58 protein-coding genes and 4 pseudogenes are annotated in these 55939 nt (G+C 52.1%); 38 read left to right on the top strand and 24 right to left on the bottom strand.

Annotated elements, in window-relative coordinates:
* Positions 1–300: 300 nt before the first annotated feature.
* The 6 genes from DO97_RS16680 (at position 301) to DO97_RS16660 (ending at position 3624) form a co-directional block, all read left to right on the top strand.
* Positions 301–552 carry a hypothetical protein gene (locus DO97_RS16680; RefSeq protein ID WP_036535561.1) on the top strand — a complete coding sequence of 84 codons (252 nt, stop codon included), beginning with the start codon at positions 301–303 and terminating at the stop codon, positions 550–552.
* Positions 553–585: 33 nt separating this feature from the next.
* On the top strand, positions 586–912 hold the full coding sequence (locus DO97_RS16675; RefSeq protein WP_036535558.1) for a Gfo/Idh/MocA family oxidoreductase: 327 nt from the start codon (positions 586–588) through the stop codon (positions 910–912).
* 13 nt (positions 913–925) lie between these two features.
* Positions 926–1672 (top strand): sulfite exporter TauE/SafE family protein, encoded by a 747-nt coding sequence (locus DO97_RS16670; RefSeq protein WP_036535555.1) that lies wholly within the window; start codon positions 926–928, stop codon positions 1670–1672.
* Between the two features lie 13 nt (positions 1673–1685).
* A complete protein-coding gene (locus DO97_RS24095) occupies positions 1686–1895 on the top strand; it encodes a hypothetical protein (protein WP_072016485.1) in 210 nt (69 codons plus the stop codon).
* 41 nt (positions 1896–1936) lie between these two features.
* Positions 1937–2149 carry a hypothetical protein gene (locus tag DO97_RS16665; RefSeq protein ID WP_036535552.1) on the top strand — a complete coding sequence of 71 codons (213 nt, stop codon included), beginning with the start codon at positions 1937–1939 and terminating at the stop codon, positions 2147–2149.
* Positions 2150–2400: 251 nt separating this feature from the next.
* Positions 2401–3624 (top strand): saccharopine dehydrogenase family protein, encoded by a 1224-nt coding sequence (locus DO97_RS16660; protein WP_036535549.1) that lies wholly within the window; start codon positions 2401–2403, stop codon positions 3622–3624.
* 434 nt (positions 3625–4058) lie between these two features.
* Here DO97_RS16660 and DO97_RS16650 read toward each other — a convergent pair whose 3' ends face one another.
* Positions 4059–4487, bottom strand: coding sequence for a helix-turn-helix domain-containing protein (locus DO97_RS16650; protein ID WP_052128876.1), 429 nt, complete (start codon positions 4485–4487; stop codon positions 4059–4061).
* A gap of 157 nt (positions 4488–4644) precedes the next feature.
* Between DO97_RS16650 and DO97_RS16645 the strand changes: the two genes are divergently transcribed.
* The 4 genes from DO97_RS16645 (at position 4645) to cysH (ending at position 7736) form a co-directional block, all read left to right on the top strand.
* The gene (locus tag DO97_RS16645) at positions 4645–5325 is read left to right on the top strand and encodes an alpha/beta fold hydrolase (RefSeq protein ID WP_239651814.1); all 681 of its coding nucleotides are present in this window, start codon (positions 4645–4647) and stop codon (positions 5323–5325) included.
* A gap of 187 nt (positions 5326–5512) precedes the next feature.
* On the top strand, positions 5513–5998 hold the full coding sequence (locus DO97_RS16640) for a nucleoside deaminase (protein ID WP_036535543.1): 486 nt from the start codon (positions 5513–5515) through the stop codon (positions 5996–5998).
* Positions 5999–6069: 71 nt separating this feature from the next.
* The gene (locus DO97_RS16635; RefSeq protein ID WP_036535540.1) at positions 6070–6717 is read left to right on the top strand and encodes a putative antibiotic biosynthesis monooxygenase; all 648 of its coding nucleotides are present in this window, start codon (positions 6070–6072) and stop codon (positions 6715–6717) included.
* Between the two features lie 248 nt (positions 6718–6965).
* Positions 6966–7736 carry a phosphoadenosine phosphosulfate reductase gene (cysH, locus tag DO97_RS16630; protein ID WP_052128880.1) on the top strand — a complete coding sequence of 257 codons (771 nt, stop codon included), beginning with the start codon at positions 6966–6968 and terminating at the stop codon, positions 7734–7736.
* A 12-nt stretch (positions 7737–7748) separates the two neighbouring features.
* Here the strand turns inward: cysH and glmS are convergent.
* The 6 genes and pseudogenes from glmS to DO97_RS31400 form a co-directional block, all read right to left on the bottom strand.
* Positions 7749–9664, bottom strand: a pseudogene (glmS, locus tag DO97_RS16625) (glutamine--fructose-6-phosphate transaminase (isomerizing)).
* Between the two features lie 204 nt (positions 9665–9868).
* A complete protein-coding gene (locus DO97_RS16620) occupies positions 9869–10942 on the bottom strand; it encodes a DMT family transporter (RefSeq protein WP_052128875.1) in 1074 nt (357 codons plus the stop codon).
* Positions 10943–11424: 482 nt separating this feature from the next.
* Complete coding sequence (locus tag DO97_RS21415) at positions 11425–12654, bottom strand: calcium-binding protein (protein WP_052128874.1); 1230 nt, start codon at positions 12652–12654, stop codon at positions 11425–11427.
* 4 nt (positions 12655–12658) lie between these two features.
* Positions 12659–13015 (bottom strand): calcium-binding protein, encoded by a 357-nt coding sequence (locus tag DO97_RS24090; protein ID WP_052128873.1) that lies wholly within the window; start codon positions 13013–13015, stop codon positions 12659–12661.
* Positions 12987–13826 (bottom strand): annotated as a pseudogene (locus DO97_RS31405) (calcium-binding protein); the annotation flags it as partial. The pseudogene DO97_RS31405 and the gene DO97_RS24090, both read right to left, overlap by 29 nt.
* 267 nt (positions 13827–14093) lie before the next feature.
* Positions 14094–15435, bottom strand: a pseudogene (locus tag DO97_RS31400) (hypothetical protein); the annotation flags it as partial.
* Positions 15436–15734: 299 nt separating this feature from the next.
* On the opposite strand from DO97_RS31400, the gene DO97_RS16600 reads away from it, so the two are divergent.
* Complete coding sequence (locus DO97_RS16600; RefSeq protein WP_036535537.1) at positions 15735–16514, top strand: ABC transporter permease; 780 nt, start codon at positions 15735–15737, stop codon at positions 16512–16514.
* On the opposite strand, the gene DO97_RS27840 is transcribed toward DO97_RS16600, so the two are convergent.
* A complete protein-coding gene (locus DO97_RS27840) occupies positions 16511–16645 on the bottom strand; it encodes a hypothetical protein (RefSeq protein ID WP_275575051.1) in 135 nt (44 codons plus the stop codon). The two genes, DO97_RS16600 and DO97_RS27840, sit on opposite strands and share 4 nt — an antisense overlap.
* A 38-nt stretch (positions 16646–16683) precedes the next feature.
* Complete coding sequence (gene rppA / locus DO97_RS16595; RefSeq protein ID WP_036535534.1) at positions 16684–17370, bottom strand: two-component system response regulator RppA; 687 nt, start codon at positions 17368–17370, stop codon at positions 16684–16686.
* Positions 17371–17491: 121 nt separating this feature from the next.
* Here rppA and DO97_RS16590 point away from each other — a divergent pair, with 121 nt between their 5' ends.
* The 4 genes from DO97_RS16590 (at position 17492) to DO97_RS16580 (ending at position 21565) form a co-directional block, all read left to right on the top strand.
* Positions 17492–19354 (top strand): ABC transporter ATP-binding protein, encoded by a 1863-nt coding sequence (locus tag DO97_RS16590; RefSeq protein WP_036535531.1) that lies wholly within the window; start codon positions 17492–17494, stop codon positions 19352–19354.
* Positions 19355–19807: 453 nt separating this feature from the next.
* Positions 19808–19951: a hypothetical protein gene (locus tag DO97_RS24085; protein ID WP_156120628.1), complete on the top strand. Its 144-nt coding sequence runs from the start codon at positions 19808–19810 to the stop codon at positions 19949–19951.
* Positions 19952–20028: 77 nt separating this feature from the next.
* Positions 20029–20400: a hypothetical protein gene (locus DO97_RS16585; RefSeq protein ID WP_052128870.1), complete on the top strand. Its 372-nt coding sequence runs from the start codon at positions 20029–20031 to the stop codon at positions 20398–20400.
* Positions 20401–20500: 100 nt separating this feature from the next.
* Complete coding sequence (locus DO97_RS16580; RefSeq protein ID WP_036535529.1) at positions 20501–21565, top strand: EAL domain-containing protein; 1065 nt, start codon at positions 20501–20503, stop codon at positions 21563–21565.
* 8 nt (positions 21566–21573) lie between these two features.
* Here the strand turns inward: DO97_RS16580 and DO97_RS16575 are convergent, their stop codons facing one another.
* The 8 genes from DO97_RS16575 to DO97_RS16550 all read right to left on the bottom strand — a co-directional run bounded on the left by DO97_RS16575 (position 21574) and on the right by DO97_RS16550 (position 28710).
* Positions 21574–22473: an alpha/beta fold hydrolase gene (locus tag DO97_RS16575; protein WP_036535526.1), complete on the bottom strand. Its 900-nt coding sequence runs from the start codon at positions 22471–22473 to the stop codon at positions 21574–21576.
* 174 nt (positions 22474–22647) lie between these two features.
* Positions 22648–23271, bottom strand: a complete 624-nt coding sequence (locus DO97_RS26900) for an amino acid permease (protein ID WP_239651812.1) — start codon at positions 23269–23271, stop codon at positions 22648–22650.
* Positions 23228–24007 (bottom strand): APC family permease, encoded by a 780-nt coding sequence (locus DO97_RS26895; RefSeq protein ID WP_239651811.1) that lies wholly within the window; start codon positions 24005–24007, stop codon positions 23228–23230. Before DO97_RS26895 ends, DO97_RS26900 begins: the two co-directional genes overlap by 44 nt.
* A 106-nt stretch (positions 24008–24113) precedes the next feature.
* Positions 24114–24263 (bottom strand): hypothetical protein, encoded by a 150-nt coding sequence (locus DO97_RS24490; protein WP_162183017.1) that lies wholly within the window; start codon positions 24261–24263, stop codon positions 24114–24116.
* A 190-nt stretch (positions 24264–24453) separates the two neighbouring features.
* Positions 24454–25665 carry a lysophospholipid acyltransferase family protein gene (locus DO97_RS16565; RefSeq protein ID WP_036535524.1) on the bottom strand — a complete coding sequence of 404 codons (1212 nt, stop codon included), beginning with the start codon at positions 25663–25665 and terminating at the stop codon, positions 24454–24456.
* A gap of 112 nt (positions 25666–25777) precedes the next feature.
* Positions 25778–26830 (bottom strand): glycosyltransferase family 2 protein, encoded by a 1053-nt coding sequence (locus DO97_RS21400; RefSeq protein ID WP_052128869.1) that lies wholly within the window; start codon positions 26828–26830, stop codon positions 25778–25780.
* A complete protein-coding gene (locus tag DO97_RS21395; RefSeq protein ID WP_052128868.1) occupies positions 26827–27474 on the bottom strand; it encodes a class I SAM-dependent methyltransferase in 648 nt (215 codons plus the stop codon). Before DO97_RS21395 ends, DO97_RS21400 begins: the two co-directional genes overlap by 4 nt.
* Positions 27475–27564: 90 nt before the next feature.
* Entirely contained in the window at positions 27565–28710 is a 1146-nt protein-coding gene (locus tag DO97_RS16550; RefSeq protein ID WP_204368698.1) for a glycosyltransferase family 4 protein, read from the bottom strand.
* Positions 28711–28800: 90 nt separating this feature from the next.
* Here DO97_RS16550 and DO97_RS16545 point away from each other — a divergent pair, with 90 nt between their 5' ends.
* The 4 genes from DO97_RS16545 (at position 28801) to minE (ending at position 31901) form a co-directional block, all read left to right on the top strand.
* Complete coding sequence (locus tag DO97_RS16545) at positions 28801–29769, top strand: GDP-mannose 4,6-dehydratase (protein WP_036535520.1); 969 nt, start codon at positions 28801–28803, stop codon at positions 29767–29769.
* A gap of 170 nt (positions 29770–29939) precedes the next feature.
* Positions 29940–30722 carry a septum site-determining protein MinC gene (minC, locus tag DO97_RS16540; protein ID WP_081980812.1) on the top strand — a complete coding sequence of 261 codons (783 nt, stop codon included), beginning with the start codon at positions 29940–29942 and terminating at the stop codon, positions 30720–30722.
* Between the two features lie 65 nt (positions 30723–30787).
* Positions 30788–31594, top strand: coding sequence for a septum site-determining protein MinD (gene minD / locus DO97_RS16535; protein WP_036535518.1), 807 nt, complete (start codon positions 30788–30790; stop codon positions 31592–31594).
* Positions 31595–31613: 19 nt separating this feature from the next.
* Positions 31614–31901 (top strand): cell division topological specificity factor MinE, encoded by a 288-nt coding sequence (minE, locus tag DO97_RS16530; RefSeq protein ID WP_036535516.1) that lies wholly within the window; start codon positions 31614–31616, stop codon positions 31899–31901.
* Positions 31902–32008: 107 nt separating this feature from the next.
* On the opposite strand, the gene DO97_RS16525 is transcribed toward minE, so the two are convergent.
* From DO97_RS16525 to DO97_RS16515, 3 genes are all read right to left on the bottom strand, one after another.
* Positions 32009–32554 carry a hypothetical protein gene (locus DO97_RS16525; RefSeq protein ID WP_036535514.1) on the bottom strand — a complete coding sequence of 182 codons (546 nt, stop codon included), beginning with the start codon at positions 32552–32554 and terminating at the stop codon, positions 32009–32011.
* Positions 32551–32718 carry a hypothetical protein gene (locus DO97_RS16520; RefSeq protein WP_036535513.1) on the bottom strand — a complete coding sequence of 56 codons (168 nt, stop codon included), beginning with the start codon at positions 32716–32718 and terminating at the stop codon, positions 32551–32553. Before DO97_RS16520 ends, DO97_RS16525 begins: the two co-directional genes overlap by 4 nt.
* A gap of 79 nt (positions 32719–32797) precedes the next feature.
* Complete coding sequence (locus DO97_RS16515; protein WP_036535511.1) at positions 32798–33814, bottom strand: ribose-phosphate pyrophosphokinase; 1017 nt, start codon at positions 33812–33814, stop codon at positions 32798–32800.
* A gap of 543 nt (positions 33815–34357) precedes the next feature.
* On the opposite strand from DO97_RS16515, the gene DO97_RS16510 reads away from it, so the two are divergent.
* Positions 34358–34750 (top strand): hypothetical protein, encoded by a 393-nt coding sequence (locus DO97_RS16510; RefSeq protein WP_052128867.1) that lies wholly within the window; start codon positions 34358–34360, stop codon positions 34748–34750.
* A 9-nt stretch (positions 34751–34759) separates the two neighbouring features.
* On the opposite strand, the gene sufR is transcribed toward DO97_RS16510, so the two are convergent.
* A complete protein-coding gene (gene sufR / locus DO97_RS16505) occupies positions 34760–35434 on the bottom strand; it encodes an iron-sulfur cluster biosynthesis transcriptional regulator SufR (RefSeq protein ID WP_036535508.1) in 675 nt (224 codons plus the stop codon).
* A 158-nt stretch (positions 35435–35592) separates the two neighbouring features.
* Between sufR and DO97_RS16500 the strand changes: the two genes are divergently transcribed.
* The 10 genes and pseudogenes from DO97_RS16500 to DO97_RS16455 all read left to right on the top strand — a co-directional run bounded on the left by DO97_RS16500 (position 35593) and on the right by DO97_RS16455 (position 44263).
* On the top strand, positions 35593–35955 hold the full coding sequence (locus DO97_RS16500) for a ferredoxin thioredoxin reductase catalytic beta subunit (RefSeq protein ID WP_036535507.1): 363 nt from the start codon (positions 35593–35595) through the stop codon (positions 35953–35955).
* Between the two features lie 68 nt (positions 35956–36023).
* The gene (gene sufB / locus DO97_RS16495; protein WP_036535504.1) at positions 36024–37460 is read left to right on the top strand and encodes a Fe-S cluster assembly protein SufB; all 1437 of its coding nucleotides are present in this window, start codon (positions 36024–36026) and stop codon (positions 37458–37460) included.
* Between the two features lie 158 nt (positions 37461–37618).
* Positions 37619–38416 (top strand): Fe-S cluster assembly ATPase SufC, encoded by a 798-nt coding sequence (gene sufC / locus DO97_RS16490; protein ID WP_036535502.1) that lies wholly within the window; start codon positions 37619–37621, stop codon positions 38414–38416.
* A complete protein-coding gene (gene sufD / locus DO97_RS16485) occupies positions 38413–39768 on the top strand; it encodes a Fe-S cluster assembly protein SufD (protein ID WP_036535500.1) in 1356 nt (451 codons plus the stop codon). Before sufC ends, sufD begins: the two co-directional genes overlap by 4 nt.
* A gap of 38 nt (positions 39769–39806) precedes the next feature.
* Positions 39807–41071: pseudogene (locus DO97_RS16480) on the top strand (SufS family cysteine desulfurase).
* A 154-nt stretch (positions 41072–41225) separates the two neighbouring features.
* Complete coding sequence (locus DO97_RS16475) at positions 41226–41450, top strand: hypothetical protein (protein WP_052128866.1); 225 nt, start codon at positions 41226–41228, stop codon at positions 41448–41450.
* A gap of 10 nt (positions 41451–41460) precedes the next feature.
* The gene (argH, locus tag DO97_RS16470) at positions 41461–42849 is read left to right on the top strand and encodes an argininosuccinate lyase (protein WP_036535498.1); all 1389 of its coding nucleotides are present in this window, start codon (positions 41461–41463) and stop codon (positions 42847–42849) included.
* A gap of 9 nt (positions 42850–42858) precedes the next feature.
* Complete coding sequence (locus tag DO97_RS22500) at positions 42859–43395, top strand: pentapeptide repeat-containing protein (RefSeq protein WP_072016484.1); 537 nt, start codon at positions 42859–42861, stop codon at positions 43393–43395.
* Positions 43396–43449: 54 nt separating this feature from the next.
* The gene (locus DO97_RS16460) at positions 43450–43749 is read left to right on the top strand and encodes a putative quinol monooxygenase (protein ID WP_036535496.1); all 300 of its coding nucleotides are present in this window, start codon (positions 43450–43452) and stop codon (positions 43747–43749) included.
* Positions 43750–43990: 241 nt separating this feature from the next.
* Entirely contained in the window at positions 43991–44263 is a 273-nt protein-coding gene (locus DO97_RS16455; protein ID WP_156120627.1) for a hypothetical protein, read from the top strand.
* Here DO97_RS16455 and pruA read toward each other — a convergent pair.
* Complete coding sequence (pruA, locus tag DO97_RS16450; RefSeq protein WP_081980815.1) at positions 44260–47241, bottom strand: L-glutamate gamma-semialdehyde dehydrogenase; 2982 nt, start codon at positions 47239–47241, stop codon at positions 44260–44262. The genes DO97_RS16455 and pruA overlap by 4 nt on opposite strands.
* 343 nt (positions 47242–47584) lie before the next feature.
* Here pruA and thrC point away from each other — a divergent pair, with 343 nt between their 5' ends.
* The 3 genes from thrC (at position 47585) to DO97_RS16435 (ending at position 50861) form a co-directional block, all read left to right on the top strand.
* The gene (gene thrC, locus DO97_RS16445) at positions 47585–48694 is read left to right on the top strand and encodes a threonine synthase (protein WP_420805889.1); all 1110 of its coding nucleotides are present in this window, start codon (positions 47585–47587) and stop codon (positions 48692–48694) included.
* A gap of 499 nt (positions 48695–49193) precedes the next feature.
* Entirely contained in the window at positions 49194–50075 is an 882-nt protein-coding gene (locus DO97_RS16440) for an Rpn family recombination-promoting nuclease/putative transposase (RefSeq protein WP_036535490.1), read from the top strand.
* A gap of 186 nt (positions 50076–50261) precedes the next feature.
* Positions 50262–50861, top strand: coding sequence for a hypothetical protein (locus DO97_RS16435; RefSeq protein WP_036535487.1), 600 nt, complete (start codon positions 50262–50264; stop codon positions 50859–50861).
* Positions 50862–51063: 202 nt separating this feature from the next.
* On the opposite strand, the gene DO97_RS16430 is transcribed toward DO97_RS16435, so the two are convergent.
* On the bottom strand, positions 51064–51390 hold the full coding sequence (locus DO97_RS16430) for a DUF565 domain-containing protein (RefSeq protein WP_036535484.1): 327 nt from the start codon (positions 51388–51390) through the stop codon (positions 51064–51066).
* Positions 51391–51610: 220 nt separating this feature from the next.
* Here DO97_RS16430 and DO97_RS16425 point away from each other — a divergent pair, with 220 nt between their 5' ends.
* The 5 genes from DO97_RS16425 (at position 51611) to DO97_RS16415 (ending at position 54808) form a co-directional block, all read left to right on the top strand.
* Positions 51611–52204 (top strand): hypothetical protein, encoded by a 594-nt coding sequence (locus DO97_RS16425; RefSeq protein ID WP_052128865.1) that lies wholly within the window; start codon positions 51611–51613, stop codon positions 52202–52204.
* A gap of 161 nt (positions 52205–52365) precedes the next feature.
* Positions 52366–53130, top strand: coding sequence for an ArnT family glycosyltransferase (locus tag DO97_RS25425; protein ID WP_204368697.1), 765 nt, complete (start codon positions 52366–52368; stop codon positions 53128–53130).
* The gene (locus tag DO97_RS25420) at positions 53094–53378 is read left to right on the top strand and encodes a hypothetical protein (RefSeq protein WP_204368696.1); all 285 of its coding nucleotides are present in this window, start codon (positions 53094–53096) and stop codon (positions 53376–53378) included. Before DO97_RS25425 ends, DO97_RS25420 begins: the two co-directional genes overlap by 37 nt.
* 149 nt (positions 53379–53527) lie before the next feature.
* On the top strand, positions 53528–54193 hold the full coding sequence (locus DO97_RS25415) for a hypothetical protein (RefSeq protein WP_204368694.1): 666 nt from the start codon (positions 53528–53530) through the stop codon (positions 54191–54193).
* Positions 54194–54406: 213 nt separating this feature from the next.
* Positions 54407–54808: a fasciclin domain-containing protein gene (locus DO97_RS16415; RefSeq protein WP_036535482.1), complete on the top strand. Its 402-nt coding sequence runs from the start codon at positions 54407–54409 to the stop codon at positions 54806–54808.
* 853 nt (positions 54809–55661) lie between these two features.
* Here the strand turns inward: DO97_RS16415 and DO97_RS16405 are convergent.
* The coding region (locus DO97_RS16405; protein WP_036535479.1) for an IS5 family transposase at positions 55662–55939 on the bottom strand (278 nt) is incomplete at its 5' end.

Here is a 55939-nt window from a genome sequence, read left to right as displayed (position 1 = left end):
TATCCGTCTCCCTACTCGTTAGGGAAACCAATTGAATGGAAACTTATCTTCATGCCATTACAAATCAGTTAATATCCGTCTCCCTACTCGTTAGGGAAACCAATTGAATGGAAACTTATCTTCATGCCATTACAAATCAGTTAATATCCGTCTCCCTACTCGTTAGGGAAACCAATTGAATGGAAACTGCACTTCAACTGGCACGATACCACTAGGGAAGTGGTACTCCCTACTCGTTAGGGAAACCAATTGAATGGAAACTCACTAAACCAGCAAAAATAAGGAAGGGATCTATTAGCAATGGTTGATCAAGAGCGTGTTTTGGAGATTCTGAAAGCCAACAAACGGCAGGCAACCCCTCAGGATGCAGCGGAATTAGCTGACTTTATCAACAACGAACTAGAAGGGGATGAATGGCAGCAGGAAGGTGACGATCTGAAGAGTGATCCTGAAAATCCTGATAAACAGGAATTTGTCGTTTTGCTGTGGTACGACATTGGGAAAGAACCCCTTCCCTCCACGCCTCCGTCTATCGAAACTGCGAAACCATGACTATTGCCCCTCCCTACTCGTTAGGGAAACCAATTGAATGGAAACAAAGGTAGGCTAAGAGGTTTTGAAAACGATGACTACTTGCCAGATAAACGCCCAGAAACTCATTTGGAAATATTAGCTTCTGAATACGCAGCTTCTAAAATTAGTGCCCCTTGTTACCCAACAGTTATTCAAGAAAGCGGACATAAGGGTGGCACATACTTCGAGCACAAACACTTTATAGATAACATTGAAGGTGCGAAAACAGACACTGCAACTGTAACAGAAGGTCTTTATGCAGTTGTTGTTGGTATTGCCGCTGAAGAAGCTGTTAAAATAGGCAAAGTGTTATACATAAACGAATTGTTATCACGATAGGCTGGAGGAAAACATGAGTTTTTGGACTACTATATTACTTTTTGGGCTTATCGTTGTTGCAGTGCACTTTTTAGAAGGCATTACTGGTTTTGGAAGCACTGTGTTGTCTATGCCGCTTGTTTCTATGCTTGTAGGCATTCATGTAGCAAAACCTGTTTTAACACTTTACACAGTGATTACTTGTGGTTATGTTCTTATTAAAGCTTATAAGGATATTGACTGGAAACAATATAACAAAATGATGCTACTACTTTTGATGGGCTTGCCTATTGGCATTTTAATTTACAATGTTCTGCCAAAATCAGGTTTATTGATATTTCTTGGGGTGTTTATGGTTATTGTTTCAATAAGAGGTATTTTAATTAGCTTTGGTATAGTAACAAACGCTATGCAAATTAAAGATGCTCCTGCTCTTTTTCTCGTTTTCTGCGGTGGAATTGTGCATGGCGCGTTTGCATCTGGTGGGCCGCTAATTATTGTTTATGCCACTGAAAAACTAAAAAACAAATCTAGCTTTAGAGCCACATTGTGCCTAATTTGGGTTACACTAAATGTTATTTTGCTTACACAAATGTATTTGGCTAATCAAATTACAACAGAGGTAGTAAACACATCTTTATACGGATTAATATTTTTAGCAGTTGGCACAGTTTTAGGTGTTTGGGCACATAACAAGATACATAATGACGTTTTTACCAAAGTTACCTATAGCGCACTTTTTATTATGGGCGTAATTACTCTTATTACTAATATTGTTTGAAAGGAGAATGTTTATGAATTTTAACGTTAGTTTGGTTGAAGATAAGGCAAAAGAAATAAGGCGCTTTATTGTGAATGAAATTGGCCACTTAGGTGTTGGGCATATAGGAGGTTGTTTGTCTATTGCTGATGTTTTGGCGGTTTTATACCATTACGAAATTCGTATAGACCCTACAAATCCTAAAAATGAGGGCAGAGATCGTTTTATACTCCCTACTCGTTAGGGAAACCAATTGAATGGAAACTCGAATTAGAGGAATAGAAGGTGGAAAAAGAATTCATAGAAATGCTACTGAGGCAGATAAAAACCGAACAAGAAAAGGAAATTGTTCGAGGGTTTCTGGTGGGGGAGGTTCCCATGCTGATGAGATGGGCTGCGGATGCGGAAGGAGCGAAACCTCCACAGCGTCTAGTCGAACTCCAGAAAATAGCAACCCAGTTCAAAGCTTTCGGGGGCACTGCTGCCGATATCACCTGAAACCCTGACCGCCGATCAAGCCAGGGAGCTGATCAGGCTATCCATCGAAACCGTCTACTCCCTACTCGTTAGGGAAACCATAAGCTATCTTTCAACACTTCTGAGACAGAGCATCACTCTAAGGTTTTCGGGCTTGCACTTGCTGTAAAAACGCTAGGGCGGGGTTGGCTGCTTCCACTGTTACTGGAATTAGGTCTTAGGATTGTAAAGCAAGTCAGAAATCGCATGGTTGCTCAGGAGAATTAGATCCCATGGCTAACCGTCGTTATGATGTTGTCCTCTATGGGGCTACGGGCTTCGTTGGTCAGCAAACCGTGCAATACTTTGCCCAGCATACTCACCCAGGTCAGGTGCATTGGGCGATCGCGGGTCGGAACCGACAAAAGCTGGAAGCGGTTAAATCCCAACTCGGCATTGAAGTGAATGTCATCGTCGCGGATAGCCAAGATCAACGGGCGATCGATGAGATGGTCTCCCAGACCCGGATTTTAGTGAACATCGCTGGCCCCTTTGCGGTCTATGGGGATGGCATCGTTGATGCCTGTGTGCGGATTCAGACTCATTATGTGGATATTACGGGTGAAACTCCCTGGGTCAAGCGCTTGATAAATCGCTATCATCAGCAAGCTTCATCCGACGGCACCCGGATTATTCCCTGCTGTGGTTTTGATTCCGTACCTTCCGATCTGGGCACCTATCTAGTGGTTCGCTACATGCAGCAGGAACTAGGAGTTCCCTGCCAAGCGGTGAAAGCCTATTTTCAGATGGTTGGTGGATTTAATGGCGGCACGCTAGCTTCGGGGTTTAACCTCTACGACTCCGGTCAAGCAGATCAGGTGCGTGATCCCTTTCTGCTCAACCCACCGGGTGACCAATCTAATGAGAAAATAGAGCGCAATCGAGATCCAGAGCGTCCCCACTATGACCCAGACCTCAATACCTGGGTGAGTCCATTCTTTATGAGCCCCGTGAATACTCGCATTGTACGTCGCAGTTGTGCCTTATTTGACCAATGGCAGGCACCCTACGGCTCCGACTTTACCTACCAGGAATACCTGAAATTCAATCCCCCCTGGGCATGGCTTCAGGCTAAGGGTGTCACTGTTGGCATGGCTCTGTTTTCAGGCATGATGCAACAAACGATCTGCCGCCACCTGCTACAACCCCTACTTCCCCAACCGGGGAGTGGCCCCTCGCAGCAGGCCATGAATCAGGGATGGTTTCACTGTGAACTGCTGGGTTTTGCCAGTGATGGACGCCGAGTCAGGGGGCTGATACAGGATCAAGGCGATCCTGGGAATCGGGCTACGGTCAAATTTCTCTGCGAATCAGCACTGTGCTTAGCCTTGAATTGGGATGAGTTACCAGGAGGGCAAGAACGCGGTGGGGTTCTAACCCCGGCTACTGGACTCGGTGATGTGCTTGCCAAACGGTTACACAACACAGGCATGACCCTGGAGGTCAGTGTCGTTTAAGTACAAACACTACCCAAATAGGAATTGAGAGAATCATGGAAACGACCCTGCTTGACTGGATACTTGGAGGTTTGGCTCTCTCAATCCTGATCAGTGGATTACTGATGCTGCTGAGTGGGATTCGTTCAATTGGAGACAAGTCGTGAACTACCCGACGCTGTAGAGCTATGCCTGCGGCAGGCTATGCCAACGCTTCGCCAAAGGGCAGATAAATAAGGCGTGCTCCGGCAGCAATAATCAACGCTTCAATAGCCGCATCTTTAGGCTCTTCCGGTTAGAGTATGTCTAGCTAATTTTGATATCCTTGTGCTTGCGCGATTCTGCGAAACCTGCTAGTTCATTTTTGTCTAAATCTACTAAAACAACGACATCATCTTCTTGCCCTTTTCGTAGAGCAATTTCATCCATTTCCAAGCGACGCAGACTACTTAAATCTAATGACCAGTTTTTTTACTGATATACTCTACCATCGACCCAACTTCGTCGTCAGTCAAACCATGATTGCGAGCCACGTTATGAGTATTACTATGAATCACCTGTTTGGCTATCATTTCTGCAAAGCGGTCTGTGTAACGTCTCCGCTCACCAATAAAATCTAATGCCTCACTAAATGGTTTTTTACAAGTGTGACATTTGAATTGGCGTCGATTAAACTTTAATAAGACTTGTCGATTACTAATACTTAAATCGTGAGCTAAATGAAAATGACTCTGATGAATGTTGCGACTAACTTCTTCGCAACGGGGACAGATTGCCCAGTCCTTATCCGCTTCTACTTCTAAAACAAGTTGATCTCCTAGATCACGGTAATCTTCAACGGCAACTCCATCTAAGTTTAGTATTTGAGTTAATAATGGTTGCATATTCTAGAAATGTATAAACAGTAACACTAACATATCAAATCCCGAAGACCCGGAGATTTTTGTATGCTCACGAATCAGCCTTTTTTTTTGGGAAAGCACAGCCCCCAGCGATCGGGCTTGCCTGTTGCTCCATGGACTGGGGGGGGGCGTGTATGAAATGGAACTTCTGGGGCGATCGCTCTATCAACGGGGCCTGACAGTTCAGGGTATTAACTATCCTGGACATGATCGACCCGTCTCTAAGATGCCTGCTTCCACCTGGGAGCAGTGGTATGCCCACGTCCTCGATACCTATCTCTCTCTGCGGCAGCGATATAGACAAGTAACAGTGGTTGGCTTTTCCACCGGCTGTCTGCTGGGGCTCCATCTGGCAACGACTTACCCGGTACAACAACTCGTGCTGTTGAGCCCCTATTTAGCCATTAAACACCAGTGGTACTATCTGTTCCGTCCTGAAGCGTATTTATTTTCCCTGGGGCAGTTGATTGAAGATGTCCCTCGCTTCCATCTACCCATTCGCGATCGCTCAATGCAAGCAGCAGCGGAGCAGGTGATTTTCTACAAAACTTTCAATCTCAAAGCGGTTCGCAGTACCAGTCAGTTGATTCAGAAAGTGAAGTCAGCACTGCCTCAGGTTCAGACTCCTACCCTGATTATCCAACCACGCCGAGATAGTGTGGTAGAACCCTGGGGGGCAGTGTTTATTCAGGAAAATCTGGGTTCAGCGGTGAAAAGCCTGTCCTGGTTAGAGCAATCCGATCATATTATTCCCCTGGATCTGGAGCGGGAAAGCGTTTTTGAGCAGGTGGGAACCTTTCTGGAGATCGCCTCAAATTAACAATGCCCCCCTTGATCCCAGGCATTCTGTTCGTACGAAGTGGCTTAGCTCAGTTGTTAAGATATGGCCCTATTCCTGCATCTACTGATTCTGAGAAATATCCTTGAAGAAGTTAACTACCGAATTTGTAGGGTTGACGGTAGTCGATCCGTGAGTCCACGAATCAGCCCCTTACTGGAGACTCAGAATGGATACCGCAGATCACGAAAAGTTTATCCGTCGGGCGATTGAGTTATCCGCACGGGCTTCTTTGGAATACTGCACAGGGGGCGTCTTTGGAGCCGTCATTGTCCGGGATGGCAAGATCGTGGCGGAAGGAATGAATCGGGTGGTCGCCAGCCATGATCCGACCTGGCACGCCGAAATGGAAGCCATCCGCCTAGCCTGTATCACCCTTCAGAGCTTCAAACTCAAGGGCTGCACCCTCTACACCTCCGCTGAACCCTGCCCGATGTGCTTGGCAACTTGCTATTGGGCAGAGATTGACCAAGTCTTCTATGGTGCCTCCGTTGACGATGCCTTCGAGTACGGTCAGTTCGACGATCGCCCCATCTATCAGGAACTGGCGCTGCCCCGCGAACAGCGCAAAATCCCCTTAAAGCAAATGCTGCGAGAAGAAGCGGTCGAGATTTGGAAGCAGTATCAGGCAAAACCAGACAAGATCCATTACTAAGGGTGTCGAGGCAAATTGCTCTGAGCATTGATTGGGTGAGTTAAGGGCTGAACAAGAAGAAATTAAACCCCATGGACATCCCTGGTTTGCGTACTTCCTCGGTAATTGTGCATCGCGTTCCGGTGAACAGTGTGGAGCACTTTCTGGAATGGCAGCACGGTATTACCCGCGTAGTTGAGAATTTTCCTGGCTATCAGACCACTGATCTCTATCCCCCGACGGAGCCTGGGCAATTGGAGTGGGTAGTCGTCATCAACTTTGACAGCCCGGAGTCCCTGCAACACTGGCTCAATTCACCTGTGCGTTCTGAGTGGGTGGCAAAGCTCCAGGGTGAAAGTGCAAACTTTTTGCTCAAGACCCTCTCGACAGGCTTTGGGCCTTGGTTTGCCGAACTGGTAAAAGGGTCAGACCCTAGACTCCCCCCTGCCTGGAAAATTGCGCTGACGGTGCTGCTGGGACTCTATCCCACGGTGATGTTAATCACCCTGTTTGTTGCCCCCCACCTAAAATCCCTGGGGCTAGCCCTGTCGATGCTGATTGGTAATGCCCTCAGTATCTGTATCCTGCAATGGGGGGTGATGCCAGTGCTGAATGCAAAGCTAGCTCCCTGGCTCCAGGCCCATGGAAAGAGAGGAAAGGCTCGTTCCTTAAGTGGGCTAGGGTTGATCCTGCTGGCCCTCGGGGGAATGATGCTGTTATTCCGATGGGTAACAACCTGAGGGGCTACCGTTGCTGATCGGGTGAAGTGCATCCCCTAGTGATCACTTTTTCTGCAGGGGAAGGGCTAAACCTGTGGCAATGGTCAACTTTTTGATGTGGAACCACTGCCCTGGTTGACCTGGTGCCTAGTTACCGCATCAGCTCTGAACAGACTCAAAAAGAATGCAAAATTTATGAGAAGATTGCTGAACATCTAAAAAATATTCTCTACCGCACCAAGCCCATTAGGTGCAGCAAAATTGAGCCTATGTCAAGTTCAGCGACCCGCTTGAGATGGAGCCACAACAACTTCAACCTGGATGAAATCAATCAGCAGTTCTCAGATCCAGATGCTATTCAGATAGTGAAATGGGCGGTTGAGACGTTTGGTAGAGGTCTGGTGATGAGTACCAGCTTTGGCATTCACTCTGCGGTGATGCTGCACATGGTCACCGCTATTGTTCCTGAGATTCCAGTCATCTGGATTGATACCGGGTATCTGCCAACCAAGACCTATGTTTTTGCCGATCAGCTCACGCAGCGACTGAAGTTGAATCTTAAGGTCTACCAGTCCTCCATGAGTCCTGCCCGCATGGAAGCGCTGTATGGGCGTCTTTGGTCACAGAATGATGTGGAAGCCCTCAACCGCTATGACCAGATTCGCAAGGTAGAGCCAATGCAGCGGGCACTGCGAGAGCTAAAGGTCACCGCATGGCTGGCAGGACTTCGCAGTAATCAAACCGATCACCGAAAAACCCTTGATCCGGTGAGTATCCAGGGTGCTATTTACAAAATCCTGCCGATCTTGAACTGGAGTTCCAAGCAGGTTTATGAATATCTCACAACCTATGACCTGCCCTATCATCCCCTGTTTGACGAGGGCTATGTCACGGTTGGGGACTGGCATTCTAGCCGCCCCCTGACGGCGATGGATGAGAATGAACGGGATACCCGGTTTAAGGGTCTGAAGCAGGAATGTGGCCTGCACCTGCCTCAAAGCATGGAAGAATCCGCCAGCCTTGACTCTAGCTCCTTATAGTTAGTTTTAAACTTACTCAACGGTCACGCTCTTGGCGAGATTGCGGGGTTTGATCCACGTCTAGGCCGCGCCGCGCCGCAATGTGGTAGGCCAGCAGTTGCAGAGGAATGACGGTTAAAATCGGTGATAATATTTCATCCACTGCGGGCACTGGCAGGATGTTATCAAAGATTTCGTTAGCTTCTGGGGCATTCAAAGGTGTCACCCCAATTAAACGAGCGTCCCGTGCCTTGGCCTCTTGAGCGTTGGAAAGTACCTTTTCGTAAACAATTCCAGGGGTCGCGATCGCCACGACGGGTACTTTGGCATCCAAGAGGGCGATCGGCCCATGCTTCATTTCTCCCGCAGGGTAGCCCTCCGCATGGATATAGCTGATCTCCTTCAGTTTCAGCGCTCCTTCTAAGGCAATGGGAAAGTTAATTCCTCGTCCTAAGAAAATAAAGTCCTGGGTCTCAGCAAATTCATGGGTTAACTCCTCAATGTAGCGTTCCTGACTTTCTAGGATTAATTCAATCAGCGCCGGTAATTGACGCAACCCGGTCAGCACTTGCTCAATACCCTCTACGGGTAAGGTTTGCCGACGATAGGCCAAATCCAGTGCCAAGAGATAGAAGGCAATTAACTGACTGACAAAGGTCTTTGTGGCGGCCACTCCAATTTCAATCCCGGCGTGGGTGTCAATTAACTGATCCACCAGTAGGGAGATCGAACTCTCGGGGCGGTTGGTAATTCCCAACAGCCGAGCTTGGAAGGGGGCTGGTTTTCCCACTCGACGCTGCTTCTCCATTTCCAGGGCTGCTAAAGTATCTGCTGTTTCGCCAGACTGAGTTACCCCAATGGTGAGGGTATTGGGCATCAGGGGGGTGGCGGCATAGCGAAACTCAGAGGCATACTGCACCATGGTGGGAATTCCGGCCAGTTGTTCGAGTAAATACTTGCCGACCAAGCCTGCGTGCCAACTGGTTCCACAGGCCAGAATCTGAATCTGCTCCACCCCATCCAGCAACCCATCGGTGATCCCCAACTGCACGGGATTGATCGTGGCGAGGGGTTTGTTACTGCCCAAAGACCAATCTGGATTCAGGTAGGCTTCTAGGCAGGTTCTCACCACCCCTGGTTGCTCATAAATTTCCTTGAGCATGAAGTGGCGAAACCCTTGCTTTTCAACCATGACCGGGTTCCAATTCAACGTCCGGGGTTGTTTCTTCAGGCGATCGCCAGCAAAGTTATAAACAGATACGCCTTGGGGGGTGAGGCGCGCTAGTTCGCCATTTTCCAGGGTGAGAACTGCACGGGTGTAGGGGACCAGTGCTGGGGTATCGGAGGCACAGAAGAATTCCCCCTGGCCGTAGCCAATGGCGAGGGGTGCCTGTTGTCGAGCCACAATCAGTTCCTGGGGATAATCGGCACAGATCACGGCGATGGCGAAGGCTCCCCGCAACCGCGTTACCGCCTGTCGCACCGCTTCGAGGAAGGGCGAAGCAGACTCTGCTGCCGCCGTCGTACCCCCCTTTCCCCATCAAGTCCGCCACCAAATGGGGAATGACTTCCGTATCCGTGTCGGAGCGAAACTCATGTCCCCGCTGTCGGAGTTCCGCCCGTAATTCTCGATAGTTTTCAATAATGCCGTTTTGTACCACCGCTACCCGCATGGCAGTATCCATGTGGGGATGGGCGTTATACTCTTCAGGTTTGCCGTGGGTTGCCCAGCGAGTGTGACCAATACCGATGGAGGCTGGGTTGTCCAATCCGGCTAATTTTTCCCGGAGATGGTGAAGTTTGCCTTTGGCTCGCACACAGTGGACATCTCCCTGCCATATTGTGGCAATCCCCGCTGAATCGTAGCCCCGGTACTCCAGTTTCTCTAACCCTGCCAACAGAATTTCACTGGCTGGTTGAGCACCGACATAACCCACGATTCCACACATTACATTTACCCGTGTTGCTGAAAAGTTATTCTAAACGCTACTGGCCTCAGAAAAGAACGTCAAGTTTTGGCAGCTGTGGCTGGTTGTGAAGAACATCTGCGCCAGCAGGATGCTCAAAAATTGACAAAAACCTTGGACAGCTGACTGGGAAGGAATCTGGCGATTAATCGAAACCCTAGTCCCTGGCTTCAGGTACCGTCAGATTTAGATGCCTTTAAATCCCATTTTGGCTGCGATCGCCTGCTCTGTTGGCACCGACCTCATCGAACCCATGGCAGCCTTCGGATCGATTTGGCGCTGAATCCCAATCTGGCCCAAGCACAACCCCAGCAAAATCACAATCCCCCCAATGTACTGAGCCTGGATAGGAACTTCCCCCAGAATCAGGTAGGCGGCCAAAATGCCTGCGATGGGAACACAGGAACCCACAATTGATGCTGTAGAAACCGATGAGGCCCGGGTGCCAACAATCCAAAAGGATTGCCCCACGACCACAATGATCACACCGTAGAGGAGCATCCATTGCCAGAGGAAGGGGGAGAATGCTCCCATAAAGTGGCGGGGACCATAGAGCACGAGGGCGACGCCGAAAAAGATCAGGGTTCCCAGCCCTGTCCGCACAATACTGAAAATCCCTAAGGGAACTTTGGACAACCACTGCTTCCCGAGGATGGACGCAATCGCCAGGGCGATCGCCCCTAACGCCGCTAGCAGTTCTCCCCCCCCGATCTGGAAGCCTGCCATTTGGATCATGGGTTCCCGCACTGGTTGGAGGACGATGGTCAGAGCTACCCCCAGGAAGGCGGCGATCGCCCCCAACACCTGCCAAGCATTCACCCGTTCTCGCAACAACCAGAAAGATAAGGCCAGGGTCAGGGGGGGTTCCAACCGACCCACTAGCACCACATTCGTCACCGGGGTGAGGGATAGTGCCTGAAAAATTAAACCGGGAGCGAGGGCACCCGCCAGGATCGCGACCAGAATCAATCCCAGCCATTGTTGTTGAGAGAGTTGTCGCAAGGTGGCACGATGCCACTGTCTGCGATAAATGATCAGCAGTACCAGCAGGGCACAGAGATTGCCCACAAACAAAACATTGCACAGGGAAATGGGATTTTGCTCACCACGGAATTGATGGGCCCCAATTTCTGTCAGCTTACGGGTGACGGCACTCGAAGCCCCGAAGATCACCACCGCCAGCCAAAGATAGGCCTGTCCGGGAATCCGGTTGATGAATTTACGTCCTGTGGTGGTTGATGGCGAAGCAGAATCACCCATAGTTACCTGACTTGAAACGGCAGTTAGCTTTCATTCACCTAGCCGCGATGAACTTGAGCATAAACCCGTCCCTTCCAAGCTCCCCCTTGGCCGCGCCAGAGTATGGTACAGGGCGATCGCGTTATTTTCTCCAAGGGTGGAGCTATTTTGTAAAACATTTAACAATTTTTCTCGGCGATCCGAGTTCCAAAGTCCAATCATCGAGGTATTTTGTAAAACGTTTTACATTTTTTCGCGATCGCTCGACCTCCAAGCCTCAGTCTTCAGGCTATTTTCTCCAGAGGTGGAGCTATTTTGTAAAACATTTAACAATTTTTCTCGGTGATCCGAGTTCGTTCGTAGAGTCGTCGAGTTCTGATGTTCAATACCCGAGGCACTGTTAGACTTTTCCAGTGCTGCTGATCTAGATGCATGGCTGCGATGGTCAGAGGGCAATCTAGCAACTGAGGAGCAGCTAAACTAATGACCATCGCCCCAAACTTTTAGATGAACTGGAAGTAACCCGCCGAGAGGTTCAAACCTCCAGACCCAGTCACAATGGCAATCAACTCATCATTGGCGCTCACCGTTGCACTGCTGTCTGAGTCCAGATACATCGCTGTGCCAGTTACCCCAACAATGGGCGTTGCTCCCAACACATACTCACTGGCAGACCCTTCAAGCTGAATCACATCCAGGGAACTGCTAAAGTCTTTAATCCAGGCATAGTCACCAAAGCCAGAACTCGCTGCATTGCCATCGTTGTAGTATGCATTGGCTCCATCTCCCAAGATAAAGCGATCGCGACCTGCTCCCCCCGTTAAGGTGTCAATTGCACCTTGGCCGATATCACCTAACCCTACACCTGAGAGGGTATCGTTGCCATCCTCTCCTCGGAGGCTGTCATTGCCCGCACTACCAAAAACGATGTCATTACCTGCCCCACCCCGTAGGGTATCATTGCCCGTCCCCCCGTCCAGGGAGTCATTACCATCGTCCCCTCGAAGGATGTCCTGGCCCGAGCCACCCAGCAACGTGTCATTGCCATCCTCACCCTGGATCGTGTCATTGCCCGTCCCCCCATCAACGAAGTCATTGCCGCTGCTAGCCAGGATAACGTCAAGACCACTGTCACCCCTTAACGTGTCGTTCCCAGCGCCAGCAAAGAGGGTGTCATTGCTATAGCCACCGGAGATCAGGTCATTGCCGCTCAGGATACCCGCAACATCATCTCCATAAATGAGGTCATTGCCGACACCACCATAGAGACTGTCATCCCCACTTTCTCCGACAAGGCTGTCGTTATCGATCGCAACACTGTTGATGGACTCTAAGGGATCATTCCCTCCCACCAGGGAGTCATTCCCCGAGCCACCGAAAAGAGTATCGTTGCCATCGCTGCCGCTCAGGGAATCGTTGCCGATGCCACCATTGAGGGTGTTGATAGCAATATTCCCACGGATGAAATTATCGACGGTGTTGCCACTGCCATTAATAGCCGCACTGCCTGTAAGCACTAAATTCTCTAGATTAGCGGTCAGATTGAAACCAATGCTGGACTGAACGGTATCAATGCCTTCATTGGCATTCTCGACAATCACATCCCCCGTAGTATCCACTTCATAGGTGTCGTCATTCAGSCCCCCCACCAGAAAATCATTGCCTTCAGTCCCAATCAGAGAATCATTACCCGTCCCCCCCAGCAGGGAATCGTTACCCGTCCCCCCATTCAAGGAATCATTGCCATCGTACCCCTTGAATGCTATCGTTGCCCGAACTGCCGATCAGGGAGTCATTGCCCGCACCGCCCACCAGGGAGTCATTGCCGCTTAAGCCCAGCAGGGTGTCATTACCGGTGCTCCCATTGAGGGTATTGGCAGCCGTATTCCCGGTGATCAGATTATCCAGGGTGTTGCCGTTGCCATTCGTGGCAGTACTGCCGATCAGGGTAAGATTCTCGACATTGGCTGCCAGGTTGGCACTAATGCTGGACTGAACGGTATCAATACCCTCATTGGCATTTTCGATAATCACATCCCCCGCATCATCTACGACATAGGTGTCGTCATCTACCCCCCGTACGGAGGGAGTCATCGCCTTCACTGCCGATCAGGGAATCGTTGCCAGTGCCTCCTAGCAGGGAATCGTTGCCCGTCCCCCSATTCAAGGAGTCATTGCCATCGTCCCCTTGAATGCTGTCATTGCCCGAACTGCCGATCAGGGAATCGTTGCCAGCGCCTCCCAGCAGGGTATCATCCCCGCTTAAGCCAAGCAGGGTGTCATGCCCCGTATCACCATTGAGGGTATTGGCGGCAGTATTGCCTGTGATCAGATTATCAAGGATGTTGCCACTGCCGTTGGTGGCAGCACTTTCGATCAGGGTGAGGTTCTCGACATTGGCACCCAGGGTATAGTTGAAGTCAACTTCAACAGTATCAATGCCTTGGTTGGCATTCTCGACAATCACGTCGCCAGCATTATCCACGACATAGGTGTCGTCATTCAGACCCCCCACCAGGGAATCTGCACCACTGCCGCCATCTAAGGTGTCGTTGCCACTGTTGCCCATCAGGGTGTCGTTGCCGTTGAACCCCTTGATTAAGTTGGCTAACTCGTTCCCCGTGCCAGTGAGGGCGGTACCGAAGAGGGATAAGTTTTCGACATTGGCACCCAGGGTATAGCTGAAGTTAACCTCAGCTGTATCAATGCCCTGGTTGGCATTCTCGACAATCATGTCGCCAGCATTATCTACGACATAGGTATCGTTATCTAGACCCCCTACGAGGGAATCTGCCCCGGTGTCCCCATCTAAGGTGTCGTTGCCATTATTGCCAAGCAGGGTGTCGTTGCCTCCCCTCCCTTCCAGGTGGTTATGGTCACTATTGCCTGCGATCGTATCGTTGTTATTAGTGCCAATGACGTTGACAAAATTGGTAACGGTAAAGATCTGGGGCGAAGGCAGTCCGGCATTCACCGTTAGGGATTGAGTGGCCAAATTAGCATTGATGCTTGTAATTCCTGTTGCCGTAGAAGCATCGATAATATTCGTTTGACCAACGGCCCCAATAATGGTTTCGATGTTGATGAGTTGATCGATGCCGTTACTGCCTTTGTTGACGATCCCGGTGGGTAGGAGGAGGGTAATCCCTTGGGTGAAGGTGCTGTAGTTTGCGGTGTCATTGTCATCGCCCCCATTCAGGGTGTCATTGCCGCTGCTCCCAGTGAGATTGTTGGCCGCAACATTCCCGGTGATCTGATTATTGAGGGTGTTGCCGCTGCCATTAATCGCAGCAGTGCCTGTTAACACCAGATTCTCGACATTGGCTGCCAGGGTAAAATTAATGCTGGACTGAACGGTATCAATGCCCTCACTGAGATTTTCAACAATCACATCGCCCGCATCATCGACAACATAGGTGTCGTCATCCAAACCCCCCACCAGGGAGTCATTGCCAGTACTACCGATGAGGGAATCGTTGCCAGCTCCCCCCAGCAGGGAATCGTTACCCGCCCCCCCATTCAAGGAGTCATTGCCATCGTCCCCTTGAATGCTGTCATTGCCCGAACTGCCGATCAGGGAATCGTTGCCATCACCGCCCACTAAAGAGTCATTGCCGCTTAAGCCCAGCAGGGTGTCATTACCTATCAAACCTTCAATAGAGTCATTGCCTGCAGTACCTGTAACTAAGTCATCGTTGCCAGTTCCACGCGGGGAGCCAAAGACCACATAGCTCTGGCCGGAATAAAAGCCATTGGGAGAGGCATCGGGTGCGCCAATGATCAGGTCATCAATGCCATCGCCATTGACATCCCCGGCACTGCTGGCCGACCAGCCTGAGAAGTCATCCGCACTAATGCCATTGAGGGCAAAGCCATTGCTGCCATCCAGACTGGAGAGATTGAGGCTGCTGCTGAAGCCATTGGTGGAGCCAAACACCACATAGCTCTGGCCGGAACCATCGATGCCATTGGGAGAAGCAAAGATAGCGCCAATGATCAGGTCATCAATGCCATCGCCATTGATATCCCCGGCATTGCTGACTGAGCTGCCTGAGGAGTCAACTCGCATTAATGCCATTGATTTTAAAGCCGTTGCTGCCATTGAGGCTGGAGAGATTGAGGCTGCTGCTGAAGCCACTGGTGGAGCCAAACACCACATAGCTCTGGCCGGAACCATCGATGCCATTGGGAGAAGCAAAGATAGCGCCAATGATCAGGTCATCAATGCCATCGCCATTGATATCCCCCGCATCACTGACGGAACTGCCTAAATGGTCATCCGCATTCATACCGCTGAGGACAAAGCCATTGCTGCCATCCAGACTGGAGAGACTCAGGGTGCTGCTAAAGCCGCTGGTGGAGCCAAAGACCACATAGCTCTGGCCTGAATTTAAAAGGCCATTGGGGTCGGCATAGGGTGCGCCAATGATCAGATCCTCAATGCCATCACCATTGACATCCCCGGCACTGCTAACTGAATAGCCTGAATTGTCGCTTACATTGATGCCGTTGATTACAAAGCCGTTGCTGCCATTAAGGCTGGAGAGATTTAAGGCTGAGCTGACCATAAGTGGTTTGCCTAATTTTAGGTAATAACAAATGAGGCTATGGGCATTGGCCTGCGAAAGATTGTTGTGGAAATGAAGACAATGCTTGATAGAAAAGTAGCATACTCAATCTCATGCGTACTGTATTTCGTACCAAAGATTATCATTGCAGCAAATCCCCAAACATATCAGCGATCGCAGGCCCATTGCTGGAACCAAGGAAGCAACTAAAGTAAACTCATCAGCAATGACAACGGAGGTCAGCCTTGGAATCATTAATTCAGTTAGACTTAACCGATCTGACCTGGGCCTTGGGACTGATGGCTGTCGCTATTGGCATCTCGTTATGGCAGCGTTTGGGTCTAGCCGCAACTCTAGCGATCGCAACCGGACGAACGGTGTTGCAATTACTGGTGGTGGGCTATTTTCTGGCGGTGGTGTTTACCTGGAAAAATCCTTGGGCGGTTCTCTTGGTGCTAGCACTGATGCTGGCGATCGCCGTTACCGTGGCTCGGAACCGCATTGGTTCCCAGATTCCCCAACTGTGGTTAATTCTCTGGGGATCATTCTTGAGCAGTACGGCAATTACCCTCACCTATGTCAACCTCCTGGTGATTCGCCCCAGTCTCTGGTATGACCCCCAATATCTGATTCCCTTGGCTGGGATTGTGTTGGGCAATGTTATGACCGCCAGTGCGATCGCTGGGGAACGGTTGGTGAGTACGGTGCAGTCGAGCCGCCTGGAAATTGAAACCCATCTCTGTTTAGGAGCCACCCCACAACAGGCGATCGCCCACTATCGGCAAGCCGCCATTAAAGCTGGGTTGATTCCGACCATTAACTCCATGATGGTGGTGGGGGTTGTAACCTTGCCGGGGATTATTACCGGGCAGATGCTGAGTGGGGTCAGTCCCTTGGATGCCTCTCTCTATCAAATGCTGATCATGTTTATGCTAGCCTTTGCTACCTTGATCACCACCCTCTTGGTCACCCAGGGGCTGTGCCGTCAGTTTTTTAATCAGGCTGCCCAACTGGTCGGCCCTTAAGGTCGATGGGGCAGGATTGCCCGAAAACCATCTTGGGAACCCTGTCCAAGTCTCACCAGCCCAGGAGCTGTTCGATCTTGCCACTGGATAAATCCAGCGATCGCAGAGGTGACGGGGATTGCCTGATGCAACAACGGCTTGAGGGTGGAGATCCAGGGATGTCTCTGAGTTAAACACCCGGCGTAGAACCAAAGCGGTAGCCCTTTTTATAAACCGTATGGATCAGAATCTTTTCGCCTTCAGCTTCAATTTTGCGCCGCAACAGGCGAATTTGTGCCGCTAAGACATTACTGGTTGGCTTCTCTTCCTCGCCCCAAACCTGCTGGTGAATTTGACTGTGGGTCAGTAATTGGCCGGGATGGCGCATGAAATACTCCAGCAGTTGGCATTCTTTGTCAGACAGTTCAATGGAGCGGCGATCGCGGTAGGCCAGTTGATTGACACAATCCAGGGTTAGGTCTTCCACTTGCAGCTGTTGTCCCCCAGATGCTAAGGTCGGAGGCCGTCGCAACAATGCCCGCACCCGCGCCAGCAGCTCCCGTAACTCAAAGGGTTTTACCAGGTAATCATCGGCTCCCGCATCCAGACCTAACACCCGGTCATCCAGGGTATCTTTCGCTGTCAGAAATAGGACGGGCGTTTTATCCCCCCGAGATCGCAACTGCTGGCAAAGAGCCAGTCCAGTTTGCTGGGGTAGCATCCAGTCCAGAATCAGCAGATCGTAACTCCCCTGCATCGCCAACTGACCCCCCACAGCCCCATCAAAGGCGACATCGACTGCATAGCCCTCGCGTTTGAGTACCCGACTGAGGGGCTCGGTCAGTTCAACTTCGTCATCAACCAAAAGGATATGCATAGGGGTGCGGAAGCCGCTCCGGCTATCGAACCGACTCGACTCGATTCTCCCATGATGCTGGTCTGAGGACTGCGTTACAGTTGGAGGGCAGATGATTTGTTAAGGAAACTACAAGTTTTCCATGACTTCCTCCCCCGTTGTCACTGAAACCCGTGGTACACCCCGTCATCCAGAAAATGATTGGCGGCTCTTCCTCCGCCTAGTTCCCTATGCCCGTCGCAGTGGTCGCCTGCTCACCCTTTCCATGTTGCTGCTGATCCCATTGGCGATCGCGGGAGCTGTCCAGCCGATTATCATTGGTCAGGTGATTTCTCTGATTCGGCAGGAAGAAACCCTCCATCCTTTCCTCAGACATCGCAGCCTCTTGGAAGGTATCAATATTTTAGGGGCAGTCCTCCTGCTGACGGTAACCGTGCAGTTATCGTTGCAAGGGGTACAGGGCTTCCTCGTCCAGAAAATTGGGCAACGGATTACCGCAGATATTCGCAAGGATTTGTTTGAGCATGTGACCTCCCTGGCGATGCGATTCTTTGATCGCACCCCCGTGGGGCGGTTGATTACCCGTCTCACCAGTGATGTCGAAGCCTTGGGGGATGTGTTTGCCACGGGAGCCATCGGCATTGTCAGTGATTTGTTCTCGATGATCGTGATTGCGATCGCCATGTTTTGGCTGCAATGGCAACTGGCGGTGTTGCTGGTGTTGATGTTACTCCCCGTCACCGTGTTAATTATTTACTTTCAGCAACAATATCGCATTGCCAATTACCGCGCACGGGATGAACTTTCGGCGCTGAACTCTGCCCTCCAGGAAAACCTCATCGGTGTCAGTGTGGTGCAGCTGTTTCGCCGCGAGCAGTTCAACGCTCAGCAGTTTCGTACCATTAACCAGCGCTACATCAAGGAAGTCGATCGCACCATTTTCTATGATTCAGCCGTCTCAGCGACCCTGGAGTGGATAGCCCTCGTGGCGATCGCCGGGGTGCTGTGGTTAGGCGGTTGGAAGCTGATGCAGGGGAGTCTCAGCTTTGGGGTACTGTCGGCATTTATTCTATTTGCCCAGCGATTATTTGACCCGTTGCGACAGTTTGCCGAAAAGTTTACCGCGATTCAATCTGGATTTACGGCCATTGAACGGATCACCAATATTCTGACGGAACCGATTGAAATCCGTGACTCTGCTGCTGCCAGCAATGGTAAGTGGCAGATCATCCCCACACAGCCCGACGCGACCTCTGATCCCCTCGCGCCCCCCACCACAGGTGAAATTCGGTTTGAGCAGGTTTGGTTTGCTTACAAACCAGGAGACTATATCCTGCAAGACTTAAACTTTACCATTCGTCCCGGTGAAAAAGTGGCGCTGGTCGGGCCAACGGGAGCTGGCAAAAGTTCGATTATCCGCTTGCTCTGTCGATTGTATGAGGCTAATCAGGGGCGGATTCTGCTCGATGGGGTGGATATTCGAGACTTCCCCCAGCAAGAATTACGACGCTATCTAGGGGTGATTCTGCAAGATGGCTTTCTGTTTGCGGGGGATGTCAAAAGTAACATCACCCTGGGTGAGACCTATCCCATGGCAGCGGTGCAAAGGGCTGCGGAGCAAACCAATGTAGCTGACTTTATTACGACGCTGCCCCAGGGGTACAACACCCTGCTACGAGAGCGGGGGTCGAATCTTTCGGGGGGACAGAAGCAACTGCTGGCATTTGCTCGGGCAGCCATTCGCAACCCCCAGGTGTTGGTACTGGATGAAGCCACGGCTAGTTTAGACGTGGGGACAGAGGCGCTGATTCAACAGGCATTAGAGCGGCTCCTGGTCGGGCGTACCGCCATTATCATTGCCCACCGCCTCTCAACGATTCGCAACGTTGATCGCATTTTGGTGTTGCGGCGCGGACAACTAGTGGAGTCCGGAACCCATGAAGAACTTCTGGAACAGCAGGGACTGTATGCCAGTTTGTATCAATTGCAGATGCTGGGTCAGTGATCCAAGAAGACTTACCCGTATTTTCACTTATGCGACCTCAATCCAAGGCAGATCACGAAGGATTCCCGAGTCGATAATGCTGGGCTATCCTAAATCGGGAAACCACCCGAAGAAATATACATTCAGTGTTGTAGTGATAAAAAACTTAAATTTAAGCACTAAATATAGTTATTGGCAGAGCCAATTGTGGGATGTTCTCGGCACTCAACTTGTTCCTGAGTAGCTTGATCTGAGGAAAAGACACTTACTTTATTATCTCTTCACAGAGTTTTTACGGATAATTAGCCTGAAGGCAGAGTATTATCACTGCGTAGCCAAGATCGGCAATCACGGCTGCTGTACCGTGGCTCCAGTAACCTCAAGAACACCCAACAATGGTTGCTTGCCAATCACACCCGATTCAGTTACAATTCTTAACAATATCTGTTTCTACTGATTCTTAGGACATTCGCCATGACTCACGACACAGATCTCTATAACGACTATCGAATCTATGTCATCGCCCGCCTCCTGAGTGAGTCCTTGGGGCTGGGGGAACTCCTATCGGTAAAGGTGCGGCAGCAAGCACCCGACGCGAACGACGCAGTAACTACCTGATCAATCCATCCCTGCGTGGGATTGCTCAGTATACTGACTGTGCCTACTGCTACTACTGAGTTTGTAGGGAGAAAACAATGCAGCTCTCTCCATTAACCGCCTATTATCTCCGTCGGCTGCTGAGGCAGCACCTAGATAGGTTTCAGAGTATTGTTGCTCCGGGGGCAGCTATGACAGCCCACCCCCTCGCCGATCTCAATCAAGTCCTGAACAGCTTATATCTTGATGAGTTCGAAATAGCTCACGTTGTCAGCCAACTTGAAGGTTTGGTTCGTTACCATCAAGTCCTGATTCCCCAAAATTCCCGCTACTCTCAGGAGTTAGCCCGGGTTGAGCAGCAAATTTTCTGGTTATTGGGGTTCAAGCGATCGCAGCTGACGAATGATTACCCCGTTGATCCACCTCCACAAGGGAGCCTGGTAAGTTTCCCAAGCGTGTGTAATTCTTAACGCTCTCTAGGAATTACTTCGTCCGATATATTGAAAATAAGCTTTTAATCACTGACGTATTTAGAGATTTAATGTGACATTATTAACACAGAAATCTGTGATGCCACGCACTTATCTTCTAGAGAAAAGCTGCCGTCTGGTGCTTCACCCCGGTGATGATGCCATGCACGCCATCCTCCGTCAGTTAGGGTTTGAGTCCATTCCTGCCTTCCCCCAACTGTTGTTTATTGATTTAACCAAGGGCAGGTTAGAGCAGATCCTTGAGTCGATTGATGCCAGGATCTCAGTCACCAGTCAGGCTCACGCACGATACGTGATTGTCCCAACCCCCTCCACCAGGGAGGAGGGAGCCTGGAGCTTTGTGCCGCAACTGTTGTTGATGGATCTACTGCAAGCCCAACCTTTAAACACTCTCATGCAGTCCATGAAAGATGCCTGGTTTTTGCATGTGTTGTTGCAACAGCAGTTGTTTTTTGTCTACCAGCCCATTTTTGATCTCCAGTCTGGGCAGGTATTTGCCCATGAATGTCTGGCACGGGCACAAAACGATCAGGGGGTAATCTTCTCTGGGCAGCAGTTAATTGACGCGGCTTGCTCGACGAACCTGGCCCATGAGTTTGACCATTTGGCCCGGACAACCTGTATCTCAGCCATCTCCGAGATTGGGCCTGAAGAGACGTTCTTTATTAACGTCCTACCAAAGACTCTCTTGCACCACCCTCAAGTTTTTGAGGAGCACTTTCAAGCGATTTTAGCCTTGGGGTTACGGCCCCAGCAAATTGTTTGGGAACTGACAGAGATCCAAGCAGTGCCTCAGGATTCGCAGTTGAAACAGGTGATTGAATACATTCGTAGCTTGGGGTTTGGCATTGCCATTGACGATCTCTGGAGCACGGTTGCCCTTGACCACTACGTCACCGATGTCCGGCCCGATCTGGTAAAGCTAGACCGCCAGTTGATCAACGGTTGTAGTCTTCATCCTGTGAAGCAAGTTCTGATCAAGGCCCTCGTAGATGCCTCCCACACCATGGGGATTAAAGTCGTAGCCGAGGGCTTGGAGACCGTTGAAGACATCTCATTTTGTCAACAGCTGGGGGTGGATCTGGGTCAGGGGTATGGGCTGGCTCGACCCAGATGTGAATTGCATTCTCAGTGCTTCGCTTAACCAGTGGGTCAATCTAACAAAGGCAAACATTGTTGAATCAACCCGATGGTTACGGCTGGCAATTCGAGTTGGGGAGTCAGTCCCGTATCGTCCAGGCACAGAAAGATCCGAATCGCCTCAGGATTGATCGCAGCCAGTCGCCGTCCAAGATCTGGCCCTGTAAACTGAGATTGCTGTCCCCACAGAATGGCTGTAGGAATTGTCAGTTGGCCAATAAATTCAGAGAGATCAAAGCAGAGATCACCCCGCACAAATGACAGGGCTGCATACTCAGCGTTGGGTTGCTGTGCAGATTGCAAATAGGCCTGGACTAGCTCTGGGTAAACTCGGCTGGCTTGGGCAAACTGACGCTGCTCTAAAAACGTGCGAATTCCATTGCTGGTGGCAATGCCCAGACTGTAAAGCGCCCGATCAACCACGGGGGTGCTGACCAATTGGGCAAAAAAGCTGCGGCGATAGTCAACGCCGAAATCAGACAGTCCCGACGGGGTGGTCAAAATCAAGGATTTAAAGAGGGTCGGACGGGCGATCGCCACTCGAATGATCAAGGCAGCCGTTAAAGAAGAGGCGATGACTGTTGTTGGGCCATCACAGGTTTGCGCTAGAAACTCTGTGATCGTCGTCAGATAATCCTCAATCTGATAGTCGCGCACCGGATGCTGCGATCGCCCCCAACCGATCAAGTCCGGAGCCAAAATGTGATAATCCGACGCAAAGGCTGGATAGACCTTTGACCATTCGTAGGCGGATGAACCACCCCCAAACCCATGGAAAAACACGAGGGTTTTCAGAGCCGAGAGCCGAGCGGCATTCGCAGCTACCCATGGGGCTTCTTCATTTGTGTAGTAGACCATTCGGCCCAGTGTGGTGACAATTGATCGCTGACAAAAACCCTGGGGTTGCAACATAGCTGATTCTGTGTGAGGGATCTCTTCCATTGTGTGACCCTTTAGAAGAGGCGCATCAAATCAGCCCAACTCTCCGCTCCCTCGGCTTGATGCTAGAAGGTAGATCGGTGAGGACTCGCCTTCCAGTGTGATCCTTGGTCAGAAATTCTCTTAACGAATCGTAGAGTCTTACCCCTATGCTTGGGGACGTTGCGGACGTTGTTGCCAAGCAATCAGCCCGATACCCACCATCAGGAGTCCAAAGAATAACCGCACTGCATCTAGCACCGCTCCCTTGCCAAGACTGGAGAGAAATATCGTCGTCACCATCAGTAATAGGAGGGCAGTTCCCCCTCCGAGCAGGAGATACTTGCGGTTCAATTCCCCCAGCCGATACAGATAGGGCAACAGGGAGAGTGCCACCAACCCATAGACAAGAAGCAGGGCTAGGGTGCCGAAGGTGCCACAGACATCATTAATCTGGAGGGGCGGCAAGCCCAATGTGATCAGGATAATCGTGATCAGCATTACCCCACCCATCCCGACGGTCAAGGCACCTACCGGGGTGCGGTAACGGGGATGAATCACGGTCATAATCGGCGGCATCAGTCCTTCCTTTCCTAAGGTTAGTCCTACACGCGCCAAGGCATTCAGGCTACCCAGACCCGCACTAAAGAAGCAGAGGCAGGCACTGAAACCAATGATGATCGCGGCAGCTGGTGCCCCCAAAAAGTCCCCCAAACTAATCAACGGACTGTCGGCATGGAGGACTGAGCTAGGAGCTGTCTGGAAGCCCAATCCCAGAATGTAGGCCCACACCAGAAACAGACCCCCCCGGCAACAGCGTCGCAATGTTTAGTGCCCTGGGAATATCCCGCAACGGTTCACGGGATTCTCCCCCCAATGTGGCGGCACTTTCAAACCCCATGAAGCTGAGGAAGGCCAGCATCAATCCGGACTGTATTTGAACTGGCGTCGCTGCGCTGATGCGGAACTGGGAAAGATCAACCCGGACACTGTGATGAAATAGAATCACTCCGCAGAGCCAAAGAATAATCGCGATCGCCCCCCCTTCGAGGATCAGCACCATGAAGCTGGAGAGACGGATGTCTCGCAAGGTGAATAGCCAGGTTGCCAGGGTGACGATCCCCAATAGGGGCAACAGCGGCAGTGAAACATCTAGTGCGGCGGCCAGGGCGACCAGACTCTGTCCACACATCGCCAGCAGGAGGACACAGAATCCTGCATAGGCAAGAAATAGCAACCAGGCGGTTACTCGCCCAGCCGTAAGTCCCAGCCCCATTTGGACAAATTTGGCTAGGGCCGCTGTACCAGCGGCTCGACGGGCAAAGATCTCCAGCACTTGGGCCACCATCAGGATGCATACCGTCGCAACGAGATAGGTCATCCAACTGGCACTACCGGCACTCAGATAGACCTGGGGGATATTGACCACCGCTGTGATCGTTGGCCCTACGACAGCAACAGCCTGTGCTGTTACAGATACCAGACCAAGGCAGCGATTGAGTTGAGGCTCTGACGTAGTATTTCCCAATGCTCTCATCTCCAGACCCTGAATGACATCAGCATCGCCCTTCTTATCATAGAAACCTCCTCAAGTGAAGCATTGGGGGCACTGGAGAGCGTTAGGAGATATTTGATCAATAAGCACTATCAGCGACACAGATCCCCTGACATTTTATGCCGTTGTCAGCAGTACGTAGGCAGTGGGGGCAAAGAATCGGATCAGGTGCGAGGGCGATCGCCCCTCCGTCGTTGTTATCCAGATGGGAGGCGGGCTCGATAGTCACAGGTTTAAGGCAAGGTTTCCCGTCTCTTCCAGAGGGGTAATCAGGAACTTCTTGATGATTCATCTGCAATCATGGGTATGGGTGTATGGAGGGTTCCGATCTTCTCCCAGTTAGGAGATCAGGCGCTACTCTATCCTAAGATTTCGCCTCCAAGCAATGGTGGAGATTGCCAACCGGAGTGCTGTTAGAGTCAGCACTCTGCCTGGGTTAGAGATTGTTCCAGGTGATGCTGAACGGTCTGGTGGATCTTGTCCGTCAACGTCGTAATTGTCCGCGACCGATGCTGCTGATAATCCGGGAACCAATCCTTGAGATTTAAGGGTTCGGCGATGTGCAAGCAGACCTGACGCTGCCCCTTGGGTCGAGGTTGATCAATGTTGAAGACTTCCCGCTCAAAGCGGATCAGGGTATCGAGAAAACGTTCCGGGGTGGGATTTGCAGCGACATAACCATCGTAAATGGCATCAAAGTTGAGCACGCGGGATGCAGCCTTAGCGATCGCGGTGGGTGTCCACTGCACCTCAACATTGTGGGGGGGATTCCAGTCTGCGAGGGCTGCTTGAATGCGGTAGGTGCGATCGCGATCGCACTCTCCCAGAGTTGCCGTCAACCCTAACTGATGTTCACAGCCCTCCAAAATATAGGTTTTGAGTCTGGCAACCCGCTGATCCCAATCCCAATTTTCCAGATCTAAGGCATTCGCTAAGCCATAGTTTTGCTCACAAACCAAGAGTATTTGTGCTGCCACCGCCCGCAATCGTTCATAGAAATCGCCCTTAGCTGTGAGATACAATGCCTGCTCCAGGGCGATCAACGACTGATCAATTACCGCTGTCATGTCTTGGGTATATCGATACTTGAGACTGATGGGAACGGCATAGAGATCGGGGAGGGGCTGGCCTTGCCTCACCAACCGCTGCATTGCCTGAAATGCCATCTGGATGGCTCCGGAGCGAAAGGGCATAACGGTATCATTTTGAAAGGAACAGCCGCCCTCAGCAAAAATCACCAGTTTACAAGTGGGTTGAGTCAGTAGTTCTAGCGTCTGGGCAATACTGGCACGATCTGCCATCCCCCGGCGAATGGAGTACCCTCCGAGTCGTTGCAACCAAACCCCGAGACTACTACGAAAGGGTTCATGGGCTGAGAGGTAATAACAGGGGAACCCCAGACGGGCTGAAAGGACAAAGATAGCAGCCGGATCATGAAACGTCGGATGATTTGGCAGGAGCAAAAGACGCTGATGGCGCAGCGATCGCAACCGTTCCAAACCCTCGGGCGGTGTCACAAGATGAAATCGATAGTGCCAGTGTCCCACTAGCGCAGCGATCTGCTGGACAAGATAGACAAACCAGGCATGGCGGCGTGGGGGGTAGAAGTCGGGAAATGGCGGTTGGGGCATCGACAATCCTTGACGGGTGAGAACTACTATCTACTGGACTACTTCTATCCACCTTCTCCCTATTCCCGCAAAAGGTCTATTGCCACGAGGTCAGCCACTAGGCTCTTCATCCCTAGGGGTTCAAACGCCTAGTGGTGCCATGGGAAAGATGAGATTTAAGGGCAAACTTGAGGGTTTGCTCCCCGCTTAATGGAGCCATCTGACTCAGGGGAGATTGCCAGAACCGTTGCCAAATCTCAGATCCTAGATGGGTAGCTCGATAGCACAGCCCAAACCAGCGATGGCCGAGAACCTTAGCCAGAGCCGATGATTGATAGATCTGGGTCTGTTGATTGGCCAGATGTATTGTCCACAGCCAGTTATGGGCTTGTTCCAGGAAATCTCGATCGATGGCAACATCGAACAATCGGAAGGTCTGATGGAGTTGTAAAACCGCTGCTGTCACCGGCAGACCTAGCTGGGTCAGCTGCGACGTATAAACCCGATAATTTTCCGCGCCTCTCAGGGTCTGACTATAGACTTGCCCCATCTGTTGCCCATGGGTGCGATAGTGCAACAAAATTTCTGGAAGATTCGCCAGTTGGATTTGGCGGGAGCAGCGTCGCCACAAATCATAATCCTGACAATATTGGTAAGTCGGGTCGTAGGTTAACTGCTGGGCTGCAAAAGTCTGCCGTCGCAGCATCACCGTCGGATGGGCAAAGGCAGAATCAAACAATAACCAGGCACAAATGGTGGCATGATCCACGGGATATTGATTCACCGCCCCCGCTGACTCCCCTAGGCCGCGAATCCAACTACCACAGAGGCCAATGTCTGGATGAGTTTCCATAAACTGCACCTGTCGTGCCAACCGCCGGGGAAGACTGAGATCATCGGCATCCATCCGGGCAATGTAGTCCCCTTGAGCGAGTTGCAGCCCTCGATTCAGCGATCGCGTCAGCCCTTGATTGGTCTGGTCATAAACCTGCACCCGCCGATCCTGTTGCTGGTAAGCCGCGAGGATCTGAGCCGTACCATCGGTGGAGCCATCATTGATGATGATGAATTCAAAATTTTTCCAGGTTTGGTGGAGGATACTGGCGATCGCTGCTGACAGATACCGTTCGCCGTTGTACACCGCCATCACCACACTGACCAGGGGCAGCCCGGTTTCTGGTTTCATTGCCGCTGCACCTCAGCCCAAATTTCCCCCCAATTAATCTGCAAATGGGTAATGGTGAGTTCAGCTGCCTGCATTTCAGCGGCAAAACTGGCCTGGGTATATTCGGTAAAGTGAGTGCGATCGCTGAAGTGAAAAAGTCCCAATTCCTGACGTAATGGCACTAACCAGTCGCGATCGTACATTGGTACCCGCACGAGCCAGCGGTGAGGTTGCAGCTGGGCTTGCACGGTTTTCAGAAACGTCACCCGCTGTTCGATATGTTCGAGAATGTTGGAAATTACCAGGGTATCAAAGGGGATGTCGGGCAACGCAGTTAAGACATTACCTTGGACAAACCGCAGATTGGGATGGGAAAACAACCGACGGGCGGTGGCAATATGCTCCGCTTCTAAATCAATGCCCATCACCACCGCCCCTGCCCGCGCCGCCATATCGTAGGCAACGGCTCCGGTGCCACATCCAATATCCAACACCCGTTCACCGGGGTGTAACCGCTGCACAAAAAAATCGTGATAGCCCATGAGACGGTGTTTGACATGCACCCCGTGGTTATAGGGGATCGCCACCTGATTGATCTGGGCGCTGAGATCGGACTCCAGTTCTAACAGCGATCGCAGAGCAATCGGGGGGAGACTTCTGGGCAATGGCTTCCAGCCAGAGTCGCAACAGCCACCGCCCACCGCCGTAGGGAAGCGCCCCCAAAAACTTGATCCATCCCTGCCTGAGTGCTGGTTTCACCGGGTCAGTAGCTCCTGAAAAACCTGTCGGTGGCGATCTAACCAGGGTCGGAGGTCAAAGCACTCAATGGCGCGTTGACGGGCGGCGGTGGCATACTCCTGACGCCGCTCCGCGACTTGGAGGACGGCCCTCGCCATTGCCTGGGGATCGGGGGGCAGATCTTGATCCCAACTCAAGGGAGCCGCAATACCAGTCCCGGCGGAGTCTCCCACCAGTTCGGGTACCCCGCCACTGTGGGAGTAGACAACGGGCAATCCACAGGCCATCGCCTCGATCACCAAGCCGGGACAGGGGTCATTGTATTTGGTGTGGAGGAGGATATGAGCCTGTCGCAGCATCTCCGGGGCCTGTTGTTGGGAATACGCGCCCAGAAAGGTAACGCGATCGCCCAATTGTAGCTGCTGGATTAACTCCTCAGCCATCCGCTGGGCGATGGCGGCAGTGGTCCAGCAGAGTGCCCCCGTCACCAGCAACTTCACATCTCTGCGGCTCTGGGTCAAAACCGCCAGGGTGTTTAATGCGGTTGCCAAGCGATAAAACTGGTACTGGGTTCCCCCCAACAACAGCACCAAATGCTGGGGATCGGGATCGGTGGGGGCGGGGGTGAAAACCTGGGTATCCACGGCGTTATAGAGGATTTCCCAGGTACCCGTCGGGTTGCCTAAAAATTGATCGGCGCAGCGTTGACAGAATTGGCTTTGGTAAAAAACATGATCTGCAGCTTGTAATAGGGTGGCCAAGGGACGATTCGTGGCTTCCCAGCCAGGGCCGTGCCACCCTGGATAGGCGACTCCATTCTGATTCCAGAGAAATTTAGCCCCCTTTTGCCGTGCCAGCCATAACAGTTGCCGAGCATCCTCTGGCAGACTACTACTCACCAGATAAAGCAGATTAAAGCGCCGCGAGGTATTGGGAAATTGAGCCTGCATCCGCTGGAATTTAATCACTCCGCCATGGGCGATCGCCCCCGAGGCAGGAATCTCTTTCCCGTAAAAAACAACGGGGGCCGTTGAGGCAGATCGTCCGTCTAGCCATAGCCGCAACCACTGCCCAGCATGATGCCCATAGTAATATCCCCCCGCCAGTAGCCTGCGAAGCCAGGGGGGCAGCCGGGACTTGATAGGGGTCAAGAACCTCTTCATGACAAAATAGGGCACAACTGCAGTGAAACCCAAGGTTACTCCCAGGAGCATACCAGGTCTAACGATGGCAGCAGCATCGGTGAGGTGGGCATGAACAAAGCATTGATCTGTGGTATTTCAGGGCAGGATGGAGCCTATCTCGCCCAATTGCTGCTGAGTCAAGGCTATGAGGTTTGGGGTACCTCAAGGGATGCCCAGATGTCGAGCTTTACGAACCTGCACCGTTTAGGCATTCGGGAGCAGGTGAAGCTGGCGTCCATGTCCCTGATTGACTTTCGCAGCGTTCTCCAGGTGTTGATGCGGGTTCAACCCCAGGAAGTGTATAATCTGGCGGGTCAGAGTTCCGTGGGGCTGTCCTTTGAACAGCCAGTGGAAACCCTGGAAAGTATTGCCACGGGAACCCTCAACCTCTTAGAGGCAATTCGGTTTACCCAAGCCCCGATCAAACTTTATAACGCTGGTTCCAGTGAGTGTTTTGGTAACTCGGCGATCGCCGCGGATGAGACCACGCCCTTTCGTCCCCGCAGCCCCTACGCCGTTGCCAAGGCCGCTGCGTTTTGGGAGGTCGCTAACTACCGTGAAGCCTATGGGCTCTTTGCCTGCTCGGGGCTGCTCTATAACCATGAGTCTCCCCTACGTCCGGAACGGTTTGTGACCCAAAAAATTGTTGCAGCTGCCTGTCGCATTGCCCAGGGAAGCCCGGAAAAACTCCACCTGGGAAACATTGCTATTCGCCGGGATTGGGGCTGGGCACCGGAGTATGTCCAGGCGATGTACTTGATGTTGCAGCAACCCGACGCTGAGGACTATGTGATTGCAACCGGGCAAAGCCATACCCTAGAAGCATTCCTGGCAACAGCTTTTGCCGTGGTGAATTTAGACTGGCATCCCTATGTGGTGCTCGATCCCACCTTCCTGCGCCTCACAGATATTGAAATCGGTCAGGGCAATCCCGCCAAAGCCCACCAGCAATTGGGATGGCAAGCCCAGTTGAAGATGCCAGCGGTGGTGGAGCAAATGATGGCGGCGAAGTTGGCAACATCCGCACCAGAGGAGTGACGCCATTGACCACGAGGACTCAGATCCAGCAGCTGCAATTGAGACCCCATACTATCCCATCCACGTCAGTGGGCAGATTAAGATAAGGCAGTGTTGCTCCTATCTTCCATGACGTCCGAACGCTCCCTTACCGCTACAGATGCCATTGCCCCACTCCAGACCTTTGAGGGGTGGGAACCCTACAAGTTCGATTTAAAACGGAAGCCGGACAACTATTGCTGCTGTTGCCGCCAGAGGTAGAGAAGCCACCGTCCATTGCCCCTCAATCTGCTGCTGAGGGCAATGGCCTAGAACTCACCTGGCTAGAACTCTGGCAGCAGCTGAAACAACAATTAAGTGCAGGAGAACGATTTTGGCAGCCCCAGACCATGGTGCATTTGGTGGCCCACGATCGCTTGTTGGATGGGCGGCAGTTGCAGGCGATCGCCGATGCCCTAGCGGAGGTGCAATTAACCCTGCAACGAGTTTATACCAGTCGTCGGCAAACCGCAGTCGTCGCCGCCACCGCTGGATATGGGGTAGAACAGCAACTGCCAAGCATTAGTACCCTGGGCACCTTGAACCCAACCACTCCAGAGCCAGGGTTAGCCCTGGCTGACCCCCTGTACCTCCAGACCACCCTCCGCTCTGGGGTAGAAATTCGTCATGCTGGCACGGTGGTGGTACTCGGAGACATCAACCCCGGTAGTAGCGTCATTGCCGATGGAGATATCTTGGTATGGGGACGACTGCGGGGGGTCGCCCACGCCGGAGCCAGGGGAAATGCCAGCTGTTTAATTATGGCCTTACAGATGGAACCCACTCAAATTCGGATTGCCGATTACGTTGCTAGAGCCCCCGCAACCCAGCCCGATCAGTACTTCCCAGAAGTTGCCTATGCAGCCCCAGACGGTATCCGCATTACCCAGGCTACGGATTTTCCTACCAAACACTTCCGATTCCAGCCCAGCTGACCGATACTGAAGTATCCTGAACGTGATTTGTCCATCCGCTGTCTACCTGTGAGCTTGATTGTTCCATGAGTCGTATTATCGTGATTACCTCTGGTAAGGGAGGGGTGGGTAAAACTACTACCACTGCCAATCTGGGGATGGCTCTAGCAAAGCGCGGTCGCCAGGTGGCGGTCGTCGATGCCGATTTTGGTTTAAGAAATCTGGATTTGCTCTTGGGTCTGGAAAATCGGGTGGTTTATACTGCGGTCGAGGTCTTGGCAGGAGAATGTCGTCTAGAGCAAGCTCTGGTGCGGGATAAACGGCAGCAAGGACTGGCCTTACTCCCTGCCGCCCAAAACCGCATGAAAGAGGCGATTTCGCCGGAGCAGATGCGGCAGTTGATCCAGGCGTTAGCACAAAAATATCAATATGTTTTGGTGGATAGCCCGGCAGGAATTGAACGAGGATTTCAAAATGCGATCGCGGCGGCTCAAGAAGCACTGATTGTCACCACCCCAGAAATTGCTGCGGTTCGGGATGCTGACCGAGTCGTGGGGCTGTTAGAAGCGTGTAATGTCAAGCGCATTCACCTGATTCTCAACCGTATTCGCCCTGCCATGGTGGAGGCCAACAACATGATGTCCGTTAAGGATGTGCAGGAAATTCTGGCCATCCCCCTCATTGGGGTGGTTCCCGACGATGAACGGGTGATTGTTTCCACCAACCGAGGGGAACCCCTTGTCCTCTCAGACACGCCATCCCTAGCAGGGGCTGCTTTCGACAACATTGCCCGACGTCTAGAAGGTGAAAAGGTCGATTTCCTAGATCTCAACGCTGCTCAGGCAACTATGTTTTCCCGTCTCCGCAAACTGTTGACCACGAAGATTCTCTAGCCTCTATTCCTACAGGTTCATGATTACCGAACTGCTCGAACGCCTGTTTCCTCGATCTAGCAATAGTAATAGCCGTGAACAGGTCAAGCGCCGGCTTAAGTTAGTGATTGCCCACGATCGGGCCGACCTGACGCCGCAAATGATTGAATCCATGCGCACAGAGATTCTGGCCGTTGTCTCCCGCTATGTGGAACTGGACATGGAAGGGTTGGAATTTGAACTCGATAGTAACCAGCGAGCCACGGCCTTGATTGCCAACTTGCCGATTCGCAGAGTCCGCCCCCTACCCGATATTGCAGCAGAATAGCAGGTCTACCCTCGGCTGATCCGATGGGAGAGCGCAGCTGAGTGGATCTGGATGAACTTGGGTTCCGGATCTCAACCTGGAAGGATGGGAGATCAGCCTGAGTTGGATCACTTGCTGCTCGGAGGACGAGTACAGAAACTCGATGGGGTGACTGTTTTCAGTTCTTGGATGAGGTTAAACGGCTGCACTTCATTGAAGCTGCTCACCGTCCGGAGATTGAGCAGCGACAACACCACGGTGGTTTCTGCCGTTATGGGAGTGGTCGAGCAGGGAGGAGCATTAGCCCCAGTCCGCAGCAAGGCGGTCAAATCAGGTTTCTCTAGGGGAATGCGATAGACCACTAAGTAGGTTTCACTGCCGACGATAACCGTTTGGCCGTGGGTGTAATAAACACCCGCAGCAGTACCAGGGAGAACCGCACTCAGAATCTCGGCAAAGTTACTGGACATGGCCTGACTACTAATCGTCATCCGTCGCCAGTCATTGCTTAAGTCCTTGAGCTTGAGGGTGAGGGGCACCGTGCGACCCGAGAGCAACTCATCTAAGGTCGCTGCTTGCGCGGATGCCAGCAACCCTAGGCTACCCGTGAGGCATTGCCACCCCAACAGTACAGAGACTAGGGGACGATGGAAGAATTGCAGATATTGCTTCATACCCCAGCCCCCAAGGTGAGACGGGGTTGAGACCATAACAGGCCGACAGGAGCGGGAATCATCTCCCCCCGAAAATCTAACAACTGCACCATCACTAAGTAGGCGATCGCCAAAATTAGCGAAATTGCGCCAGTGATGATAGCAACGAGTTTAGGGCGTTCCATAGTTGCGCTCCAGATAATATTCCCAACCCTGGTGGTGGGACAACCACTCCGATTCTAAGGGTATCCCCAAGCAAAGTAATTACCGAAACATGCTGCTAACGGAGGTATCTTCATGGATGCGCCAGATGGTTTCACCCAGCAAGTTAGCCACAGACAACAGTGTCAATTGGGGGAAGTGGTTGTCCTCCCGCACCGGAATGGTGTTCGTCACAATCACTTCCTCAAATACACCACTGGAGAGGCGTTCAACCGCTGGGTAGGAAAGGACGGCATGGGTGGCACAGGCATAGACTTGCCTCGCTCCTTCTTTCCGCAGCAGCTGCGCGGCGGCGGCAATGGTGCCACCAGTGTCAATCATGTCATCCACGAGCACGGCTGTTTTACCTGCCACATCGCCAATCACGTTCAAGACTTCTGCCACATTGTGAGCCTGCCGCCGCTTATCAATAATCGCCAAGGGCGCATCGCCCAGCTTTTTGGCAAAGGCACGGGCACGGGCGACACCACCGACATCGGGCGACACCACAACCAGATCACTCAGCCCCTTGCGACTCAAATAGTTGAGAATCACTGGGGAGCCATAAACGTGATCAAAGGGAATATCAAAATATCCTTGAATCTGAGCTGCGTGCAGATCCATCGCTAAGACGCGATTTGCCCCTGCTTCGGTGATCAGATTGGCAACCAATTTGGCAGTAATCGACTCCCGACCCGCGGTTTTGCGGTCAGCGCGAGCGTAGCCATAGTAGGGCAGCACTGCTGTAATCTGACGCGCTGAAGCTCGCCGACAGGCATCGATCATAATCAGTAACTCCATCAGGTGGTCGTTCACCGGATTGCAAGTGGGCTGAATCAGGTAAACATCGCACCCTCGGATTGATTCTTGGATTTGGATATACAACTCGCCATCGGCAAATCGCTTTCGCACCATAGGTCCGAGATCCATCCCTAGGTAGCGGGCCACCTCCTGCGAGAGCGCAACGTTAGCAGAGCCAGAAAATAGCCGTAGACGGTTATCATCAGCAATGTGCGGCAGGGCTGGCTGAGGAGTTAAGGCTGGGAAGTGGATCACTGAATTCCCTCGCAGATTTTGCATCGCAGAATATTATCACCCAAATCTAAATCTTTCGCTTTGAAGTTTCTGAGATCTTAATTTGAGGGGCGGAGCACTTTAGACTGCTAGAGGATGATAAGCAGTGCAAAGCCTTTCTGGATATGCACTTCACTGGCTTACAGTCTAATGACCTAAGTCCTTACTGGGTCGAGCTTTGAGGCAGCTATCATCTCCTTAGAGATTCAGTGCCACTGCTTTGAGAACTTTTTGTATTATGGTGCCTATTTATTTTATGTCAGAGTTATTGGAGTAACCCATGGCTAAGAATAATGATAAGTGAACGATAGCAATCCTAATTTAGACAAAAATAATAAGTTCATTAGATCTAAGAGGATGTTTTAAAAGTCTTTCAGGGTGTGTTTCACCACCCTAGCTACCTAGAAGCTAATACGAGAGAATCAGGGTTCCAGGGTTTGCGATCGCGCCTCTGAGTTGTATTTGAGGCTAAAGCCTACCCTTTTAAAACATCCTCTAACAGTCGTTAAATAGTTATTTCTGGGTAGTGTTCTTGGGGCCCTTACAGGGGTGGGGATTTTATATCTGATTCAGCAGACGAGAACCTTCAACCTAAATATCATCCTGTTACCCGAGATCGAGTTGATGATTTTGTTGGTCACCGTGACGGGCTTGCTCCAGTTGTTAAATTTCGTTCCCATATTGCAGCTACCGACAACCCCTCAGTTTGACTTGACGACCCTGGGAGGCCGTAGTTTCACCCTGGGAGTTGGAGCCATCTTAGGCTGCATGGTCGGTTTGACCAGCGTCTCCTCAGGCTCAGTGTTTGCCATCGTCCTACTGACATTTTTTCGTCTGGAATCTCAAAAGTTGGTGGGAACCGATGACGACGCTACTGAAATTGAGAGGTGCCCACCTAGGGAATCCTCTTGGATCAGGAATAGGGTGCTCCCTAGACACTAAACGGGGCGTTCAGGTGATTGGAGACTGACTACCTGACTTGGCCTGAATCAGATATCCACAGCGTTGCTCACCATCAATGATCCAGTGGGTGCGCTCTACCGTACAGTCTGGCAGCACAGTGGCAAACATCTCCAGTTCATGGCCGCAAACACTGGGAAAGGATTCCGCGACATTGGCGATCGCACAATTATGTTCGACCAGAATAAATCTCGCCTCTGTCGTCCCAGCTGGCATTTCTAATTCGTAGCACTCTGCCATGTAGCCTTCTGTCTTTCGCAGGGCAACCAACGTCGCCACGCGATCGCCCAAAGATCGATTGCCGAGTTGCTGGCGATACTCAATGGCCTTATGCTGCCACTGTTGCCGGAGAATGGAGCGAAATTGCTCTTGACCCACTGTTGCTTTTAGGGTATCCAGCAACGACACCGCAAACTCGTTATAGCTGTTGGGAAACTGATCTCGCCCCTTAGGGCTGAGTTGATAGACATAGTTGGGTCGCCCCATGCCCACCTGGGTTACCTGATGCACCAGCAGCGCCTCCGCCTCCAGATCCCTGAGATGACGGCGGATGGCCTGAGGGCTAATGTCCAGCGCTTCCGCTAATTCCTGAGCCGTGGCATGACCTCGCTTCAGGAGGTGTTGCAGAATATCCTGCTTGGTTGAGGATGGATGTGTGGTGGTCATTGTCTCCTCAGGCATCCCTGTGTCGTGTGGCACAAATGAAAGAAACTTTAACCTTGACTTTGACAACTTTATTGTTTCTAAAGTAACCTAAAAACAGGAGTTAAACAACAGTTTTGTTGCTTTAATTATATATAGCTTTTAATTCTGCCGTCCTGCGAATGAACATACACTCTCAATCAACGCAAGCATCCGACAAGAGTCTTGAAGCCATGAGGCATTTCTCAGAGACCTATGCCCAACGCACGGGCACTTACTTCTGCATTGATCTCGGCGTTACAGCGGTGGTCATTGAGGGGCTCGGGAAGCACAAAGATGAGTTAGGGGCTCCCTTGTGTCCCTGCCGCCATTATGAAGACAAAGCAGCAGAGGTGGCTGCCGCCTACTGGAATTGTCCCTGTGTGCCGATGCGGGAGCGCCGAGAGTGTCACTGTATGTTGTTCTTGACCGCTGACAATGAATTTGCTGGGGATCAGCAGCAGATTAGCTTTGAGCAAATCCGGTCAACCACCGCCCAAGGTTAAGATTCTGACTTGAGTTTCCGATCCATCCTCCCCCGCCCGCCCCTGAAAAGGACAGAGAGAACCCACCCATGAGTGCGACGGTTAAAACCTTAGTCAATCAACCCTACAAGTATGGCTTCGTCACTGATATCGAAGTCGATACCATTCCCAGAGGGTTGAATGAAGATGTGATTCGTTTGATCTCTGCCAAGAAATCAGAACCAGCCTTTATGCTGGAGTTCCGACTCAAAGCCTATCGTCACTGGCTGAAGATGGTGGAGCCAACATGGCCCCATGTGAGTTACCCCCCCATCGACTACCAGGACATTGTTTACTACTCAGCTCCAAAGCAACAGGAAAAGAAAAAGAGTCTGGATGAAGTGGATCCGACCCTGCTCGAAACCTTTGAGAAGCTGGGAATTTCTTTGTCTGAGCAAAAGCGGCTCACCAATGTAGCGGTGGATGCCATTTTTGATAGTGTTTCCGTTGCCACTACCTTCAAAGAGAAGCTGGCGGAACAGGGGGTGATTTTCTGCTCAATTTCAGAAGCGGTGAAGGAATATCCCGACCTGATCCAGCAATACCTCGGCAGGGTGGTTCCCGTTGGCGATAACTATTACGCTGCTTTGAACTCCGCCGTGTTTAGTGATGGCTCGTTTGTCTATATTCCCAAGGACACCCGCTGTCCCATGGAGTTGTCTACCTATTTCCGCATCAACAGTGGCGATACCGGGCAGTTTGAGCGCACCCTGATCATTGCTGAGGCCGGTAGCCAGGTCTCTTATCTGGAAGGCTGTACGGCTCCCATGTATGACACCAATCAACTCCATGCCGCAGTGGTGGAATTGGTTGCCTTAGACAATGCGGAAATTAAGTATTCCACGGTGCAAAACTGGTATGCCGGAGATGCCAATGGTAAGGGTGGAATCTATAACTTTGTCACCAAGCGGGGTCTCTGTGCCGGAGTGAATTCTAAAATTTCCTGGACCCAGGTGGAAACAGGTTCGGCAATCACCTGGAAGTATCCCAGTTGTGTCTTGGTGGGGGATAACTCCGTTGGTGAATTTTACTCCGTTGCCCTCACCAACCATTACCAGCAGGCGGATACAGGTACGAAGATGATTCATGTGGGTAAAAATACTCGCAGCACCATCATTTCCAAGGGGATTTCAGCGGGACACTCCAAAAATAGCTATCGAGGACTGGTCAAAATTGCCCCCCAGGCAATCGGTGCTCGGAACTACTCTCAGTGTGACTCAATGCTGATTGGCGATAATGCTGAGGCCAATACCTTCCCCTATATCCAGGTGCAGAATCACCGGGGCAGGGTGGAGCATGAGGCCTCGACATCGAAAATTGGCGAAGACCAACTGTTTTACTTCTCCCAGCGGGGCATCTCTGCTGAGGATGCTGTTTCCATGATCATCAGTGGCTTCTGTAAAGATGTGTTTAACCAGTTGCCCATGGAATTTGCGGTGGAGGCCGATCGCCTGTTAAGTCTGAAGCTTGAGGGCAGTGTTGGTTAAGCTGTTGGGTGTGATTTGGCTCCTAAGCGATCCGCTGAGTCTAACAACAGCCGTCCAATTCCAATCTTGGGAAAATTTGTTTTTAGGAGGATCTGCATCTGCCCTAAATTTTGGAATTGATAGGCATTATGTTTGGGATTTGCAGTTAGGAGTATGTTGTGATTGTTGAAAATAGTGCAGTAATTCTAGCGGTTCGAGATTTAACCGCCAGTGTGGAGGGAACGCAAATCCTCAAAGGTCTGAATTTGGAAGTCAAAGCCGGAGAAATCCATGCCATCATGGGTCCCAACGGTTCTGGAAAGAGTACCTTTTCTAAGATCTTGGCGGGGCACCCAGATTATGAGATTACCGGGGGCGAGATTCTCTTTCAAGGGCAAAATCTCTTGGATCTGGAGCCAGAAGAGCGAGCGAGAGCGGGCATTTTTCTTGCGTTTCAATATCCCTTGGAAATCCCAGGAGTGAGTAATCTAGATTTTTTGCGAGTTGCCTGTAACGCCCGTCGCAAGCATCTGGGTTTGGATGAACTCGATGGGTTTGATTTTGATGATCTGGTGCAGGAAAAGCTGGATGTTGTGAAGATGAACCCCAGTTTTCTCAGTCGCAGTGTCAATGAAGGTTTCTCGGGGGGCGAGAAAAAGCGCAATGAGATCTTACAAATGGCGCTTTTGGAACCGAAGCTAGCCATCTTGGATGAAACCGATTCAGGGCTGGATATTGATGCTTTAAAAATTGTTTCCCATGGGGTGAATCAACTCACCCATGCTGATAACGCGACGATTCTGATTACCCACTATCAGCGGTTACTGGACTATATCGTGCCGGACTTTGTGCATGTGATGGAGGGGGGACGAATTGTGACCACGGGGCCGAAGGAACTGGCCCTGGAACTCGAGAGCCGAGGATACACCTGGGTACAAGAAGCAGAAGCAGCAACAGCCGAGGTAAGTGGGCGATGACCATTCAGGTTTCTCAGATTGTCAACTCAGATGCCTCGGAACGTTCATCCTCCTCAGGGGTGCGGGCGGCTTATCTCAATCAACTCTTGAGTTTGCGCCAAGAGTTGGCCTCCCCCGCTGACTGGCTGACTCAGGTGCGCAACCGGGCGACGGCGCTGGTTCAAGAACAAGCCATGCCCTCCCCGCAGGATGAAGACTGGCGCTTTACCGATCTGTCAGCGTTGCTTCAAGTCAACTTTGCTGTCAGTTCCCCACCTCCGACCGTCACGCTCTCTGATCTCTCGGCGCTGACGCTGACAGAAGATCCCAGTTATCGTCTGGTGTTTGTCAATGGGGTATTTGCGCCCCAGCTATCGGCAATTGCCGATCTACCCTCAGGTCTGTGGATTGGGAACTTAGGCACCGCACCCACCGCCCTAAATCTCCCCGACTTTCTGGCCAAACAGCAGGGAGCTGAGGAAGTCTTCACGGCGCTGAATACCGCCAGCTTTACCGATGCCGCCGTGGTTTGGGTGTCAAAGCAGGTCGCGATCGCAGCGCCAATTCACCTGCTGATGATCACGGCTCCTACGGCCACCCCTGAAGTTCTGCATCCCCGGTGTTTAGTGGTGGCAGAACCCGGTAGTAGCCTCACTCTGGTGGAAGAGTATGCAACGGTGGGGACAGGAACTACCCTCAGTAATGCCGTTACCGAACTGTGGCTGGCGGACAGTGCCCAGGTCAACCATGTCCTGGTACAACAAAACCAGCTGACGGGGTTTCATGTTGGTAAGACGGCGGTGTTTCAAGCGCGGGGGTCTCACTACCGGGGGCATCCAATTACCCTCGGTGCCCAGCTTTCTCGCCATCACTTGGAGGTGTTCTCCCGAGGGGAGCAGACCGAAACCACGATTCAGGCGCTCACCCAAATCAGCGGGCAGCAAGTGGCGGATACCCACAGTGCCATCGCCCATTTGCAGCCCCATTGCACCAGTCGGCAGGTTCATAAGTGTATTGTTGGCGATCGCGCCCATGCTGTTTTCAATGGCAAAATCTGTGTCGCCAAGGCTGCCCAACTGACGGATGCGGCCCAATTGAGCCGGAATCTGCTGCTGTCGCCCCGAGCCCGCATCGACACTAAACCGCAACTGGAAATTGTGGCGGATAACGTCAAGTGTGCCCATGGTGCCACGGTCAGTCAGCTGGACAATGACGAGATTTTCTATCTCCAAAGTCGGGGCTTAGATCGGGAGGCCGCCTGCGATTTACTGGTGTATGCCTTTGCGGTGGATATTTTCCATCGCATTCCTGTCGCCTCTGTGCGTGACCGTTTGGTCAAACGGTTGACCACGGCTACCTCCCCACTGGTTTGAAGTTGCACCTTTCCCCTGGCCTCTTGTACTGTCCTACCATGACCCTCATCCAAGAAAAACCCCTTGCTGCTGCTGTCCGTGCTGATTTCCCGATCTTGCATCAGGAGGTCAACGGGAAGCCTCTGGTTTATCTGGACAATGCTGCGACTTCCCAAAAGCCCCGGCAGGTTCTGGATGCCCTCCTGCACTATTACCGCTTTGATAATGCCAATGTGCATCGGGGGGGTGCATACTCTCAGTGCCCGAGCCACTGATGCCTACGAAGCTGCCCGAGAAAACGGTCGCCCACTTTGTCCATGCCGCTTCCCACCAAGAAATTGTCTATACCCGCAATGCCACCGAAGCCATCAATCTGGTGGCCTATGCCTGGGGCTTGAGCCATCTCCAAGCCGGGGATGAGGTGATTCTGTCGGTGATGGAGCACCATAGCAACCTGGTTCCCTGGCAGATCATTGCCCAAAAAACCGGAGCCGTCCTCAAGTTTGTCCAACTGACCCCAGCGGAAGCCTTCGATTTAGACCACTACCGATCGTTGCTGTGCGATCGCACCAAGCTGGTGGCGGTGGTGCATGTCTCGAATACCCTGGGCTGTGTCAACCCGATCGCCGAAATTACTGCCCTCGCCCATAGGTATGGAGCCAAGGTCTTGATCGATGCCTGCCAGAGTCTGCCCCACATGCCCATGGATGTGCAGGCCATCGACTGTGATTGGTTGGTGGCCTCGGGGCATAAAATGTGTGCCCCCACGGGTATTGGCTTTCTCTACGGCAAGCTGGAGCTGCTGCGATCGATGCCGCCCTTCTTGGGAGGCGGGGAAATGATTGCCGATGTTTTCCTCGATCATTCCACCTATGCGGATTTACCCCACAAGTTTGAAGCTGGCACCCCTGCGATTGCCGAGGCGATCGCCCTCGGAGCCGCCGTGGATTACCTCAGCGCCCTGGGAATGGACAAAATCCATGCCTATGAAGCGGAACTCACGACCTATCTGTTTCAACGGTTGCAGGAAATTCCGGCCTTACGGCTCTATGGCCCCCAACCAGATGCTAACGGGGAGGGCAGAGCTGCCTTGGCGGCCTTTACCGCCGGAGACGTGCATCCCCATGACCTGTCAACGATTCTGGATCAATCAGGGATTGCAATTCGCGCCGGACATCACTGTACCCAACCGCTCCACCGCTACTTAGGCGCACAATCAACGGCACGGGCCAGCCTTTATTTCTATAACACCCCCGCTGAAATTGATGCCTTGGTGGCCTCCCTCCAGGAAGCGATCGCCTTCTTCGGCAGCATCTTTGGCTAAAGCAGGAAGGGGACTGCTGGATCATCGCTTTCCCTGAAACTGTGAGGGTGCTGAGGGATCGGGCGACGGAAATCTGACCGTAACCCAAGGGAGTAGGTTTTCGGAGGTATTTTCTGTAATATCTGAATTGAAATTCTCTCCGGAAACCTGAACCATGTTACATTGGCTGCCTAGCTTCGCAGACTATGGCCACTCGTTGAACCTTTTCTTGAGTCATCTGCCATGGGAATTGTTAAACACTCCCTCCGGGAACTTTAACCAAGATATTATGGGCGACTTCCAGAAAAGCTTTAACCACTTTGTCCAGTCAGGTCAGGTCTGGGCCTTGATGATCGGCATCTTTGTGGGCTACCTGTTCAAGTCCTTGACCTCCTTTTAGAACTAACTCAATGAACACAGCATCCACCTGGAGCCAACGCTTTGAGTCGGCTCTCCATCCTGCGATCGCCCGGTTTAATGCCAGCATCCATTTTGATATGGAGTTAATTGAGTACGATCTGACTGGCTCCCAGGCTCACGCCCAGATGCTAGCTCACACGGGGATTATTACCCCAGATGAAGGAGCGCAGCTGGTCGCTGGTTTGGAGCAAATTCGCCAAGAGTACCGTCAGGGGGAATTTCAACCTGGAATTGATGCCGAGGATGTTCACTTTGCAGTGGAACGCCGACTCACGGAATTGGTGGGGTCAGTCGGCAAAAAACTGCACACCGCCCGATCTCGCAATGACCAGGTGGGAACGGACACGCGCCTGTACCTGCGAGAACAAATCACCCAAATTCGCCATCAGTTGCGAGCGTTTCAGGGCATCTTGCTCACCTTGGCTGAGCAACACGTTGAAACGTTGATTCCTGGGTACACCCACTTGCAACGAGCCCAGCCCGTGAGTTTAGCCCATCACCTCTTGGCCTATTTACAGATGGCTCAGCGGGACTGGGAACGCCTCGGTGAAATCTATCAGCGGGTGAATGTTTCCCCCCTAGGATGTGGGGCATTGGCGGGTACCACCTTTCCCATTGACCGTCACTACACAGCCCAGTTGCTAGGGTTTGGGGGGGTCTATGCCAATAGTCTCGATGGGGTCAGCGATCGCGACTTTGCGATTGAATTTCTGGGTGCGGCGAGTCTGATCATGGTGCATCTCAGCCGCCTTTCAGAAGAGGTGATTCTCTGGGCTTCCCAAGAATTTGGCTTTGTGACCCTCACGGATAGCTGTGCCACGGGCTCCAGCATTATGCCGCAGAAGAAAAACCCCGACGTACCCGAATTAGTCCGTGGCAAAACCGGACGGGTTTTAGGACATTTGCAAGCGCTGTTGGTGTTGATGAAGGGATTACCCCTGGCTTACAACAAAGATCTGCAAGAAGATAAGGAAGCGATTTTTGATGCCGTGAAAACCGTGCAGTCCTGTCTTGAAGCAATGACGATTTTGTTGCGGGAAGGACTGGTGTTTCGAACCGAGCGGCTCGCCGAGGCCGTTGCGGAAGATTTCTCCAACGCCACCGATGTCGCCGATTATTTGGCGGCTAAAGGCGTCCCGTTTCGAGAAGCCTATAACTTGGTAGGCAAAGTGGTGCGTACCTGTCTGGTAGCCGGAAAACTGCTCAAGGATCTGAGTCTGGAGGAATGGCAAGCCCTGCACCCCGACTTTGCGGCTGATATCTACCAAGCCATTGAACCCCGACAGGTCGTGGCTGCCCGCAATAGCTATGGGGGAACCGGGTTTGCCCAGGTACGGCAGGCCTTGCAGGCCGCGCGATCGCAGTTAAGTATAGATTAACCCCTAACCATGGCACAGAAGCGTGGGTCAATACTGCTGGTGATCGTCCTCGGGCTGACGGGGGTGTGGGTAAATTTTTCAGAACCCAACCCTGCCTTGGGGCTAGACATTGCTAGTCTGCAAAAACTAGTAGCCACCCATCCTGCCAGTTGTCCAGGGTGTGATCTGAGTCAAGCCAAGCTAGAAAATGCGGATCTGAGTCAGGCCAATCTGGCATCGGTCAATTTCAAGCGAGTGGACTTAGATAGGGCCAACCTAGAACGTGCCACCCTCACCCTGGCAAATCTTGAGGATGCCGATATCCGGGATGCCAAACTGATGCAGGCCAATCTGGAAGGGGCAACCCTGATCCGAGCCAGTTTGCGCCGTTCCAACTTAACTGGGGCGGATCTCCGAGGCGCCAATCTGCTAGAGACCAAGCTCCAGGGTGCCGATCTGCGGGGGGTTAACCTATTGGGAGCAAATCTCAAAGGAGCCATTTACTCTAGCACCACCCAGTTTCCGCCAGGATTTGATCCGATTCGTCGGGGGATGCGGAAGGTTTGAGTCCCCTCAAAGTCCGTCTTGTGGATAAAAACTGAACACCAGGGAAGGTTACAGATGTCATCGTCAATGATTCGGGTATTGGCCCACATCGTCGCTAGTCCGGGTAAGGAAGCGGCGCTCCAGGCAGTGCTGTTGGAGTTGATTCAGCCGACACGCCAGGAATCTGGGTGTCTCGCCTATGAACTCTGGCAAAGTCCAGCTAACCCTACGCAGTTTGTCTTTGTGGAGGCATGGGCCAGCGAGGCAGCATTAAATGCCCATCTCATCTCCGCCCATGTAGAACAAGCTTTTCTGGCAAGCGCTGACTTCCTCGCCTCGCCACCAGAGATTTATCAGTATCAGTTATTGGCCTAATCAAGGCATTCCAGGGATGACTAACTCCCCGCCCCGCTGCGGTGGGAGATGCCTGACTGGGCATGGTATAGGAGAGAACGCAGGAGTACACTCACCGCTGATCCTGAAAGCTGTTGGGGTGATTCTGTAAAGTTGTCTAAAGGTGCGGTAAATCATTGCCCTCCGTGTTCGCAATCACTGCCCCTGTCGTTGTAGGGAGTCATATTAGAACCATCGTGTTCCCGGTACTCCTATGCTAAATATGTCTGCCCTGATTCAGGAAAATTATCGTGGCTACGCCCTAGCCGTGAGGCTGAGCAAGGGGAGCTTTTGTTTCGAGTGGTGCGATACCCAGGGAAACCATTTTTCAGATTGGCGGCACTATGCCTCTCCCCAGAAAGCCATCCTCGCAGGCCGACGGTACGTTAACCGCACCATTGCCGAAATGGCAGTGCTGGATTTTCTGGACGATATGCTAGACGGCCAGGTGATTAGTGCCGAAGAGTATTTTAGCCTTTGGGATTCCCTGCTTTAATCCGCTCCTTCAATAGGGGCAAACCCTTGGCGTTGGATATTCTCGGTAATCACCCGAGGCTCTAAGAATTGCAGTAAATAGTCTGGCCCACCGGCTTTAGAGCCAACCCCAGATAGCTTAAAGCCACCAAAGGGCTGGCGAGCTACAATCGCTCCGGTGATGCCACGATTGATGTATAGGTTACCTACTTCAAACTCAACCTCTGCCTGGTGAATATGGGAAGGGGTGCGGGAATATAGACCCCCGGTCAGCGCGTAGGGGGTGTCGTTTGCCAGAGCGATCGCCTCTGGAAAGCTGTTCGCTCGCAGAACCGAGAGCACGGGGCCAAAAATTTCTTCTTGGGCAACCTTGGCATCGGCAGGAACCTCGGAAAAAATTATCGGGCCAATGAAATAGCCAGAGTCTGGGGCTAACATTTCCAGGGCAACCGTTGCTTCATCCCGACCCGCCGCAATATAGTCACGAATGCGATCGCGGGCATTAGCGTCAATCACCGGGCCAACCTGGGTACTGGGGTGATCCGCAGCCCCCACATTCAGCGATCGGGCAGCCTCGACTAGGCGATTCAGGAAGACTTCATAGATGGGAGCCAGCACAATCACCCTGGAACAGGCAGAACACTTCTGACCGCTATAGCTAAAAGCAGCGTCGACAACCCCCTGGACTGCTTGATCAAGATCGGCACTTTCATCAACAATGATGGCGTTTTTGCCCCCCATCTCCGCCACGACTCGCTTCAAGTGCTTCTGGCCTGGTTGCAGTAGTGCCGCTTCCGCATAGATGCGACAGCCAACCGCCTGGGAGCCAGTAAAGGTAATCATGTGGACATTGGGATGCTTCACCAAGTAGGCACCGACCGTGGAGCCTTTGCCGGGAAGATGTTGAAACACTCCTCGGGGAATCCCCGACTCCACTAAAATTTCCGTTAGTTTCGCCGTGATCACAGAGGATGTTTCGGCAGGTTTCAAGAGGGTGCAGTTACCCGCCACCAGGGCGGCCACCACCATGCCAGTGGGAATGGCTAGGGGGAAATTCCAGGGGGAAATCACCACCACAATGCCCCGTGGCTGGTAATGGTAATGGTTGGTTTCCCCAGGCAGATCGTAGTTGTAGCCTGACAGCAGCCGTTCCATTTCATCGGCATAGTAGTGGCAGAAGTCGATGGCTTCTGAGACTTCTGCATCCGCCTCCTGGAGCGGTTTACCCACTTCTAGCACGATCCAAGCCGCTAACTGATCGCGGCGCTGTTGCAGTAACGCCGCCGCCTGCCGTAGCATCCCCGCCCGTTTGGCAACGGGGGTGCGCTGCCAACTGGGAAAGGCGGCTTTGGCGGCTTGTAGGGCATGTTCTGCCTGATCGATGCTCACCAGTCCAACCTTGCCGATCACCTCGCTGGGGTGAGAGGGATTCACCGAGTCAATGGTGGCAGCGGTGGTTTGGTATTCCCCTTTGATCAGGGGCCAATAGGTTTTACCCAACTGCTGTCGCACCTGTTGAATGGCCCCCAGGGCTGGCTCTCGTTGGGTGGGGTCAGCATAGTCCCGATCGGCCACATTCACAAATCCCCCCGCAGTCGGCGGGATATCGGAGTCAGCGGCAACGGGGGGGACAATGGGCGGTGCCAGTAATTCCTCTAGGGGGCGTTCTTCCAGACTTTGGCGCAGGAAGGAACTGTTGGCGGTATTTTCTAACAGGCGGCGGATCAGGTAGGCCATCCCCGGAATCAATTCTCCGTAGGGACAGTAGACGCGCACCCGATATCCCTGATCCACCAGGGACTTTGCCAGTCGATCGGCCATGCCATACAGCACTTGTAGTTCAATCCGGCGATGGGGAATTTGTAAGCTGTCGGCGATCGCCATTGCCTTCGCCTGCGATCGCACATTATGGCTCCCGATCGCAGCATAGAGGTAGGGATGATGCTCCAGCAGCATCTGGGTGAGCCGCTCAAAGTTGGCATCCGTGGCTGCCTTGTGGTTGAAAACGGGCTGAGACCAGTGTTTTTGGCTAGCCTTTATGGTTTCCTGATCCCAGTAAGCGCCCTTAACCAGGCGCACCGTCAGGGGGTGGCCCCGCTCCTGAACCCAGGTAATCAGACCTTGCAGGTCTTGTTCACTGTCTCGCAGATAGGCTTGCAGGGTAATGCCAATATCGGTGCGATCGCGGAATTCATCCTCCAGTAAGATTTGCTTTAGAATTGCCAGGGTTAAATCTTTGTAGGCGTACTGCTCCATATCAAAATGCACCGCTGCCCCCATCCCTTGGGCACGGCGTAGCAGCAGCCGGATGCGATCGCTGACCCGAGCTTGGCTCCCCTGAACATCCAGGGGATCAAATTGGGAATAAAAGGCCGTCAACTTCACCGAAACCTGCACCCTGGGAATTGCTTCTGAGTCGGCCTGATCTATAGCCGGAATCGTTGTCCAGTTTTTAGCGGCGGTGGTTAATTGACTGATCAGCTCTAAATAACTCTCTAAATAAGCTTGGGCTTCCCCTTCTGTGATCACCGCTTCCCCCAACAGATCAACGGTGAAGGCCATTTTTTCCCGCCGCAGGCGTTCGACCGTTTTGATCACCTGTTGAATGTTTTCCCCAGCAATGTATTTATGGGCCAGGGTTTGCACCGCCGTAGAGACCGTTGTCGCGGCCAACTGCCCCGGCATCGAGTCGGGGTTGGCAAAGTTGAGCATGGCTTTGAGGGCTGCGGGTAGCTCGACCGTGGGATCTCCGAGATATTCCTGCAGGTGGCGGGCAATCTCTGCTTTGCTATGGAGAGCGGGGAGGCAGTCAATGAAGCGAAAGAGTTGCACCCGTAAATTTGGATTGCCCATCGCCCAAGCGAGTAATTTATCGTCCCAGCGCATTTGATCCCGCACCTGAGCCAAAAAGGATCGATGCTCACGGGTTGCAGCCAGCAATGTTCTGGCAATATCTTGGGTGCGAGGTTCGTAGGTACTGGGGGGAACGTGGGTAACCACTCTGGGGAACTCCTGGGTAGACAAGGGGTTAAACGCTGAGATCAAGAGGTGGTCAGCAGTAGGCAACCCTCTTCTATTCTATTGTTAGCGCTTTTGAGACACACAAGCATTCCCAGACTGCCCAATTACCCACTTTAGGAGGTGACTTGTGAGTAAGGGGCTTGCCTAGATCCTCAGGGGCTGAGTTCAGGGCGTCTGCCTGGAATGAATTGATTTGGACTCAAAAGGTGATCAACCCAGGGATGCTCGCAGAGGGGTCTTTGACCACCGCCTTTTTTTAACGGTCCAAAAACCAGCTAAGGTGAAGGTTAATCTCCTGCAAGCCGCTGCTCATTAACCTACTGTGCCCCTGGTTTCCTATTCTGCTTCCCAAGTTCCCACTTCGACCTCGAAGGCTCACGGTTGGCCGGGATTAATTGCTGCCTATCGCAGCTATTTACCCGTCAGTGACCAGACTCCGATTGTCACTCTGCATGAAGGCAATACCCCCCTGATTCCAGTTCCGGCGATCGCCCAAGAGATTGGTCGCCAAGTTCAAGTTTTTGTCAAATACGATGGCCTCAATCCCACGGGCAGCTTCAAAGATCGGGGGATGACCCTCGCCATTTCTAAAGCCAAAGAAGCTGGAGTAGAGGCGGTGATCTGCGCCAGCACCGGGAATACCTCCGCAGCAGCGGCGGCCTATGCCCGTCGGGGTGGTCTACGGGCGTTTGTGCTGATTCCCGACGGGTATGTGGCTCTAGGGAAGTTGGCGCAAGCCCTGCTATATGGCGCTGAGGTGTTGGCAATTCGGGGCAATTTTGACCAAGCCCTAGAAATTGTCCGGGAGATGGCCGCTACCTACCCAGTGACCTTGGTCAACTCCGTCAACCCCTATCGATTGGAGGGGCAAAAAACCGCCGCCTTCGAGGTCGTTGATGTTTTGGGAGATGCCCCGGATTGGTTGTGCATCCCGGTGGGCAATGCCGGGAATATCACCGCTTACTGGATGGGATTTTGTGAATATCATCAGCAGGGACGCTGCGATCTCCTCCCACGGATGATGGGATTTCAAGCTGCGGGAGCTTCCCCCCTGGTCACCGGAACCGCCTTTAGTCATCCAGAAACCCTGGCAACGGCCATTCGAATTGGCAACCCAGCGAACTGGCAGCGGGCGATCGCAGTGCAAGAAGCCAGTCAGGGTGCTTATACGGCGGTCACCGATGCTGAGATCTTAGAAGCTTACCGCTTGTTGGCTGCTCGGGAAGGGATTTTCTGTGAGCCTGCCAGTGCCGCTTCGGTGGCTGGCATGTTGAAGCTGAAAGAGCAAATTCCGACGGGGGCAACCGTTGTCTGTGTGCTGACGGGGAATGGTCTGAAAGATCCTGATTGTGCGATCCAACACTGTATGAATCAATTCAAACAGGGCGTTGAACCCACTTTGGCTGAGGTTGCCAGTGTCATGGGTTTTTGAGATCACCCCATAACGGTGGTGCGGTATTGCCTGAGCCTCTGGGCAATTATGAATATATTTCTGGTAAACATAGACCATGCTTGCCATAGCGATCGCGAGAGTAACCTCCCGTATTGCTCAAGACTACTTTTCATAGGGCTGCATCAGAGATATTTGAGTTCTTTGGAGGAGCGATCGGGCTATTTTCTCCAAGGGTGGAGCTATTTTGTCAAACATTTTACAATTTTTCTCGGCGATCCGAGTTCCAGAGTCCAATCATCGAGTTATTTTGTAAAATGTTTTACAATTTTTCTCGGCGATCTGACTTCCAAGCCTCAGTCCTGAGGCTATTTTCTCCAGAGGTGGAGCTATTTTGTAAAATGTTTAACAATTTTTCTCGGCGATCCGAGTTCGTTACTCGACTGCTTGGGTTCTGAGGTCAAATGCCCAGCCTTGATGCGTGCATGGGCGACCATCGTAAACACCAGGGATGAACTTCGTCATCTGTTAAAATCGCTCCATGTTTGATAACACTTGTAAGTTCCTGGCGGAGAGCTTTCCTGAAGATTTTGCATCCTGGCTGCTGGGGAAACCGATTACCCTCACCTCACTGAGTCCTTCTGAACTTTTGATCGAGCCGATTCGTGCAGACTCGCTGATTTTACTCAACTCAGATGAAGTCATCCTCCACATCGAATTTCAGACCCAACCGGATTCCACCATGGGGTTCAGAATGGTGGATTATCGCCTGAGAGTTTTTCGACGGTTTCCCAAAAAGCAAATGCGACAGGTGGTGGTTTATCTCACCCCTTCCAATTCTGCATTAGTGCAACAAACTGTGTTTGAAATTCCAGGGACTCGTCATGAATTTGAGGTCATCCGCCTCTGGGAGCAACCAACTCAATTGTTTCTGAAGTCAAGGGGGTTGTTACCGCTGGCTGTCTTGACTCAAACCCTAGATAGAACAGAGACGCTACGCCAGGTTGCTCAGCAAGTGGAGACAATTTCAGAAACCAGGGTGCAAAGCAATGTAGCAGCCGCTGCGGGGATTTTGGCGGGGTTATTATTGGAAACAGATGTGATTAATCAGGTGCTTCGGAGAGACATCATGCAGCAATCAGTGATTTATCAAGAGTGGCGAGAAGAAGCTCTTCAAGAAGGCCGTCAAGAAGGCCGTCAAGAAGGCCGTCAAGAAGAGGGGTTAAATCTTGTCTTGCGTCAACTCAACCGTCGCATTGGCCAGATCACCCCTGCAACCGAATCCCAAATCCGCGCCCTTGCTCTTAACGAACTGGAATCTCTGGGTGAGGCACTGTTGGACTTTTCCAGTGCCGCTGATCTAGATGCATGGCTGCGATGGTCAGAGGGCAATCTAGCAACTGAGGAGCAGCTACGCCAATGACCATCGCCCAGATGCCCCAAAAATTTAGATGAACAGGAAGTAACCTCCAGAGCCTTTCACAATCACAATGAACATCCCTGCTGCTTGCAGCAGGCATCACTTCGCTGCTCTCACAAGCTTCGCGGCTCGACGACGCCGACCTTTCATGCCAGACTCGCTTCTCTGATTCTCCCCCGGAGTCCCCCTGTGGAACCTGCCCCCCAACAGCCCCTACTCTTTTCTGAGGCCCAGATGCGGGGCTTTGTCCTGCCACCGCAACAACCCCCTTGGCAGATGGATCAGCCAGCACTCCAGCGTTGGAAAGCGGCGATCGCCCAGGCGCAGCAGCAGGTGAGAACGGAGCAAGTTCTCCGGCAGGGTACCCTCTTTGACAGCATTAATCCGCGTGTTGAAGCAGCAGACATCGATCCCTTTACCCTGGAACTCCATAATTTCTTCTTCTTTCAGTGGCCCAGCGATCGCTCCGCCCAAGATGCCTGCATTTATTTTGTGCTGGACTCAACCGTGTCCCTGATTCTTTACATTGGGGAAACCTGCCGTACCCATCGCCGCTGGCAAGGGGATCACGACTGCAAGCGCTATGTGCTCAACTACCAGAGTTTACATTTTCAGCATCAGATGCCAACCGCCATTAACACGGTATTTTGGTGGGATGCTCCCGCCGCCCCCCGTCCCCGCCAGCAGTTAGAAGCCAGTCTGATTCGCCGTTGGAAATCCCCCTTTAACCAAGAAAACTGGGAAACCTGGGGTACCCCATTTGTCTCACCCGAGATCACGCCGCCCTAGTGGTTTGCCAACTTTGATTGGATTCAGTTGCAAAAATCCCAAGCACCCGGATGGGAACATATTTTTAGAGCGTCTGCAATGCCTAAAAATAGGCTTGACAGATTCCGAGGGGGTTAAGCTAATCAGCATTCATTTTTCCAAACTGATTACCTTTCTGCAAGGATTTCACGCCTAGTCATAGGCGGTTTGGCGGCGCAACCGCTTAACTGCCTAATTTGAAGGCTTCCACAAAGAGTCCATACATAATGCCAATCTTGACACTATTGAGGCCTTCCAGCAGTAGGGAGTGAGGCCAAGCCTTCCCATAGACGATGCGGTTGATCACTTCCGTCATCACTACGAGCAGGGCTGCGGCAGAAATATCCCAGATCGCCGTTTGGCCGGAGATGGTGGAGATCGCAGTTCCCAGAAAGAACCCTAACAGCAGACTCATCACCAAGAAGGCTAGACGCCGCCAAGGGTTACGGAACTGTTGCCCTATTTGCTGGCCGATGGACTCCACTAAACCATTGAGACGGGTGTTTTGCATCGGATAATTTTGGCTGGGAAGATGCCTTTAAATATAGTGTCAATGCCATAACCGAAAGGATATCCTAACGATAGGAACACAAGTCTTGCCGCACCATCGCTAGTATCAGCGATGTCTTCTAGCAATTCGCAAATTTCCGGGGTGCAGCCTCGCTAGATCACGACGGATTGCCCCGGTGCTCCCATCCCCAATACGCTGCCCGGTGGGTAGGTAACGAAACGTGGCTCAGGGCAAACTCACAGATAAGACGAAAGTATATCCAACCCTCATCGCCATCGCTGGCATCACGGTATTGATAGGTCTGACACTCCTGTTGCTGGGGCGATTTCAGATTGATGTCTGGATTACTCCGGTGACCGAAACTCCGATGCCCAGGGCTGATCCCGTACCGGATGACCCGGAGCTGTTGGTACCATCGCCCCAGCCTAGGGTGACCCCAGCCAGTCCCCTGCTCAGCCAGGCTACCCAATCCCCTACGGCACCTGCCCCTCCTGGTAAACTTCGCGTCAGTAACCCAACCGACCATCCGATTCGACTGGCACTGTTGGCCCAACGCTCCGCTGCTGCAACGGCCAGTCCTCCTGCCCCCTATGACCCTCCTGCCCATTGGGACTTTGCTCCTGAAGAGGGCAGTAGTCAGGGATTGTTGCTGTCCTTACCGGAGGGATCCCTGCGGGTAAAACGCGGGGATATTCTCGTCGCCTTTGCCCAAGATGGTTCCCGGCTTTACTGGGGTCCTTATGTTGTGGGGGCAACGGCCATGCCGGTCTGGAATCCCCACCAGTCGGAGTGGCAACTCATCTTCAAGCCCTAAGGGTCTGGTAAGAATTTTTCAGGGGGTGAAAACCCTCAAAAAATCACCCCTGGAAAACGCTTGACCCCTCACCTAAAAGTTGACGGAGGACAAGATCTGGGAGCGGTAGCCTTTGCCGCTACAGTGTAAGACGGAATCGTGGTTAAGGTTTGAGGCGGTTGATGAAACTCAAGTTCATAAAAAGCCATACCCAGTTCTGGAAGCTGTGGGAGCAGTACCCCGCGATCGCCTGGGTCGCTCTTGGGCTGTGGGTAGTGGGCATCGGCGGGATGGCGTTCTGCTGGAATTTGGGCAGCGTTGGTTTGGTGGATGAGACGGAGCCATTATTTGCCGAAGCGGCTCGCCAGATGACGGTGACGGGGGACTGGCTCACCCCCTATTTCAATGGACAAACCCGCTTTGACAAGCCACCGCTGATTTACTGGCTGATGGCGATCGCTTATCAAGGCTTGGGGGTCAATACCTGGGCTGCTCGTCTGCCCTCTGCCCTGGCTGCGATCGCCCTCGTCGCACTGCTCGGGTACACTCTCAGACAATTTGCAATGACTGCCCCTCCAGATTCACCCGCCGCTGCCGCTGTCCCCAAACCCTTGCAACCCTGGCTGGTAGCCTGGATTGGCACCACCGTCCTAACCCTGAATCCGCTGTTTATCACTTGGGCCCGGACAGGCGTATCTGACATGCTGCTGACTGCCTGTATGGATGGATCGCTGCTGGCCTTTTTCTGTGGCTATGCCCAGGCTGATTGTCCGCCTGTTCAACGGCGTTGGTACTTCACCTGCTACGGTCTCATAGCGTTGGCAATTCTCACCAAAGGCCCGGTGGGGATTGTCTTACCCGGACTGATTATTAGCAGTTTTGTCCTCTATGTTGGACAGGGGCGGGCGGTATGGCGAGAAATGCAGTTGCCATGGGGGGGGTACTGATTGCCGGGATCAGTTTGCCCTGGTATCTCTTGGTTACCTGGAAGCATGGCGAAGCCTATCTGGCAGCCTTCTTTGGCTATCACAACCTGGAACGGTTTACCAGCGTGGTCAACCGCCATGCAGCGCCCTGGTACTTTTATTTCGTGATTGTGTTGCTGGGGTTTTGCCCCTTGGTCACCCTATCTGCCTGGAGCGATCGCCCAGATCCGAGGCTGGCAGCGTCATCATTGGCAACAACAACCCCGTAGCGCCCAACTGGGCCTGTTTGCCCTCTGTTGGTTTTTGGGGGTGTTTCTGTTTTTTACCATTGCTGTTACCAAACTCCCCAGTTATGTTCTGCCCTTGATGCCCGCTGCTGCCATTCTGGTCGCCCTCTGGTGGAGTCAACAGCTGACAGGTGACGCAGGGTCGCGGAGTTTCCAGTGGAGCACTTTGGTTGCGGTGTCGTTATTATTGCTGTTGGCTGGCGTGTTGGGCTACGGTCCCCAACTCTTGGGTGCCGATCCAGCCCTCCCAGATTTTCCCCAAGTTCTCCAGCAATCAGGCATTCTCAGTAGGGGGGGGTCTGATCTTATCTGGCACGGCTTTGCTGGCTGGGGTTTTCCTGAAATATCAGCGTCCCTTCTGGCTGTGGTTGGTGATGGTGCTGGGTTTTCTTACCTTTTTGGCCGCAACGGTACAGCCCCTCCTCTTCCTTCTCGACTCCCAACGGCAACTGCCCCTGCGGCAACTCGCCCAAGTCATTACCCAGGTTCAACGTCCGGCGGAACCCTTGGTGATGGTGGGATTCAAGAAACCCAGTCTGGTTTTTTATACCCAGCAGCCCGTCAAATACATCAGCAGCAACAAGGGAGCGATCCGTTACCTGGGCCAAATCGTGGGTCAATCGACTCCTACAACGGTCTTGATCCTGTCGCAACCTCAACGGTTTGCAGCTATGGGGCTGCAAACAGGACACTACCAAACCCTGGGGCACGCTGGGGGCTACCAACTGATTCGGGTGTTTCTCAAAGCCTTGCCTGGGAATGTCAACCCTGGATCTCCGGTGTCCCCCTCCCACTGACAATCATGCCCGTGGGATTCTACTACCATCATTGGATTACAAAATGACAGCGATTAACAGCAGTCAATCTGAGGCTTGCTTTGTGCAGGACTAGCGTAGAATATCTATTTTTAGGACTTTCCAGATTCAGCGATCGGGTTTGAAACGGATTTTCCAAGTCCGATTAAATTAGCTACGATCCCTGGAGACGTAGTTGTACAGCGGGGAAAACACATGGCTGATATCGTTGAGATTGCAGTGGCTGCTGATAACTTCACAACCCTTGTGACCGCTGTTCAGGCAGCTAACTTAGTCGAAACCTTGAAAAGTCCTGGCCCGTTCACGGTTTTTGCGCCCACAGATTCAGCCTTTGCTAAATTGCCGCCTGGAACCATCACCACCCTGGTGCAAAATATTCCCCAACTGACACGCATTCTCACCTACCATGTGGTGCCGGGTCGATTGATGCAATCTGATCTGGCAAAACTAGAGAGTGTGACCTCCGTGGAGGGGTCTCCGATTCCGATTCACTGCTCAGATGGGTTTGAGGTTAAGAATGCAACCGTTGTGGCTGCTGACATTGAGGCAGATAACGGAGTGATTCACGTGATTGATCGGGTGATCCTGATGGGATAGCATCCGGATCAATTTTTCAAACTCTCTCTAAAGATGTATGGCTGATTAACCCCAAGGACTATCGCGATAGCCGTGAATTTGCTAGCAAATTGGATGGATGCCCAGAAAGCCCTGATCCAAATCTGGGAGCAACGTAGAGCCTCAGATGACCAAATCAGCAACGCGGCGTTAGACCGATTGGGGGCTATCAAACCAGCCAAGCCTGCTGAAACACCCAACTACTCCTTTGATTTGGAGTATCTCAGATCCAGATTGCGTGTGTTGTTGTATGCCCTCTCAAACTCAGAGTTACACCGGGAAGATGCTATCAGAACACTGGATTCTATTTGCGTTGACCAGGGTAAATTTCTCGCTGACTTGAAACAGTAGATGAAGTGCTCTTGCCCCTATTGGCTTCGGTAGGGGCATTGTGCTTTTGTGTAAACCTTCTGGAAAATCATCATGTACCTTCCTGAAAGTCTCGATAGCTCCTTTGACGGATGTTCTGGAGTGTCTCGAAGATAGCGATAGGTAAGTACCCACGCATCCAAACTGCATCAAACCAGTCCTGAAATCCTTGCAGTAAGGTGATCAGCGAAGTCTCGCACCCCATTGGGCACCATTAGGCGAGCTCCACGAGCGATCGCCCGTGCGTCCGTTGTAGTGAATGTTAGACCAAAACTCTGGAATTTGATGGCGGTTATAAACCTACGACGATGTTTTGAATAGGGGTGTTTTGGGGCGATCGCACTGGAGAAAGTTAGCCCTGATGAGGGCGCATTAATTGGATGGGCGATCGCGCCTTGGAAAGGAATGTCTCACGATGAAAACGAAGCTGTAAGAGGATGTTTTAAAAGTCTTCCTGGGTCAGATTTTATGCTAACTGCCTCACCATGATTCGTATCATGGCCAGGTAAATAAATGTCTCCGAAGTTTCTGGCCATAACTCATAGTCTCGAACCAATCGACGGTACCCCATGAGCCAGCCAAATGTTCGTTCAACAACCCACCTTTTTTTCAGCAATACGAACCCTTTGGTTTGCTCTGGTCGCAGCACAACCTCCACAATCCACCGACAAACATCCATCACCCACATCAGGAATGGATTACCGTCAAAACCGCCATCGGCCCAAATCGTATGCAGTCGCGATA

It is taken from the genome of Neosynechococcus sphagnicola sy1, from assembly GCF_000775285.1.
GTDB classification, from domain to species: domain Bacteria; phylum Cyanobacteriota; class Cyanobacteriia; order Neosynechococcales; family Neosynechococcaceae; genus Neosynechococcus; species Neosynechococcus sphagnicola.
The sequence above is the reverse complement of the archived record's forward strand: the minus strand, read 5'-3'. Positions and strand labels throughout refer to the sequence as shown.

Bases quoted from the DNA above. Each gene is read 5' to 3' on its own strand.
- DO97_RS16680 (WP_036535561.1), top strand. From the start codon at position 301: ATGGTTGATCAAGAGCGTGTTTTGGAGATTCTGAAAGCCAACAAACGG.
- DO97_RS16670 (WP_036535555.1), top strand. From the start codon at position 926: ATGAGTTTTTGGACTACTATATTACTTTTTGGGCTTATCGTTGTTGCA.
- DO97_RS24095 (WP_072016485.1), top strand. From the start codon at position 1,686: ATGAATTTTAACGTTAGTTTGGTTGAAGATAAGGCAAAAGAAATAAGG.
- DO97_RS16660 (WP_036535549.1), top strand. From the start codon at position 2,401: ATGGCTAACCGTCGTTATGATGTTGTCCTCTATGGGGCTACGGGCTTC.
- DO97_RS16650 (WP_052128876.1), bottom strand. From the start codon at position 4,487: ATGCAACCATTATTAACTCAAATACTAAACTTAGATGGAGTTGCCGTT.
- DO97_RS16645 (WP_239651814.1), top strand. From the start codon at position 4,645: ATGGAACTTCTGGGGCGATCGCTCTATCAACGGGGCCTGACAGTTCAG.
- DO97_RS16640 (WP_036535543.1), top strand. From the start codon at position 5,513: ATGGATACCGCAGATCACGAAAAGTTTATCCGTCGGGCGATTGAGTTA.
- DO97_RS16635 (WP_036535540.1), top strand. From the start codon at position 6,070: ATGGACATCCCTGGTTTGCGTACTTCCTCGGTAATTGTGCATCGCGTT.
- cysH (WP_052128880.1), top strand. From the start codon at position 6,966: ATGTCAAGTTCAGCGACCCGCTTGAGATGGAGCCACAACAACTTCAAC.
- DO97_RS16620 (WP_052128875.1), bottom strand. From the start codon at position 10,942: ATGGGTGATTCTGCTTCGCCATCAACCACCACAGGACGTAAATTCATC.
- DO97_RS24090 (WP_052128873.1), bottom strand. From the start codon at position 13,015: ATGACTCCCTCCGTACGGGGGGTAGATGACGACACCTATGTCGTAGAT.
- rppA (WP_036535534.1), bottom strand. From the start codon at position 17,370: ATGCATATCCTTTTGGTTGATGACGAAGTTGAACTGACCGAGCCCCTC.
- DO97_RS16590 (WP_036535531.1), top strand. From the start codon at position 17,492: ATGACTTCCTCCCCCGTTGTCACTGAAACCCGTGGTACACCCCGTCAT.
- DO97_RS24085 (WP_156120628.1), top strand. From the start codon at position 19,808: ATGACTCACGACACAGATCTCTATAACGACTATCGAATCTATGTCATC.
- DO97_RS16585 (WP_052128870.1), top strand. From the start codon at position 20,029: ATGCAGCTCTCTCCATTAACCGCCTATTATCTCCGTCGGCTGCTGAGG.
- DO97_RS16580 (WP_036535529.1), top strand. From the start codon at position 20,501: ATGCCACGCACTTATCTTCTAGAGAAAAGCTGCCGTCTGGTGCTTCAC.
- DO97_RS16575 (WP_036535526.1), bottom strand. From the start codon at position 22,473: ATGTTGCAACCCCAGGGTTTTTGTCAGCGATCAATTGTCACCACACTG.
- DO97_RS16565 (WP_036535524.1), bottom strand. From the start codon at position 25,665: ATGCCCCAACCGCCATTTCCCGACTTCTACCCCCCACGCCGCCATGCC.
- DO97_RS21400 (WP_052128869.1), bottom strand. From the start codon at position 26,830: ATGAAACCAGAAACCGGGCTGCCCCTGGTCAGTGTGGTGATGGCGGTG.
- DO97_RS16550 (WP_204368698.1), bottom strand. From the start codon at position 28,710: ATGAAGAGGTTCTTGACCCCTATCAAGTCCCGGCTGCCCCCCTGGCTT.
- DO97_RS16545 (WP_036535520.1), top strand. From the start codon at position 28,801: ATGAACAAAGCATTGATCTGTGGTATTTCAGGGCAGGATGGAGCCTAT.
- minD (WP_036535518.1), top strand. From the start codon at position 30,788: ATGAGTCGTATTATCGTGATTACCTCTGGTAAGGGAGGGGTGGGTAAA.
- minE (WP_036535516.1), top strand. From the start codon at position 31,614: ATGATTACCGAACTGCTCGAACGCCTGTTTCCTCGATCTAGCAATAGT.
- DO97_RS16525 (WP_036535514.1), bottom strand. From the start codon at position 32,554: ATGAAGCAATATCTGCAATTCTTCCATCGTCCCCTAGTCTCTGTACTG.
- DO97_RS16520 (WP_036535513.1), bottom strand. From the start codon at position 32,718: ATGGAACGCCCTAAACTCGTTGCTATCATCACTGGCGCAATTTCGCTA.
- DO97_RS16515 (WP_036535511.1), bottom strand. From the start codon at position 33,814: ATGCAAAATCTGCGAGGGAATTCAGTGATCCACTTCCCAGCCTTAACT.
- sufR (WP_036535508.1), bottom strand. From the start codon at position 35,434: ATGACCACCACACATCCATCCTCAACCAAGCAGGATATTCTGCAACAC.
- DO97_RS16500 (WP_036535507.1), top strand. From the start codon at position 35,593: ATGAACATACACTCTCAATCAACGCAAGCATCCGACAAGAGTCTTGAA.
- sufB (WP_036535504.1), top strand. From the start codon at position 36,024: ATGAGTGCGACGGTTAAAACCTTAGTCAATCAACCCTACAAGTATGGC.
- sufD (WP_036535500.1), top strand. From the start codon at position 38,413: ATGACCATTCAGGTTTCTCAGATTGTCAACTCAGATGCCTCGGAACGT.
- DO97_RS16475 (WP_052128866.1), top strand. From the start codon at position 41,226: ATGTTACATTGGCTGCCTAGCTTCGCAGACTATGGCCACTCGTTGAAC.
- argH (WP_036535498.1), top strand. From the start codon at position 41,461: ATGAACACAGCATCCACCTGGAGCCAACGCTTTGAGTCGGCTCTCCAT.
- DO97_RS22500 (WP_072016484.1), top strand. From the start codon at position 42,859: ATGGCACAGAAGCGTGGGTCAATACTGCTGGTGATCGTCCTCGGGCTG.
- DO97_RS16460 (WP_036535496.1), top strand. From the start codon at position 43,450: ATGTCATCGTCAATGATTCGGGTATTGGCCCACATCGTCGCTAGTCCG.
- DO97_RS16455 (WP_156120627.1), top strand. From the start codon at position 43,991: ATGTCTGCCCTGATTCAGGAAAATTATCGTGGCTACGCCCTAGCCGTG.
- DO97_RS16440 (WP_036535490.1), top strand. From the start codon at position 49,194: ATGTTTGATAACACTTGTAAGTTCCTGGCGGAGAGCTTTCCTGAAGAT.
- DO97_RS16430 (WP_036535484.1), bottom strand. From the start codon at position 51,390: ATGCAAAACACCCGTCTCAATGGTTTAGTGGAGTCCATCGGCCAGCAA.
- DO97_RS25425 (WP_204368697.1), top strand. From the start codon at position 52,366: ATGAAACTCAAGTTCATAAAAAGCCATACCCAGTTCTGGAAGCTGTGG.
- DO97_RS25420 (WP_204368696.1), top strand. From the start codon at position 53,094: ATGGCGAGAAATGCAGTTGCCATGGGGGGGGTACTGATTGCCGGGATC.
- DO97_RS16415 (WP_036535482.1), top strand. From the start codon at position 54,407: ATGGCTGATATCGTTGAGATTGCAGTGGCTGCTGATAACTTCACAACC.